Below are 56,615 nucleotides of genomic sequence, written 5' to 3' on the forward strand. Positions count from 1 at the left end.
AGGTGGGGGGTGGAGTTGAGCAGCCCGAAGACCGAGTGGACGGCCGAGCGGGCGGCCGGTTCGGTCAGGCCCGGGTACACCGCGCGGACCACCTCCACCCACAGCTCCACGTACTGCCGCTGGAGCTGCCGCACCAGCTTGCGGTCGCTGTCCCGCAGGCGGTCCAGCTCGCGGTCGTGCAGGGTGATCAGCGGGCGGTCGTCCAGGGCGAAGTCGATGTGGCCCTCGATCAGGGAGTCGAGGATGCGGGTCGCGGGGACCCCGTCGGCCTCCGCCAGCCGGCGCTTGGCCCCGGTCAGCAACTGCCCGCTGATGCCCACCAGCAGTTCGGCGAGCATCGCGTCCTTGCCCGGGAAGTGCCGGTAGAGGCCGGGGCCGCTGATGCCGACCGCGGCGCCTATCTCGTCGACGCCGACGCCGTGGAACCCGCGCTCGGCGAACAGCCGGGCGGCCTCCTTGAGGATCTGCTCACGGCGGGTGGGGGCGTCGGTTCTGGTGACCATGCCGACAATTCTAGACAGCGAGGTTAGCGGTCGTTAACCTGGTGGCGATGGTTAACGCTCATTAACAGGTTCGATCACCGGTGAGGGGAACCGCAGGATGCAGGAGGCACCGGAGCTTCAGAGCGCGGCAGATCCCGCGTCGGAGGCCTGGCGGGCCAATGAACAGGCGCATCTCGCCCTCGTGGAGGAGCTGCGCGCCAAGCTGGCCGCGGCGGCCCTCGGCGGCGGCGAGAAGGCGCGGGCCCGGCACACCGCGCGCGGCAAGCTGCTGCCCAGGGACAGGGTGGACACGCTGCTCGACCCGGGCTCGCCCTTCCTGGAGCTGGCCCCGCTCGCGGCCGACGGGATGTACGAGGGACAGGCCCCGGCCGCCGGGGTGATCGCCGGGATCGGCCGGGTCAGCGGACGCGAGTGCGTGATCGTCGCGAACGACGCCACGGTCAAGGGCGGCACGTACTACCCGATGACGGTGAAGAAGCACCTGCGCGCCCAGGAGGTGGCCCTCGACAACCGGCTGCCGTGCGTCTACCTGGTCGACTCCGGCGGGGCCTTCCTGCCGATGCAGGACGAGGTCTTCCCGGACCGGGACCACTTCGGGCGGATCTTCTACAACCAGGCCCGGATGTCCGGCGCGGGCATCCCGCAGATCGCGGCCGTGCTCGGCTCCTGCACGGCCGGCGGGGCGTACGTCCCGGCCATGAGCGACGAGGCCGTGATCGTGCGCGGCCAGGGCACGATCTTCCTGGGCGGCCCGCCCCTGGTGAAGGCGGCCACCGGCGAGGTCGTGACGGCGGAGGAGCTGGGCGGCGGCGAGGTCCACTCCCGGGTCTCCGGGGTCACCGACCACCTCGCCGAGGACGACGCGCACGCGCTCAGGACCGTCCGGAACATCGTCGCCACGCTCCCGGTCCGGCAGTCCCCGCCCTGGGAGGTCACGCCCGTCACCGAGCCGAAGGTGGACCCCTACGGGCTCTACGGCGCGGTCCCCGTCGACTCCCGCACCCCCTACGACGTCCGCGAGATCATCGCGCGCGTGGTCGACGGCTCCCGGTTCGCCGAGTTCAAGAGCGAGTTCGGGCAGACCCTGGTCACCGGCTTCGCGCGCGTCCACGGCCACCCGGTCGGGATCGTCGCCAACAACGGCATCCTGTTCTCCGAGTCCGCCCAGAAGGGCGCGCACTTCATCGAGCTGTGCGACCAGCGCGGCATCCCGCTGGTGTTCCTCCAGAACATCTCCGGCTTCATGGTCGGCAAGGACTACGAGGCCGGCGGCATCGCCAAGCACGGCGCCAAGATGGTGACCGCGGTCGCCTGCACGCGCGTGCCGAAGCTGACGGTCGTCGTCGGCGGTTCCTACGGCGCGGGCAACTACTCGATGTGCGGCCGGGCCTACTCGCCCCGCTTCCTGTGGATGTGGCCCAACGCCAAGATCTCCGTCATGGGCGGCGAGCAGGCCGCGTCCGTGCTGGCGACCGTCAAGCGGGACCAGCTGGAGGCGCGCGGGGAGTCCTGGCCCGCCGAGGACGAGGAGGCGTTCAAGGCGCCCGTCCGCGCGCAGTACGAACGCCAGGGCAACGCCTACTACGCCACCGCCCGGCTCTGGGACGACGGCGTGATCGACCCGCTGGAAACCCGTCAGGTGCTGGGCCTCGCCCTGACGGCCTGCGCCAACGCGCCCCTGGGAGACCCCCAGTTCGGCGTCTTCCGGATGTGAGGAGGGGAACCGTGTTCGACACAGTGCTGGTGGCCAACCGGGGCGAGATCGCCGTACGCGTCATCCGTACGCTCCGCTCGCTGGGCGTGCGCTCGGTGGCGGTCTTCTCCGACGCCGACGCCGACGCGCGGCACGTCCGGGAGGCCGACACGGCGGTACGGATCGGTCCGGCGCCGGCCGCCGAGAGCTATCTGTCGGTGGAGCGGCTGCTTCGGGCCGCCGCCCGCACCGGCGCCCAGGCCGTCCACCCCGGCTACGGCTTCCTCGCGGAGAACGCGGGCTTCGCGCGCGCCTGCGAGGAGGCGGGGCTGGTGTTCATCGGCCCGTCGGCGGACGCCATCGCGCTCATGGGCGACAAGATCCGCGCCAAGGAGACGGTGCAGGCGGCCGGGGTGCCGGTGGTGCCGGGCGGCCGGGACCCCGAGCTCGCCGAGGCGGCCCGCGCCCTGGGCGCCCCCGTGCTGCTCAAGCCGTCCGCCGGGGGCGGCGGCAAGGGCATGCGGCTGGTGCGGGACATGACCGTGCTGGAGGAGGAGATCGCCGCCGCCCGCCGCGAGGCCCGCGCCTCCTTCGGCGACGACACCCTGCTGGTGGAGCGGTGGGTCGACCGGCCCCGGCACATCGAGATCCAGGTGCTGGCCGACGGCCACGGCAACGTGGTCCACCTGGGCGAGCGCGAGTGCTCCCTCCAGCGGCGCCACCAGAAGATCATCGAAGAGGCGCCGAGCGTGCTCCTCGACGAGGAGACCCGGGCCGCGATGGGCGAGGCGGCCGTCCAGGCGGCCCGCTCGTGCGGGTACCGGGGCGCGGGCACGGTGGAGTTCATCGTCCCGGGCGGCGACCCTTCGCGGTACTACTTCATGGAGATGAACACCCGCCTCCAGGTGGAGCACCCGGTCACCGAACTCGTCACCGGGCTGGACCTGGTGGAGTGGCAGCTGCGGGTGGCCGCCGGGGAGCCGCTGGGGTTCGCGCAGGAGGACCTGCGGCTGACCGGCCACGCGGTGGAGGCCCGGATCTGCGCGGAGGACCCCGCGCGCGGGTTCCTGCCGTCCGGTGGCACGGTCCTGCTGCTGGGCGAACCGCAGGGCGACGGCGTGCGCACCGACTCCGGGCTCACCGAGGGCACCGAGGTGGGCAGCCTGTACGACCCGATGCTGTCCAAGGTGATCGCGTACGGCGCCGACCGCGAGACGGCGCTCAGGAAGCTCCGCTCGGCGCTCGCGGAGACGGTCACGCTGGGCGTGCAGACCAACGCCGGGTTCCTGCGCCGGCTGCTCGCCCATCCGGCGGTCGCCGCGGGCGAGCTGGACACGGGCCTGGTCGAACGCGTCGTGGACGACCTGGTCTCCACGGACGTGCCCGAGGAGGTCTACGAGGCCGCGGCGGCCGTACGCCTGGAGCGGCTCCAGCCGCGTACGGAGGGCTGGACCGACCCCTTCTCCGTGCCGAGCGGCTGGCGCCTCGGCGGCACCCCGAAGCCGCCCGCCTTCCACCTGCGGGCGCAGGACCCGGTGACGTACTCGCCCCGCGGCACCCACACCGTCAGCGGCGACCGCGTGACCGTCACCCTCGACGGCGTCCGGCACACGTTCCACCGGGCCGGTGACTGGATCGGCCGCGACGGCGACGCCTGGCAGGTGCGCGACCACGACCCGGTGGCCGCGTCGCTGAACCGCGCGGCCCACGCGGGTGCCGACTCGCTCACCGCGCCCATGCCCGGCACGGTGACGGTGGTCAAGGTGGCCGTCGGTGACGAAGTGACCGCCGGGCAGAGCCTGCTGGTGGTGGAGGCGATGAAGATGGAGCACGTCATCTCCGCCCCGCACGCCGGCACGGTCGCCGAGCTGGACGTGACGCCCGGCACGACGGTCGCCATGGACCAGGTGCTGGCCGTCATCGCCCCCAAGGAGGCGGCGGAATGAGCGTCGACGGTCTGCCCATGGTCGTACCGGCCCCGGGGCTGCCCGCGCGGGTGCGGATCCACGAGGTCGGCGCGCGGGACGGGTTGCAGAACGAGAAGACGGCCGTGCCGACGGCGGTGAAGGCGGAGTTCATCCGGCGGCTGGCCGGCGCGGGCCTGACGACGATCGAGGCGACGAGCTTCGTGCACCCCAAGTGGGTGCCCCAGCTCGCGGACGCCGAGGAGCTGTTCCCGCTGGTGAGCGACCTGCCCGGGGCAGCCTTGCCGGTGCTGGTCCCCAACCGGCGCGGCCTGGACCGGGCACTGGCCCTCGGCGCCGAGCGCGTCGCCGTGTTCGCCAGCGCCACCGAGTCCTTCGCGAAGGCCAACCTCAACCGCACGCTGGACGAGTCGCTGGCGGTGTTCGAGCGGGTGGTCCGGCAGGCCAAGGACCAGGGCGCGCACGTGCGCGGCTATGTGTCCATGTGCTTCGGCGACCCGTGGGAGGGCCCGGTGCCGCCGGACCAGGTGGCCCGGGTGTGCACGGCCCTGCGGGACATGGGCTGTGACGAGCTGAGCCTCGGCGACACGATCGGCGTGGCCACGGCCGGTCAGGTGCGCGAGCTGCTCGGCCTGCTGAACGAGCGGGGCGTGCCGACGGAGGTGATCGGCGTGCACTTCCACGACACCTACGGCCAGGCGCTCGCCAACACGCTGGCGGCGCTCCAGCACGGTGTCACCACGGTCGACGCCTCCGCCGGCGGCCTCGGCGGCTGTCCGTACGCCAAGTCCGCCACCGGCAACCTCGCCACCGAAGACCTCGTCTGGATGCTGCACGGGCTCGGCATCGAGACCGGTGTCGACCTCGGCCGTCTGACCGCCACGAGCGTGTGGATGGCCGAACAGCTGGGCCGCCCCAGCCCGTCCCGTACCGTCCGCGCTCTCTCCCACAAGGACCAGTGATCAGCATGGACCACCGTCTCAGCCCCGAGCTGGAGGACCTCCGCCGTACGGTGGAGGAGTTCGCGCACGATGTCGTGGCGCCGAAGATCGGCGACTTCTACGAGCGGCACGAGTTCCCGTACGAGATCGTCCGGGAGATGGGCCGCATGGGCCTGTTCGGGCTGCCGTTCCCGGAGGAGTACGGCGGTATGGGCGGTGACTACCTGGCGCTCGGCATCGCGCTGGAGGAGCTGGCCCGTGTCGACTCGTCGGTGGCCATCACCCTGGAGGCGGGGGTCTCACTGGGCGCGATGCCGCTGCACCTGTTCGGCACGGAGGAGCAGAAGCGCACATGGCTGCCCCGGCTGTGCGCGGGCGAGATCCTGGGCGCGTTCGGCCTCACGGAACCCGACGGCGGCAGCGACGCGGGGGCGACCCGTACGACGGCACGCCTCGACCCGGACACGGACGAGTGGGTGATCAACGGCTCGAAGTGCTTCATCACCAACTCGGGCACGGACATCACGGCACTGGTGACCGTCACCGCCGTCACCGGCCGCAAGCCGGACGGCCGGCCGGAGATCTCGGCGATCATCGTCCCGTCGGGCACGCCGGGCTTCACGGTGGCGGCGCCCTACTCGAAGGTCGGCTGGAACGCGTCGGACACCCGTGAGCTGTCGTTCACCGACGTCCGGGTCCCCGCCGCCAACCTCCTGGGCGAACAGGGCCGGGGCTACGCCCAGTTCCTGCGCATCCTGGACGAGGGCCGCATCGCCATCGCGGCCCTGGCGACGGGCCTGGCCCAGGGCTGTGTGGACGAGTCGGTCAAGTACGCCAAGGAACGCCATGCCTTCGGCAAGCCCATCGGCGCCAACCAGGCGATCCAGTTCAAGATCGCCGACATGGAGATGAAGGCCCACACGGCCCGCCTCGCCTGGCGCGACGCCGCCAGCCGTCTGGTGGCCGGCGAGCCCTTCAAGAAGGAGGCGGCCCTGGCCAAGCTCTACTCCTCCACGGTCGCCGTCGACAACGCCCGCGAGGCCACCCAGATCCACGGCGGCTACGGCTTCATGAACGAGTACCCGGTGGCCCGCATGTGGCGCGACTCCAAGATCCTGGAGATCGGCGAGGGCACGAGCGAGGTCCAGCGGATGCTGATCGCCCGCGAACTGGGCCTGGTGAGCTGACCCGGAGCCCGGCCCACCCGCACGGGACCGGCGGCACCGGCTGCCGGTCCCGTGTCATCGCGCGCTGTCCCCGCCGTCGTCCGCGCGCGAACGCCGGGCCTCGTCCACGACACGCCGCCAGGACCGGATCACTTCGGGCACCTGGTCCAGAAGCCCCTTCAGGGCGGACAGAGCCGCGGACACGACGCCCGCCGTGCCGAGAATCGCCAGGATGATCTGCAGATCCACGCTCGGGTTCCTCCTGCGCCGGAGGGTGGCCGAGCCGAGGGATGACCGCGTACGCGAGGGCAGGTGTCTCAGGCCGACCACCCGGAATACGGATGACCAACTGAGGCCCTGCCGACGTACAGGCCGGGTATGCGGTTGTCGCGATTGACGCGGGGTCGGCTCACGCCGGCCACCACGCCCGAAAGGGACGTCGGACCCATTCCCGTCGCAGCCGGCTGTGCCGACCGTGCGGTGCCGACTGTAGCCGCGCGGACCCCGGCCTGTCCGCCGTACCGCCAACTCCGCGTCCGTCGGCGGTTGTCGGCCAGGCGCACACCGGTCGAACGGGCAGGTACCGCCCCCTGGACATCAGCTGAGGTTAGGCTAACCTACCTTCGAACTTGTCCGGCGGGCGCTTCGCCCCGTTCGAAAGCAGTCATACCCATGCCCCATGCCCGTGTCACCCACCTCACTCGCCGTGGCCTGCTCGCCGCCGGCGGCGCTCTCGGACTCGGCGCCGCGCTCGCCGCCTGCGGGGACGACAAGGGCAAAGACAGCGGCTCCGGCACGGAGGCGAAGGGCGGCACGTCCGGGCCCTGGTCCTTCAAGGACGACCGCGGCACGACCGTGAAGCTGGACAAGGTCCCCGCGAACATCGTCGCGTTCACCGGTGTCGGCGCCGCGCTGTACGACTACGGCATCCAGGTGAAGGGCGTCTTCGGCCCGACGAAGACCACCGCCGGCAAGCCCGATGTCCAGGCCGGTGACATGGACGTCAGCAAGGTGACGGTCCTCGGCAACACCTGGGGCCAGTTCAGCGTCGAGAAGTACGCCTCCCTCGCCCCGGACGTGCTCGTCTCCACGATGTTCGACGGCGCCGGCACCCTCTGGTACGTCCCCGAGGAGTCGAAGAAGAAGATCGCCCAACTGGCCCCCAGCGTCGGCATCTCCGTCTACGACCGCCAGCTCACCGAGCCGCTCCAGCGCATGTGGGACCTCGCCGAGTCGCTCGGCGCGGACATGAAGGCCGCCAAGGTCACCGACGCCAAGAAGCGGTTCGAGGACGCCGCCGCCCGGCTGCGCGCCGCCGCCAAGGCCAAGCCCGGCATCAAGGTGATGGCCGGCAGCGCCAGCGACCAGTTGTTCTACGTCTCCGGCACCAACCTCTCCATCGACCTGGAGTACTTCAAGGCCCTCGGCGTGAACTTCGTGGAGCCGCCGGAGAGCGCCAAGAAGCAGGGCGGCGGCTGGTACGAGTCGCTGAGCTGGGAGAACGTCGACAAGTACCAGGCCGACATCATCATGATGGACGACCGCACCTCGGCCATCCAGCCCGCCGACATCACCAAGGCCACCTGGAAGAAGCTGCCCGCGGTGAAGGCGGGCCAGGTCATCGCCCGCTCCCCCGAGCCGATCCTGTCGTACGACAAGTGCGTGCCGCTGCTGACGAATCTGGCCGAGGCCCTGGAGAAGGCCAAGAAGGTCAGCTGACCCGTAGGTGCCTCTGGCAAAGCCCTGAACCCCCTCTCAGGAGCCACACATGACGACGGCCGTAGCCGCCCCGTTCCGTTTCTTCTCCCTTCAGGTCGCACGGACGAGGCGGCTCGGCCCGTCCCTGGTCCGGGTCACCTTCGGCGGAGCCGATCTGCACGCCTTCCACTCGGACGGGCGCGACCAGTCCCTGTCGCTCTTCCTCCCGCACCCCGGGCAGACCGAACCCGTCGTCCCGCTGGAACTGGGCGAGGGCTGGTGGCAGGGGTGGCGGGAACTCCCGGACGACGTACGGGCGGTGATGCGCTCGTACACGCTCCGGGCACTGCGCCGCGACCCCGACGAGATCGACATCGACTTCGCCCTGCACGGCGTGGAGCCGGGTGCGGCCACGCCCGCCGGCCCCGCCTCCCGCTGGGCCGCCCGTGCCGCCGCCGGTGACCGGGTGCTGCTGCTCGGCCCGGCCGTCGCCGACAACCGGGCGATCCGGTTCCGTCCGCCCGAGGACACCGGTCCCGTCGTGCTGTGCGGCGACGAGACCGCCGTACCCGCCGCGGCCGCGATCCTCGAAGCCCTCCCCGCCGGCACCCGGGCCCGGGCCTGGCTGGAGGTGCCGCACGCCGGTGACGTCCAGGACGTGCGCACGGAGGCGGACGCGGAGATCACATGGCTCGTGCGGCACGGCGGGTCCCCCCTGGCCGTCGACGCCGTACGAGCCACTGCCCTGCCGGACGCCGAGCGGGCCTATGTGTGGATCGCCGGCGAGTCCGGTCGGGTGAAGGCGCTGCGGCGGCACTTCGTCGGTGAGCGCGGGGTGGACCGGCGGCGCGTCACCTTCGTCGGCTACTGGCGGCAGGGGATGACGGAGGAGCAGCTCCGGACCGCCGAACAAACCTGACCCGTCGTGACATCGGCCACGGGTCACGGCATGCCCCGACACGGAAACTTAGGTTAGGCTAACCTAAGTTGATCTCGCACGGACCGTCCCCTCGGAGGACCCCCACATGCGCTCGCACCTGCTCAATGGCCTCACCGCGGAGCACTACCGCAGCTCCGTGACCGAAGGAGTCGAGCGGGTGGCGGCCAAACTCGCCACCACCGACCGTCCGTTCACCGGCGTCACCGTGGACGCCCTCTCTCCCACCATCGACGCGATCGACCTCGACCGCCCGCTGGGCGACACCGTCGCCGTGCTGGACGAACTGGAGGACGTCTACCTCCGGGACGCGGTCTACTTCCACCACCCCCGCTACCTCGCCCACCTCAACTGCCCGGTCGTCATCCCGGCGGTGCTGGCCGAGGCCGTGCTCTCCGCGGTCAACTCCTCACTGGACACCTGGGACCAGTCGGCCGGCGGCACCCTCATCGAGCGCAAGCTCATCGACTGGACGGCCGCCCGCATCGGCCTCGGCCCGGCCGCCGACGGCGTCTTCACCTCCGGCGGCACCCAGTCCAACCTCCAGGCGCTGCTGCTGGCCCGCGAGGAGGCCAAGGGCGACGGCCTGGCGAAACTGCGCGTCTTCGCCTCCGAGGTCAGTCACTTCAGCGTCAGGAAGTCCGCGAAACTGCTCGGGCTCGGGCCGGACGCCGTCGTCACCGTCCCCGTCGACCACGACAAGCGCATGCAGACGGTCGCCCTCGCCCATGAGCTGGAGCGCTGCCGGCAGGACGGCCTGATCCCCATGGCCGTCGTCGCCACCGCCGGCACCACCGACTTCGGCTCCATCGACCCGCTCCCGGAGATCGCCGGGCTGTGCGCCCAGTACGGCGTCTGGATGCACGTCGACGCGGCCTACGGCTGCGGCCTGCTCGCCTCCCTGAAGTACCGGGACCGCGTCGACGGCATCGAGCGCGCCGACTCGGTCACCGTCGACTACCACAAGTCCTTCTTCCAGCCGGTCAGTTCGTCCGCCGTGCTGGTCCGGGACGCGGCCACCCTGCGGCACGCCACCTACCACGCGGAGTACCTCAACCCGCGCCGCATGGTGCTGGAACGCATCCCCAACCAGGTCGACAAGTCCCTCCAGACCACCCGCCGCTTCGACGCCCTCAAGCTGTGGATGACGCTGCGCACGATGGGCGCCGACGGCATCGGGCAGCTCTTCGACGAGGTGTGCGACCTGGCCCGGGAGGGCTGGAAACTGCTCGCGGCCGACCCCCGCTACGACGTCGTCGTCGAGCCCACCCTCTCCACCCTCGTCTTCCGCTACGTCCCGGCGGCCGTCACCGACCCGGCCGAGATCGACCGCGCCAACCTGTACGCCCGCAAGGCCCTGTTCGCCTCCGGTGACGCCGTCGTCGCGGGCACCGAGGTGGGGGGCCGCCACTACCTGAAGTGCACCCTGCTCAACCCCGAGACACAGACGGCGGACATCGCCGCCGTCCTCGATCTGATCGCCGGCCACGCCGAGCAGTACCTGGGAGAGTCCCTTGACCGCGCGTCCTGAAGCCCACGGCAAGACCTACGACTTCGTGGGGATCGGGCTCGGCCCCTTCAACCTCGGACTCGCCTGCCTCACCGAGCCGATCGCCGGACTGGACGGCGTCTTCCTGGAGTCCAAGCCCGACTTCGAGTGGCACGCCGGCATGTTCCTGGACGGCGCCCACCTCCAGACCCCGTTCATGTCGGACCTGGTCACCCTGGCCGACCCGACCTCGCCGTACTCCTTCCTGAACTACCTGAAGGAGAAGGGCAGACTGTACTCGTTCTACATCCGCGAGAACTTCTACCCGCTGCGGGTCGAGTACGACGACTACTGCCGCTGGGCCGCGAACAAGCTGAGCGGCGTCCGCTTCGGCACCACGGTCACCGAGGTGACGTACGAGGACGAGCGGTACACCGTGCGCACCGGCGCCGGGGACACCTACCGGGCCCGGCACCTGGTCCTCGGCACCGGCACGGTCCCCTTCGTCCCGGAGGCATGTCAGGGGCTGGGCGGCGACTTCCTGCACACCTCCCAGTACATGCACCGCAAGGCGGAGCTGCTGGAGAAGCGGTCCATCACGATCGTCGGCAGCGGCCAGAGCGCGGCCGAGATCTACCACGAACTGCTCGCCGGGATCGACGTCCACGGCTACCGGCTCAACTGGGTCACCCGCTCCCCGCGGTTCTTCCCGCTGGAGTACACCAAGCTGACCCTGGAGATGACCTCCCCGGACTACGTCGACTACTTCCGGGCGCTGCCCGAGGAGACCCGCTACCGGCTGGAGAAGCAGCAGAAGGGCCTGTTCAAGGGCATCAACTCGGACCTCATCGACGCGATCTTCGACCTGCTGTACCAGAAGAACGTCGAGAGCGGCGACCGCCCGGTCCCCACCCGGCTGCTCACCAACTCCTCGCTGCGCGCGGCGACGTACCAGGACGGCACGTACACGCTCGGCTTCCACCAGGACGAGCAGGGCAAGGACTTCGAGATCCGCACCGAGGGCCTGGTCCTGGCCACCGGCTACCACTACACCCCGCCGGCCTTCCTCGCCCCGGTCCGCGACCGGCTCCGCTTCGACGGCCGCGGACGCTTCGACGTCGCCCGCAACTACTCCGTCGACGTCACCGGCCGCGGGATCTTCCTCCAGAACGCCGGCGTGCACACCCACAGCATCACCAGCCCCGACCTGGGCATGGGCGCGTACCGGAACGCGTACATCATCCGGGAACTGCTCGGCACGGAGTACTACCCGGTGGAGAAGACCATCGCCTTCCAGGAGTTCGCGGTATGACCGGCACGACCATGACCTTCACGTTCCGTCCCGTCGACCCGCTGACGGACGCCGAGCTGCTGCACTCCTGGGTCACCCACCCCAAGGCGGCCTTCTGGATGATGCAGGACGCGCGGCTGGAGGACGTCGAGCGCGCCTACATGGAGATCGCGGCGGACGAGCACCACGACGCCCTGCTCGGGCTGCGCGACGGCACGCCCGCCTTCCTGACGGAGAGGTACGACCCCGCGCACCGGGAGCTGGCCGGGCTGTACGAGGCGCGGCCGGGCGATGTCGGGATGCACTTCCTGACCCCGGCCACCGACACCCCCGAGCACGGGTTCACCAGGGCCGTCATCACCGCCGTCATGGCCCGTCTCTTCGAGGACCCGGCGGTGCGGCGGGTCGTCGTCGAGCCGGACGTCCGCAACACGGCCGTGCACGCCCTGAACGCGGCCGTCGGGTTCGTGCCCGAGCGGGAGATCGACAAGCCGGAGAAGCGGGCGCTGCTGAGCTTCTGCACCCGCGAGCAGTTCGAGAAGGCGGTGACCGCATGACCCTCGCCGACGCCGTGGCCCATCTGTCCCCCGAGCGCTGGGCGACCGCCAACCGGCTGCTGCTGCGCAAGGCGCTCGCCGAGTTCGCGCACGAGCGGCTGATCACGCCCGAGGAGGACGGCGGCCGGTACGTCGTCCGCAGCGACGACGGGCTCACCACCTACCGGTTCAGCGCCGTGCGCAGGGCCCTGGACCACTGGGAGATCGACGCCGGCTCCCTCACCCGGCACCGCGAGAGCGCCGAACTCCCGTTGTCGGCGCTGGACTTCTTCATCGAGCTGAAGGAGTCGCTGGGACTGAGCGACGAGATCCTGCCGGTCTACCTGGAGGAGATCTCCTCGACCCTCTCGGGCACCTGCTACAAGCTCACCAAGCCCCGCGTGACCTCGGCCGAGCTGGTCGACAGCGGCTTCCAGGCGATAGAGACCGGGATGACCGAGGGCCACCCGTGCTTCGTCGCGAACAACGGGCGGCTCGGCTTCGGTGTCCACGACTACCTGTCGTACGCGCCGGAGACGGCGAGTCCGGTACGGCTGGTGTGGCTGGCCGCGCACCGCTCGCGGGCCGCGTTCACGGCCGGGACCGGGATCGAGTACGAGTCCTTCCTGCGGGACGAGCTCGGCGAGAAGACGGTGGAGCGGTTCCGTGCCGTCCTCACCGACCGGGGCCTGGACCCCGCCGACTACCTGTTCATCCCGGTCCACCCCTGGCAGTGGTGGAACAAGCTCAGCGTCACGTTCGCCGCCGAGGTGGCCCGCCGGCACCTGGTCTGCCTGGGCGAGGGCGACGACGAGTACCTGGCCCAGCAGTCGATCCGCACCTTCTTCAACACCAGCGACCCGCGCAAGCACTATGTGAAGACCGCCCTGTCGGTCCTCAACATGGGGTTCATGCGGGGCCTGTCCGCCGCCTACATGGAGGCGACCCCGGCCATCAACGACTGGCTGGCCCGGCTGATCGACGGCGACCCTGTGCTCAAGGCGACCGGCCTCACGATCATCCGGGAGCGGGCCGCCGTCGGCTACCGGCACCTGGAGTACGAGCGGGCCACCGACCGCTACTCGCCGTACCGCAAGATGCTGGCCGCGCTGTGGCGGGAGAGCCCGGTGCCGTCGCTGCGGGACGGCGAGACCCTCGCCACCATGGCCTCGCTGCTGCACGTGGACGACGAGGGCGCCTCCTTCGCGGGCGCGCTGATCGAACGCTCGGGCCTGGCCCCCACCGAGTGGCTGCGGCGGTACCTGCGGGCCTACTACACCCCGCTGCTGCACAGCTTCTACGCCTACGACCTGGTGTTCATGCCGCACGGCGAGAACACGATCCTGGTGCTGCGGGACGGGGCCGTGCAGCGGGCGGTCTACAAGGACATCGCCGAGGAGATCGCCGTCATGGACCCGGACGCGGCCCTGCCGCCGCAGGTGCGGCGGATCCGTGTCGAGGTCCCCGAGGACACGAAGCTGCTGTCCATCTTCACGGACGTCTTCGACTGCTTCTTCCGCTTCCTCGCCGCCCGCCTCGCCGCCGAGGGCGTCCTGGAGGAGGACGGCTTCTGGCGCACGGTCGCCGAGGTCACCCGCGAGTACCAGGAGGCGAACCCCCAGCTGGCCGGCAGGTTCCGCCAGTACGACGTGTTCGCCCCCGAGTTCGCGCTGTCCTGCCTGAACCGTCTCCAGCTGCGCGACAACAGGCAGATGGTGGACCTCGCCGACCCGTCCGGCGCGCTCCAGCTCGTCGGCACCCTGAAGAACCCGATCGCCGGGTTCTGACGGCGCACGGAGCTGACGGGCACCCCGCGGTACGGTCCTGCGGGGTGCCCGTCGGATGTCGGTCAGCGGGCCGGCCAGGGCACCTGTGGTGAGCGGTAGTAGTGGATGCCGAGGGCGTCCCAGCGGGGGCCCTGGGCCGCCAGCCGGACCCGGTAGGCGTTCCAGTCGTGGGTGGCCGCCGGTGACCAGCCCAGCTCGGCCGCGCCGGCGAGCCGGGGGAACGCCATGTACTCGATCTCGGCGGTGTCCGTCACGTTCTCCGTCCACAGGGGTGCCTCGACGCCCCGGACCGCGGAGGCCGGCGCCCCGGCGAGATAGGCGCCCGGATCCCAGTCGTAGGACCGCTTCACCTCGACCAGGCCCGCCCAGTCCTGACCGGGACCGGTGTCGCGCGTGTACTTCATGTCGAGGTAGGTCCGGTCGGCCGGGGACAGGATCAGGCCCGTGCCGTTCCGGGCGGCCTGGGCGACCTGTGTCTTCTCGGCCGCGCTGGTGTCGTCCAGGCCCCAGTACTGGGCGAGGGCGCCCTTCGCCGGGTGCGCGCCGGTGAGCTGGTGCCAGCCGATGACGGTCTTGCCGTAGCGGGCGACGACCGGCTGCACCCGGTCCATGAACGTCACGTAGTCCGCGTGGCTGGTGGAGTGCGCCTCGTCGCCGCCGATGTGCAGATAGCGGCCGGGGGTGAGGGCGGCCAGCTCCCGGACGACGTCGTCCACGAAGTCGTAGGTGGCCTTCTCGGACACGCACAGCGAGCTGAAGCCGACCTCGGTCCCGGTGTACAGCGGGGGTGCCACGCCGTCGCAGTTGAGCCGCGCGTAGGAGGCGAGGGCCGCGTTGGTGTGGCCGGGCATGTCGATCTCGGGCACGACCTCCAGGTAGCGGGAGGCCGCGTACCGCACGATCTCCCGGTAGTCGGCCTTGGTGTAGTGGCCGCCCGGGCCGCCGCCGACCTGGGTGGAGCCGCCGTAGGAGGCCAGGCGCGGCCAGGAGTCGACCGCGATGCGCCAGCCCTGGTCGTCGCTGAGGTGCAGATGCAGCTCGTTGACCTTGTAGAGCGCCAACTGGTCGATGTACCGCTTCACTTGGGCAACCGTGAAGAAGTGCCGGGAGACGTCGAGCATGGCGCCCCGGTAGGCGTAGCGGGGACGGTCCCGCACGGTGCCGCCGGCGACCGGCCAGGGACCGGGCTGGACGGTCTTCTTCTCGACGGCCGCCGGGAGGAGCTGGCGCAGGGTCTGGACGCCGTGGAAGAGGCCGGCGGGGGTGCGCGCGGTGAGGGTGACACCGCTCGCGCCGCTGTGCAGCCGGTAGCCCTCGGCGCCGAAGTCGCCCCGCGTCAGGCTGAGTCGGATGCCGCCGGTGCCGTGGTCGGTGACCGGCAGCGGATAGCCGGTGGCCGGGCGCAGCAGTGCGGCCAGGTAGCCGCCGACGCGGCGGACCTCGGCCGATCCGTCGACGCGGACCCGGGTGTCCCGGGTGATGCGGTACGGCGTTCCGCCGGGCGTGACCGAGGCGGGGGCCGGGACCACCCGGTCCAGGGGGGTCGGGGCGGCGGCCTGCGCCGTGTGGTCCGCGCCGAGGGTGGCGACGCCGGCCGCCGCGAGCAGCAGCAGGGAACCGAGGACGTGGGTCAGGCGGGGAGTCGTGCTGTGGTTCCGTCTCACAAGCGCTCCCTTCGGAAGGGGGTGACCGTCAGACTTGGTCGAGACCACTGTCCCGCAGATCGGGTGGAACAATCCCCGCATGGCGGAAATCATCCAGAAGGACGGTACTTGGGCCTTCGACGGGGACGCCCTGCGCCTCACCCCGGGCCGGGACAAGAACGTGGGCCTGCTCCGCCGCGAGCTGGGCGAACTCATCGTACCGCTCGGCGCGTTGGCCGGTGTCTCCTTCGAACAGGGCCGGAAGTCGGGGCGGCTCAGGCTGCGGCTGCGCGCCGGCGCCGACCCGCTGCTGCACGCCACCGGTGGCCGGCTCGCCGAGCCGCACGACCCGTACCGGCTGACGGTGGAGCCCGACCGCTACGGCGTCGCCGAGTACGTCGCCGACGAGGTGCGCGACGCCCTGCTGCTGGACGGGGTGTCGCCGGAGCCGGTCGACGGGTACCTGCTGCCGGGCCCGTCCGTGCCGGTGTCCGCCTCGGCCGGGGACGGCACGGCGGGCTTCGACGGGGAGCGCGTGCGGCTGGAGTGGAACTGGAAGACCGAGGAGGCCAAGGCCGCCGCCGGGCCGCGCACGATCCCCCTCGCGGACATCACCGGCGTCGAGTGGCAGCCGGCGGTCGGCCTGGAGAACGGGCACCTGCGGTTCCTGGTGCGCGGCGCCCCGGTCGCCGCACCGCCCAAGTACGACCCGAACGCGGTCGAGCTGTGGGGCTTCAAGAGGGATCCGCTGATGGCCCTGGTCGCGGCGGCGGTGCAGGCGCGCCTGCCGCATCCCTCGGCGGCGGAGCCGGACGTGCGGCAGGTCGCGCCCCCGCCGGCCGGCGAGCCCGCCGGGGACGACCACGACGTGCTGCTGCGCCGGCTGCGCGAGCTGGGTGAGCTGCACCGCGACGGGGTGCTGACGGACGAGGAGTTCGCCCTGGCCAAGCGGGCGGTCCTCAAGCGCCTGTGAGGAAGGCGCCGGCGATAGAAGCGCCGGTGGGGACCGCCCGCTCGCCCGGGGCCTACTTGGCCGTGCGGGACACCGTGAAGTGGTCGATGCGGTCGCCGGTCTCGGCGATGCCCGACACCGTCAGCGTGGTCTGCCGGCCCTTCGGCGCGGGGGCGACGTCCACGCGCAGGAAGGAGTAGTTGAGGTAACGCACCCGGGACCAGGTGACGGTCTCGTTGACCTTGCCGTCCTTGGTGTTGACGAACGAGGCCACGGAGTCGGTCTCGTGCTCGTGCCCCTCGTAGGAGTCCGGCGCGGAGAACGCGTACAGGCTGCGGCCGGCGGCGCCCGCGGTGACGTAGACCACGCCGTCGGTCTCGGGGTAGGCCGTGCCGCCGATCGGCAGCTTCTTGGTGACCTTGCCCGCCTTGATGACGTCGGTGCGCTCGTACTGGTGGTTGTGGCCGTTGATGACCAGGTCCACCGTGTACTTCTCGAACAGCGGCACCCACTCCTGGCGCACTCCCCCCTCCGAGGCGTGCGCGGTGGAGGTGCAGTAGGCGCAGTGGTGGAAGAAGACGACGATGAAGTCGACGTCCTTGGCGGCGCGGAACTTCTTCAGCCGGCCTTCCAGCCACGTGGTCTGGGTTCCTCCGGATATGCCCAGGTTCGCCGGGATCTCGAAGGAGACGTCGTTGGCGTCGAGCGAGATGACCGCCGTGTTGCCGTAGACGAAGGAGTAGACGCCCGGCAGGTTCTTCTTGTCGGGGCCGTTGTCCGGGAGGGTCCAGCGGGCCTCCTCGCCGCCGTAGCCGTTGGGCGAGTACCAGGCCTCCATGTCGTGGTTGCCGTACGCGGGCATCCACGGGATCTGCTTGGCGACCGACTCGGTCTGGGCGAGGAAGGAGTCCCAGGTGCGCGAGTCGAAGCCGGTGTCGGCGGTCTTGCCGGCGCCGGCCGGGTCGGCGTAGGCGATGTCGCCGGCGTGCAGGTGGAAGGCCGGGTTCTGACCGAGGAGCAGGCTGTTGTTGGCCAGGCCGTGGTAGCCGACGCCCTCGTCGCCGAAGGCGGTGAAGGTGAACGGCGCCTTGTGGGCGGGGGCGGTGGTGAACGTGCCGACCGTGCCCAGCAGGTGCGGCTCGGCCGGGTCGAAGCCCTCGTGGCCGACGCCGTAGTAGTAGGTCTTGCCGGGGCGCAGGTGGGTCAGCTTGGCGTGCAGGTAGTACTGGGTGTGGTCGCCGCTCGCGCCGACACCGGCCGGGGTGTAGAGGGTGCGGACCTCGGCGTCGATCTTGCGCGAGAGGTCCCAGGGGTGGGCGCCGACGCGGATGAACGGCTTCTTGACGGCGACCGGGACCTGCCAGGAGACGGTGATCTCGGTGCGCGGGTCGTTGCCCCAGGCCAGGTGGCGGCCGAAGGGGGCGACGAGGGCGCCGTCGACGTGCTGGGCGGCGGGGGCGGTTTGCCTGGTCGGCACGGCCGCCTGGGCGGTGGCGCCCGGCACGAACGCGCCACCCGCCACGGCGCCCAGCGTGACCGCGCCGCCCCTGATCATGGTGCGCCGCGAGAATCTGGCGCGCAGGTACTCATGCTGCTCGGCCATGCTCATGCGCGCGGCCAGCTTCTCGGGTACTCCCATACGAGGAATGTCCATGACGTCTGAAACTCGTCTGTTCGGGCAACGAGTCGCAGGACGCGGGATGGACAGCTCGCGAACAGAGCCCCATAAGAGTTTCAACAGCCGCTTGCCCGGAATCGGGCACGATTCTTGCGAAACGGGCTCCGGTACTCCAGGATCTACCGGGTGCACGACGAACTTCTTGATCACCTGACGCGGTCCACGCCCCTCAGCCGGGGCGAGGCGCTGCGTGTGGTCCAGGACGTGCTCGCCTACTTCGACGAGACGATCCAGGAGTTCGTCCGCCGCCGCCACCGCGAACTCCAGGCCCAGGGCCTGGTGAACGCGGAGATCTTCGAACGGATCGGGGCGGACCTGAAGTACCGGGCGGTGGCGCCGCCGGAGCTGACGCTCAGGCAGCTGCGCCGCATGGTCTACGGCTGAAACCAGCCGGAACCCGGCCGGCGGCAGCCCGGCCCAGCGACAGCCAAGGGATACCTCTATACATGTGCGGAATCGTCGGATACATCGGGAAGCGTGACGTCGCTCCTCTCCTCCTGGAGGGCCTCCAGCGCCTGGAGTACCGCGGCTACGACTCCGCGGGCGTCGTCGTCACCTCCCCGAAGACGCCCGGCCTGAAGATGGTCAAGGCCAAGGGCCGGGTGCGCGACCTGGAGGCCAAGGTCCCGGCGCGCTTCAAGGGCACCACCGGCATCGCCCACACCCGCTGGGCCACCCACGGCGCTCCGTCCGACGTCAACGCCCACCCGCACATGTCGGCCGACAACAAGGTCGCCGTCGTCCACAACGGCATCATCGACAACGCCGCCGACCTGCGCCGCAAGCTGGAGGCCGACGGCGTCGAGTTCCTCTCCGAGACCGACACCGAGGTCCTCACCCACCTGATCGCCCGCTCGCAGGCCGAGAAGCTGGAGGACAAGGTCCGCGAGGCCCTGCGGGTGGTCGAGGGCACGTACGGCATCGCGGTCATGCACGCCGACTTCTCCGACCGCGTCGTGGTGGCCCGCAACGGCTCCCCGGTCGTCCTCGGCATCGGCGAGAAGGAGATGTTCGTCGCGTCGGACATCGCCGCCCTGGTCGCCCACACCCGGCAGATAGTGACGCTGGACGACGGCGAGATGGCCACCCTCAAGGCCGACGACTTCCGCACGTACACCACCGAGGGCACCCGCACCTCGGCCGAGCCGACCACCGTGGAGTGGGAGGCGGCCTCCTACGACATGGGCGGCCACGACACCTACATGCACAAGGAGATCCACGAGCAGGCCGACGCCGTGGACCGCGTGCTGCGCGGCCGCATCGACGACCGCTTCTCCACCGTGCACCTGGGCGGCCTCAACCTGGACGCCCGCGAGGCCCGGCAGATCCGCCGCGTGAAGATCCTCGGCTGCGGCACCTCGTACCACGCGGGCATGATCGGCGCCCAGATGATCGAGGAGCTGGCCCGCATCCCCGCCGACGCCGAGCCCGCCTCCGAGTTCCGCTACCGCAACGCGGTCGTCGACCCCGACACCCTGTACATCGCGGTCTCCCAGTCCGGTGAGACGTACGACGTCCTGGCCGCCGTGCAGGAGCTGAAGCGCAAGGGCGCCCGGGTCCTCGGCGTGGTCAACGTCGTCGGCTCGGCGATCGCCCGCGAGGCCGACGGCGGCATCTACGTCCACGCGGGCCCCGAGGTCTGCGTGGTCTCCACGAAGTGCTTCACCAACACCACGGTCGCCTTCGCGCTGCTCGCCCTGCACCTCGGCCGCACCCGCGACCTCTCGGTCCGCGACGGCAAGCGGATCATCGAGGGCCTGCGCAAGCTGCCCCAGCAGATCACCGAGATCCTGGACCAGGAGGAGGAGATCAAGAAGCTGGCGGAGAGCTACGCCGACGCCCGCTCGATGCTCTTCATCGGCCGCGTCCGGGGCTACCCGGTGGCCCGCGAGGCCTCCCTGAAGCTCAAGGAGGTCTCCTACATCCACGCCGAGGCCTACCCCGCCTCCGAGCTGAAGCACGGCCCGCTGGCCCTCATCGAGCCGGCCCTGCCCACGGTCGCGATCGTCCCCGACGACGACCTGCTGGAGAAGAACCGCGCGGCCCTGGAGGAGATCAAGGCCCGCGAGGGCAAGATCCTGGCGGTCGCCCACCAGCACCAGGAGAAGGCGGACCAGACGATCCTCGTCCCGAAGAACGAGGACGAGCTGGACCCGATCCTGATGGGCATCCCCCTCCAGCTCCTGGCGTACCACACGGCGAAGGCCCTGGGCCGGGACATAGACAAGCCGCGGAACCTCGCCAAGTCGGTGACGGTCGAGTAGCGGACAGAACGGACCCCCACGTGTGCCACCTTGCACGTGGGGGTCCTTTCCGTGCTGCTCGATCTCAGCCGGCGGCCGTCACCCCCCGGCCCGCAGCAGAGCGGTATATGCCCTTCACAAGGGCACGAACCACCTCTACGCACGAGTAGTTTCGCGCCGCACGAAGGAAGTTGACGAAGCGTGAGACGTCAGGGGATGACGATCACGGGCCGCTGCGCCCGCTTGGCGAGCCGCCCCGCGACCGAGCCGAAGATCCGGCCGACGATGCCGTGCGTGGAGCCGACCACGATCGCGTCGGCCTCGTACTCGCGGCCGACCTCTTCGAGTTCGTGACAGATGTCCCCGCCCCGCTCGACCAGGATCCACGGGACCTCGGCCAGGTAGTCCGCGCAGGCCAGCTCCAGGCCCAGGACCTCCGTGCGGTGGTCCGGGACGTCCACGAAGACGGGCGGCTCGCAGCCGGCCCACACCGTGGTGGGCAGCCGGTTGGCGACGTGCACGATGATCAGACCGGAACGGGAACGGTGGGCCATGCCGATCGCGTAGGCGAGGGCGCGCTCACTGGAGGTGGAGCCGTCGAAGCCGACGACGACTCCGTGCCGGAAGGCGGGGTCGCAGGACGGGCGTGACTCCGCCGCCGCCAGGGGATCGGCCGCCGTGGGGTCGGCGACCGGCCGCTTGCGGTCCGCGGGTTCGGAGAATTCGTGACCGGCCATGGCTGTCTCGGCGTTGTGATCCTTCATGGGAGGGACGACAGTGTGCTGCGGAAGCGTGCTGCGGAGCTGTGTCCGGGAAACATCTTCCCAAGCCCATACCCCCAAGGGTACGGCCGCACGCCTCCTGAGCCCAGATCCCGCGCACGCTCCGTGAGCGGTCCCCGACGTCCGTAGGGGTTCACCGGAGCATGCACGAGCCGCGCCCGCAGCGCAATGGTCGCTGCCCCGTACAGGCGGTTTGCACGGGATTCACAGATGCGCGTTCGGTGACCGACCGGTCGAACGGACGTTGAACCGGGGTGAGCCACCGCCACAGGGAGTACGAGATGCCCGGAGCCCGACCCCGCCGCGACCCGCGCCCCGCACCGGACAGTGCGAGCGATGTGATCCGCTGGGCCGTCTTCAGCTGCGTGCTCGTGCCCGTGGTCCTCCTCTGGTACGGCACCTCGCTGGCCGGCGCCACGGGCACCGCGCTGGGCCTCGCCGCCGTCACGGCGGCCTGCCGGGTGCTGCTGCGCCGTTCCGAGCGGTGCGCCGAGCGTTGCGCCGCGCAAAGAGGCGGACGTCACACCCGGGAGCAGACACCGGTCGACTGACCTGTTTCCGCGCCTGCGAGCGCTGCTTTTCAGCCAACTTCTGGATATCGACCAGGAGGGGTCCGAACCACCCCCCAACCCCCGTTCCACCTGCACGGAAAGGGTCTACGGGCCGCTGTGCACCCTACGCGGTTTGGCCACTGCGACAAGGCGCACTTCCCTGCACGCCTCGCGAGTGCAACGCTTCGTGATCGAATGCTTCACGCCAAGTTGTCATGTCGACAATGTGCCGCGTGTGGAACTGGTCACCGCGCGATCGCGGGAGCCAGTAGATTCGATCTTGACTGTCTTACGGCGGGGGACTCGTGCAGGACCGAGGGGAAACGTGCAGGAGCGACACAACCGAGGAGCCGCGACCACCGAGGGGGGCTTAGCAGTATGAGCCACGACTCCACTGCCTCGCCGGACGCCGCAGCCCGGAAACTGTCCGGGCGACGCCGCAAGGAGATCGTCGCGGTGCTGCTGTTCAGCGGCGGCCCCATCTTCGAGAGTTCCATTCCGCTGTCGGTGTTCGGGATCGACCGCCAGGACGCCGGCGTGCCGCGCTACCGCCTTCTGGTGTGTGCCGGCGAGGAAGGCCCGCTGCGGACCACAGGGGGCCTGGAACTCACCGCGCCGCATGGGCTGGAGGCGATCTCACGCGCCGGGACGGTCGTCGTACCGGCCTGGCGTTCGATCACCTCGCCGCCGCCGGAGGAAGCACTGGACGCGCTGCGCCGGGCCCACGAGGAGGGCGCCCGCATCGTCGGGCTGTGCACGGGCGCGTTCGTGCTCGCGGCGGCCGGACTGCTGGACGGCCGCCCGGCGACCACGCACTGGATGTACGCGCCGACGCTGGCCAAGCGCTATCCGTCGGTGCACGTCGATCCACGCGAGCTGTTCGTCGACGACGGCGACGTGCTGACGAGCGCGGGTACGGCGGCCGGAATCGATCTCTGTCTCCACATCGTGCGGACGGACCACGGCAACGAGGCGGCCGGAGCGCTCGCCCGGCGCCTGGTGGTCCCGCCGCGCCGGTCGGGCGGCCAGGAGCGCTATCTCGACCGGTCTTTACCGGAGGAGATCGGCGCCGACCCGCTCGCCGAGGTCGTCGCCTGGGCGCTGGAACACCTCCACGAGCAGTTCGACGTGGAGACGCTGGCGGCACGCGCCTACATGAGCCGCCGTACGTTCGACCGTCGGTTCCGCTCGCTGACGGGCAGCGCGCCGCTCCAGTGGCTGATCACACAGCGCGTGCTCCAGGCCCAGCGTCTGCTGGAGACGTCGGACTACTCCGTGGACGAGGTGGCGGGCCGGTGCGGGTTCCGCTCGCCGGTGGCCCTGCGCGGCCACTTCCGCCGCCAGCTCGGCTCGTCCCCCGCCGCCTACCGGGCCGCCTACCGGGCCCGCCGGCCGCAGGGCGACAAGCCGGGTGAGGCGGAGGCGGCCGTGCCGCCGTCCGGCCAGCAGGGCGCGCCCTCGGGTCTGCCCGGTCCCGGCCCGGTGAACCCGGCCCCCCTGCTCCACGAGCACCGGGACAGCGGGGTGCCCCTCCAGAGCCGCCGCGCCACGGCGGGCGCGGTGGGCCTGCTGCCGGGTCCGCGCAGCGGTAACTGAGTGCGACGGGAAGGGGGCGGGAGCATCCCGCCCCCTTCCCGCGCGGAACACGGGGGGCACGCAAAAGCTCAGGCCCGCCTTAGGGTGGTCGCATGAACGATCGCATGGTGTGGATCGACTGCGAGATGACCGGCCTCTCGCTGTCCGACGACGCTCTCATCGAGGTGGCCGCCCTCGTCACCGACTCCGAGCTGAACGTACTCGGCGAGGGGGTGGACATCGTCATCCGCCCGCCGGACCGGGCGCTGGAGACGATGCCGGAGGTGGTGCGTCAGATGCACACCGCGTCCGGGCTGCTCGCCGAGCTGGAGAACGGCACGACCCTTGAGGACGCCGAGGAGCAGGTCCTCGCCTACGTCCGGGAGCACGTGAAGGAGCCCGGCAAGGCCCCGCTGTGCGGCAACTCGGTCGGCACCGACCGCGGCTTCCTCCTGCGGGACATGCCGACCCTGGAGGACTACCTCCACTACCGTATCGTCGACGTCTCCTCGATCAAGGAGCTGGCCCGCCGCTGGTACCCGCGGGCGTACTTCAACAGTCCGGAGAAGAACGGCAACCACCGGGCCCTCGCCGACATCCGCGAGTCGATCGCCGAGCTGCGCTACTACCGCGAGGCCATCTTCGTGCCGCAGCCCGGACCGGACTCCGACACCGCGAAGGCGATCGCCGCCAAGCACGTCCTGCCCGCTCGGTAGCCGCCACGGGGGGCCGCGCGAAAACGTGTGCGCGAGCACCCCTTCGGACCCTGTAGACTTCTTCTCGGCCGGTCGGGGAAAACACTCCTCGGACAGCCGGTCATGGTGGGTGTAGCTCAGCTGGTAGAGCACCTGGTTGTGGTCCAGGATGCCGCGGGTTCGAGTCCCGTCACTCACCCTGAGTAATCAGCCGGTGACTCCGTCGCAAGACGGGTCACCGGCTGTTTCGTTGTCCGGGCCCCCGCGCGCCGTTGTCCCGCACCGGCCGGGGCCGGATCCGGCCGGTGCGGGACGTCACGACGACGCCCGGACCACCAGTTCCGTCGGCAGGACCGCCTGATGACGGTCGACGCCCCGGGACGCCGCTGGTCGGCGGTCGGCGATCTCCGTGAGGAGGAGATCGATCATCGCGCGGCCCATCTCCTCGATGGGCTGGCGGACGCTGGTGAGCGGCGGGTCCATGTGCCGGGCGATGGCGGAGTCGTCGTACCCGACCAGCGCGACGTCGTCGGGGATGCGCCGGCCCGCCTCGCGCAGCACCTGCCGGGCGCCGGCCGCCATCACGTCCGAGCCGGCGAAGACGGCGTCCAGGTCGGGGTGGCGGGACAGCAGGGTCGTCATCGCCCGGCGCCCGCCCTCGTCGGTGAAGTCACCCGGCACGATGAGGAGTTCGTCCACCGGGTGGCCCGCGTCGCGCAGGGCGTCGCGGTAGCCGTCGACGCGGCGCTGGGCACCGTAGACGTCCAGGCGGCCGGCGATGTGCGCGATCCGGCGGCGGCCCCGGCCCAGCAGGTGCTCCACCGCCGAGCGGGCGCCGCCGTAGTTGTCGGAGTCCACCGACGGGAGCGACTCGGCCGCCGAGCGGGGGCCGCTGATCACGGCCGGGATCTCCAGCTGGGCGAGCAGGTCCGGGAGCGGGTCGTCGGCGTGGACGGAGACCAGGAGGACGCCGTCGACGCGATGGGCCGCCAGGTACTGGGCCAGCCGCTGCCGCTCGCGGTCACTGCCGGCGAAGATCAGCAGCAACTGCATCTCCGTGTCGGAGAGTTCGGCGCCGACCCCGCGCAGCATGTCGGAGAAGTACGGCTCGGCGAAGAACCGGGTCTCCGGTTCGGGGACGACCAGCGCGATGGCGTCGGTGCGGTTGGCCGCGAGGGCGCGGGCGGCGGTGTTGGGCACGTAGCCGAGTTCGGCGACGGCCGCCTCCACCGCGGCGCGGGTGGCGTCGCTGACCCGGGGCGAGCCGTTGATCACCCGGGAGACGGTGCCCCGCCCGACCCCGGCCCGGGCGGCGACCTCTTCCAGGGTCGGCCGCCGGCCGCCCCGGCCTCTCCCACCGTTGCCTGCCATGGTCGCCGCCTTCCGTTCACCGCCGTTCAGGCCAGGAATGTAACAGCCGTGACCGGGGCACTTCCGCTTCCGTCCGCGGCGGCGGGCACGGCCGGTGTCCCGGCCGGCCCGCCGCGGGCGTCGGTCAGGAGGGCAGGGCGTTGTTCCGGATCACCTCGGCGTACCAGTGGGCGCTGGCCTTGGGGATGCGGCGCTGGGTGGCGTAGTCGACGTAGACGGTGCCGAAGCGCTTCGAATAGCCGTAGGACCACTCGAAGTTGTCCAGCAGCGACCACAGGAAGTAGCCGCGCACGTCGGCGCCGTCGGCGATGGCGCGGCGGACGGCGTCCAGGTGGGAGTGGAGATAGGCGATCCGCTGCGGGTCGTTGACCCGTCCCTCCGGGGAGACGTAGTCGTCGAAGGCGGCGCCGTTCTCGGTGACCATCAGCGGAAGCCGCGGGTGCGAGGCCGCCAGCCCGGTCAGCAGCGTGTGCAGTCCGCTCGCGTCGATGGCCCAGTTCATCGCCGTCAGATCATCGTTGGCGAGGTGGAAGGCGACGTGCTCGGAGCCGGTCCACGGGGAGTGGTCGCTGGCGCCGTGGCCGTCGTTGCGGGTGCTGGCGGCTCCGTCGGCGGGCAGGGAGACCACGGTCGGCGAGTAGTAGTTGACGCCGAGCACGTCGATGGGCCGGGAGATCTCCGCCAGGTCCCCGTCGTGCACCAGCTCCGCCCAGTCGACCAGGTGCGCGGTGTCGGCCAGCAGGTCCTCGGGGTAAGCGCCGTCCAGGAGGGGCCCGGTGAAGATCCGGTTGCCGACCGCGTCGATGCGGCGGGCGGCCTCGGCGTCCTCGGGGCTGCCGGTGAGCGGGCGCACCTGGTGCAGGTTGAGGGTGATCGAGGTCTGGGCGGACGACGGCAGGGCGGCGCGCAGCGCGCCGACGGCCCGGCCGTGGGCCAGGTTCAGGTGGTGCGCGGCGCGCAGGGTGGCGGCCGGTTCGGTCCGCCCGGGCGCGTGCACGCCGGAACCGTAGCCCAGGAACGCCGAGCACCACGGTTCGTTGAGGGTGGTCCACACGCCGACCCGGTCGCCGAGGGCGCGGGCCATGATGTCGGCGTAGTCGGCGAAGCGGTGGGCGGTGTCGCGGTGCGGCCAGCCGCCGACGTCCTCCAGCTCCTGCGGCAGGTCCCAGTGGTAGAGGGTGGCGACGGGCGTGATGCCCGCCTCCAGCAGCTCGTCGGTGAGGCGGCGGTAGAAGTCCAGGCCGCGCTCGACGGCGGGCCCGCGGCCGGTGGGCTGCACCCGGGACCAGGAGACGGAGAAGCGGTAGGCCTTGAGGCCGAGTTCCTTCATCAGGGCGACGTCGTCGCGGTACCGGTGGTAGTGGTCGGCGGCGATGTCACCGGTGTCGCCGTTGCGCACCTTGCCGGGGGTGTGGCTGAAGGTGTCCCAGATGGAGGGGGTGCGGCCGTCCTCGGCGGCGGCACCCTCCACCTGGTAGGCGGCGGTGGCGGCACCCCAGACGAAGCCGGTCGGGAAGGAGGTGTCCGAGGCCGGCTGGGCCGTGGTCTCGGGTCGTACGGCGGTCATGGTGAGAACGCTCCCAAAGGGGGGTGAGAAACGGACGACGGACGGCGGTCCGGCGGTGCGGGAGTGAAGGGGGAAGGGAGGGCGGAGGCGCGACGGGGTGGCGCCCGGTCCGGTACGGCCCGCTGCGGGGCGGCCTGTGCGGGCGGTACCGGACCGGACACGAGGGCGGGCCGACGGGACGCGGCGCACACCGGTCACGGGGGCGGGGCCGGCATCGTGGCGTCCGGCCCCGCGGCACCGGAAGGGCTCAGCCCTTGACGGCGCCCGCCATGATCCCTCCGACGATCTGCTTGCCGAAGATCACGAAGACCAGCAGCAGCGGCAGGGTGCTGATCAGCGCACCGGCCATGACGATGCTCTGGTCGGGGGTGTAGGAGGCGCTGAGCTGGCCGAGCGCCACCTGGATGGTGGGGTTCTCCTGGTTCAGCGCGAGGAAGGGCCAGAAGAAGTCGTTCCACGCCTGGACGAAGGTGAGCATGCCCAGCACCATCATCGCGGGCCGGGCCACGGGCAGCACCACGCTCCACACGATGCGGATGTTGCTCGCCCCGTCGACCTTGGCCGCCTCGATCAGCTCGTACGGCAGGGCCTCGATCAGGTACTGGCGCATGAAGAAGACGCCGAAGGCGCCGACCAGGGTCGGGAAGATCACCGACTCCAGCTTTCCGCCCCACCCGATGTCCGACATCATCATGAACAGCGGGACGACGCTGAGCTGGGGCGGGATCGTCAGCGTGGCGATCACCGCGGTCATCAGCACGCCACGGCCCCGGAAGCGCATCTTGGCGAAGGCGTAGCCGGCGAGGGTGCAGAAGAACAGGGTGGCGACGGTGATGCAGCCGGCCACGATGACGCTGTTGACGATTGCCTTGCCCAGGTGGGCCTGCTCCCAGGCCGCCTGGAGGTTGTGCCACAGTTTGCCGCCCGGCACGAGCGGCGGCGGGGTGTCGAGGACCCGCTGCTGGTCGTGCGAGGCGGCCACCAGGGTCCAGTACAGCGGGAAGATCGATCCGAGGCCGACGACGACGAGGGCGACGTAGGTGAACGGACCGCCCCTGAGCTGCTGGCCGGCTCCTATCTTGAAGCGGGCGCGGCCCTTGCCGGGCGCGGTGGGAAGCGGTGCCGGGCCGAGGTCCGGCGCGGTCGTGGTGGGACTGGTCGTGGTCATCGATGTCGCTCCCGTCAGGCCGCGCTCTTGCGCACGAACCGGCCGACGATCCAGTTGATCAGGGCGATGAGCAGCAGCAGGACGAGCATGGCCCAGGCCACGGCCGCCGCCGGACCCAGATGGCCCAGCTTCCAGCCGTAGTTGAAGAGGTAGATGCTGAGCGTCTCGTACTGGTGCTCGCTGCCGCCGATCGAGCCGAGGGTGCCGCCCTGGAGCAGCAGCGGCTCACCGAACAGCTGCATCGAGCCGATGGTGGAGATCACGATGGTGAACAGGATCGTGGGCCGCAGCGAGGGGATGGTCACCTTGCGGAACTGCTGCCACCGGCTCGCTCCGTCGATCGAGGCGGCCTCGTACAGGTCGGTCGGGACCGCCTGCATGGCCGCCAGGTAGATCAGGGCGTTGTAGCCGGTCCACCGCCAGATGATGATGACCGAGATGGCGATCTTGGAGGTCCACTCGCCCTCGGCCCAGTCGGTGTTGCCGGCGCCGAAGAAGTGCAGCACCCAGTTGAGGATGCCGCCGTCGGCGCGGAAGACCAGCGCGAAGACCAGGGCGGCCGTGGCCACCGAGGTGGCGTACGGGGTGAGGATGATCGTCCGCCAGAAGGTGCTGGCGCGCAGCTTGTAGTTGAGCAGATGGGCCAGGCCCAGCGCCACGAGCAGCTGCGGGACGGTGGAGATGACACCGATGACGAAGGTGTTGGTGACGGCCGTCCAGAACTCGGAGTCCTGGAGGATCTTGGCGAAGTTGTCCCAGCCGACCCACTGGGACTGGTCCAGGCTCGTCATCTCCACCCGGTGCAGGGCGATCCAGCCCGTGTACAGGAGTGGGTAGAGCCCGAAGGCGCCGAAGATCAGGAAGAAGGGGGCTATGTAGGCGTACGGCGAGGCCTTGTCGTCGAAGCGCCACAGCCGGCTGCGCCAGGTGCCGCGTCCGTTCGACGCGGCACCGGTGCCGCCGGGCGGCGGGGTGTAGGCGCCCCGGGCGGGGGTTGTCGTTGCCACGGAGGGAGTCCTTCCCTGGAGGTTTCGGCCGGGTGGGGCGGGAAGCGCGTTCGGGGACCGGGGTCGGTCCGCCCCTCCCCGCGCGGATCGGTACGGTGGCGAACGGCCCACGCCGCGGCCTGACGTGCGTGTGGGGCGGAGCCCGGCCGTCGGCTGCCGGGCCCCGCCGGGTGGTGCCGTGGGCGGCGCCCGCCCTCGGGCACCGCTCACGTCGTCGAGCGTGTGCGGGTGCGGGCGCCCGGTGGGCCCCCGCACCGGGTACGGCTAGCCGAGCGCCTTGTCGATCGAGTCGGTCGCGGCCTTCCACGCGTCGGCGGGCTTGGTGCCCCGCTTCTCCATGTTGTTGATCTGGTTGGAGATCGTGTCCTTGATCACGCCGTCCTTCGCGCCGAGCACCGCCTCGGGGATGGACTTGGCCTCCTCGGCGTAGATCTGGCCGATGGGGGCGTCACTGAAGTACGGCAGCTTGGCGTTCTTCACGTCGGCCAGCTCGTAGGCGCCCTTGTTGGACGGGAAGACACCGATCGCCTTGAACACCGCGGCCTGCTGCTCCGGGGCGGTCAGCCACTTGACGAGCTCCGTGGCCTCCTTGACGTGCTTGCCGCTCTTCGGGACGGCGAGGAAGCTGCCGCCCCAGTTGGCCGCGGTCGAGCCGGGGGCGCGGGAGATGTCCCACTTGCCCTTGAAGGAGTCGCCGGAGTTGACGGAGATCTGGGCGGCCATCCAGGCGGGGCAGGCCACGGTGGCCGTGGTGCCCTTGCGGAGCGCCGCGGTCCAGGCGTCGGTGAACTGCGGCAGGCCCTGGGTCAGCTTCTTGTCGGCGGCCTCGGCGGCCAGGTTCCAGCCCTGCTGCACGGACGGGCTGTCCTTGTAGACCGGCTTGCCGTCGGCGTCGTAGTACTGCTTGGAGGAGGAGCTGACGACCGCGTTGTACATGGCGGACGCGGAGTCCATGAAGTAAGTGCCGGAGGGCGCCTTCTTCTTGTACTGCTCGCCGAGCTTGAGGTAGTCCTCCCAGCCGCCGGCGACGGCCTTGGCGACGGCCTCACGGTCGCTGGGCAGGCCGGCCTTCTGGAAGAGGTCCTTGCGGTAGCACAGGGACATGGGGCCGATGTCGGTACCGGCGCCGATCACCGTGCCGTCCTTGGCGGTGGCCTGCTTCTCCTTCCAGGACACCCAGTCGTTCACGTTGATCGTCTTGCTGAGGTCGGTGAACTTGGCCGACTGGGTGTCCACGACCTCCTTGATGCGCCCGACCTCGATGCCCGTGACGTCCGCGAGGCCGCTGCCCGTGTTCAGCTGCTGAAGGAGCTTCGGGTAGTAGTCCTGCTCGTTGGCGGTGGTCTCTTCCTTGACCGTGATCTTCGGGTGCAGCTCGTGGTACTTGGCGAACAGTCCGGCCTCCTTGTAGCCGAACTGCCCGAAGTCGGCCACCGTGAGGGTGATGTTCCCGTTGGCGTCCGTGTCCGAGTCGTCGTCGCTGCTGCAACCGGTCAGCAGCAGCGCGGAGGCCGTCAGGACCGTCGTGGCCAGCGTCGCGGTTCTGCGGCCGTGACCACCGCCGGTACGGGTGATGCGCATTCCACTACTCCTTGTTCCAGTGGGGAACGGGACCTCAGGAATCGGACCGTCAGGCCTGACGGTCCGGACCTGCCCTCTCGGTTCGAGCAGCGGCTAGCCAACAGCACACGGCATGCGGTGGGAACGTGCTGGTCAACGGTGTGCCATGCAAGGTAGAGGGGAAGGTCATGGGTGATTCGATCCAAGCGGAAGAGACCCCGGTCACCCCGTGGGACCGCTCCCACGCGGCATGCCGGAAGACTCGTCGGTGCCGGGCCCGGGTGTCAAGACTTGAATACGGGCTTGTTGCCTAAGCGTGTTCCGCGTGTCACGTGAACGTGTCGCACGACCCGGCGCAACCGCCCCGTCATCCGGCCGTTCCCCACAGCGTCATAGCAGGTCACCGGCGGGTCCATCCCCGTTCACGGCCAACTGCGCCCACGCGCCGACCCCTTGCCGGATTCCCTGGGTCAGAATGAAGCGCCCCTCAACCGGACCGCCGAAAGGTGAACGATGAGCCCTGCCGAACAGCCGCAGCCGCACAGGACCGCGGACGTCCGGCGCCCGACCCTGAACGCCGTGGCCGCACGCGCCGGCGTGGGCCGCGGCACGGTCTCGCGGGTGATCAACGGCTCCCCCAAGGTCAGCGCACGCTCCCGGGCGGCCGTGGAACAGGCCATCGCGGAACTCGGCTACGTCCCCAACCGAGCCGCCCGCTCCCTCGCCACCCGGCGCACGGACGCGGTCGCGCTGGTCGTGCCCGACGCCGAGACCCGGCTCTTCTCGGAGCCGTACTTCTCCGGGATCATCCGGGGCGTGTCCACCGGACTCGCCGGTGCCGGGATGCAGTTGCTGCTGGTCCTCACGGGCGACGAGAAGGAGCACGGCCGGCTCGCCGCCTACCTGGCCGCCCACCGAGTGGACGGCGTCCTGATGATGGCGGTCCACGGGGACGACACCCTGCCCGACCGGCTGGAGGAGCTGGCCGTGCCGACCGTGCTGGCCGGGCGGCGCAGCGACCGCGAGCGGCTGGGCCATGTCCGCGCGGACAACCGGGGCGGCGCCCGGCTCGCCGTCCGGCATCTGCTGGCGGGCGGTCGCCGGTCCATCGGCACCATCACCGGTCCGCTGGACATGGATGTGGCGCGGGCGCGGCTCGACGGCTATCGCGAGGCGCTGCGCGAGGCCGGGGTCGCCGTCGCGGAAGACCTCATCGCGGCGGGCGACTTCACCGAGGAGGGCGGACGCGTGGCCATGCGGGAACTGCTGCGCCGGCACCCGGACCTGGACGCCGTCTTCGCCGCCTCCGACGTGATGGCGTCCGGCGCGGTGCTGGAACTGCGGGCGGCGGGGCGGCGGGTGCCGCACGACGTGGCGCTGATCGGCTTCGACGACTCCATCGTGGCCCGGCACCTCGATCCCCCGTTGACCAGCGTGCGCCAGCCGCTGGAGGAGATGGGCCGCACGATGGCGAGCCTCCTGCTGGAGGAGATCGCCCACCACGGCACCGGCCGCCGCGAAGTGGTCCTGCCGACGGAACTGGTGGTGCGCGGGTCGGCGTGAGGGGTTGGGGGTCGGGGGTCGGAAGTTGGGGGTCGGAAGTTGGGGGTCGGGGGTTGGGGGTTGGCGTGAAGGGTCGGGGGTCGGTAGTTGGGAGTTGGTGGTTGGCGTGAGGGGTCGGGCGGCGGCCGAGAGGGCACGGGACAGCCCGAGAAGCCGGGCCTCGGTCCGAGAAGTCGCGGGTCGGCCTGAGAGGTCGGGCGGCGGCCGAGCGGACACGGGTCGGTCCGCGAAGTCGGGCACCGGCCCGAGACGTTACCCCCCGGGCATATCGATCGCGGTCGGCCTCTTTCATCGTGGGAGCGCTCCCATGCATAATGCGTGCACTCGACCCTTGGGAGAGCCCTCATGCCCGAACCGACGACCGTCGCCTTTCCTCCCGCCTTTCTCTTCGGCGCCGCGACCTCGGCGTACCAGATCGAGGGGGCGGTGCGGGAGGACGGCCGCACCCCTTCGATCTGGGACACCTTCAGCCATACGCCGGGCAGGACGGCCGGCGGCGAGACCGGGGACATCGCCGTCGACCACTACCACCGCTACCGCGACGACGTGGCGCTCATGGCGGAGCTGGGCCTGACCGCGTACCGCTTCTCCGTCTCCTGGTCCCGGGTGCAGCCGACGGGCCGGGGGCCGGCGGTCCAGCGGGGCCTGGACTTCTACCGCCGTCTGGTCGACGAGCTGCTCGCCCGGGGCATCGCACCGGCGCTCACCCTCTACCACTGGGACCTGCCGCAGGAGCTGGAGGACGCGGGCGGCTGGCCGGAGCGGGACACCGCGTTCAGGTTCGCCGAGTACGCGCGGCTCGTCGGCGAGGCGCTGGGCGACCGGGTGGAGCAGTGGATCACCCTCAACGAGCCGTGGTGCAGCGCCTTCCTGGGCTACGCCTCCGGGGTGCACGCCCCCGGCCGGACCGACCCGGCGGCCTCGCTGCGCGCGGCCCACCACCTCAACCTGGGGCACGGACTGGCCGTTTCCGCCCTCCGCGCGGCGATGCCGACCGGCAACCGGATCGCGATCAGCCTCAACTCCTCCGTCGTACGGCCCCTTTCCCAGGACCCGGCCGACCTGGCCGCGGCCCGCCGGATCGACGACCTGGCCAACGGTGTGTTCCACGGGCCGATCCTGCACGGGGCGTACCCGTCGTCGCTCTTCGAGGCCACGCGCTCGGTCACCGACTGGTCGTACGTCCTGGACGGCGACGTCCGCGCGATCAACGCCCCGCTGGACGCGCTGGGCCTGAACTACTACACCCCGACGCTGGTCTCGGCCGCGTCCGGCGAGGCCAGGGGCCCGCGGGCGGACGGCCACGGCTCCAGCGACCGCTCGCCCTGGCCGGCCGCCGACGACGTCCTGTTCCACCAGACCCCCGGCGACCGCACGGAGATGGGCTGGACGATCGATCCGACGGGCCTGTACGACCTGCTCATGCGCTACACGCGCGAGGCGCCCGGCCTCCCCCTGCACATCACCGAGAACGGCGCGGCCTACGACGACAAACCCGACCCCGACGGCCGGGTGCACGACCCCGAGCGCATCGCCTACCTGCACGCCCATCTGGCGGAGGTGCGCCGCGCCATCGCCGACGGCGCCGACGTACGCGGCTACTACCTGTGGTCCCTGATGGACAACTTCGAGTGGGCGTACGGGTACGGCAAGCGGTTCGGCGCGGTGTACGTGGACTACGCCACGCTGGAGCGGACGCCGAAGTCGAGCGCGCGGTGGTACGGGGAGGCGGCGCGGACGCGGGTGCTTCCGCCGGTGGCTCCGGGGGCCTGAGAGCGGGCGGGGGCCCGGCGGTGTGATCCGCCGGGCCCCTTGTCCGGTCGTCGGTGGGCGGCGCGACTACTTGTACGCCCCGAACGCCTTGGAGAAGGCGAACGGTTCCTGGGTGACGGAGCTGCACGTGGCGTCGGCGGTGGGCTTGGTGCCACCGGCGCACTGCTTGTCACGGGTCGCCGACCACATCGACAGCCGGCCGAGCCCCTTGGACCGGGCGAAGTCCACCAGCTGGGTGGCGTCGTCGACCTTGAAGACCTCGGAGGAGACGTCGTTGACGCCGATCATCGGGGTGACGGCCACGGCCTTCCATGCGGCGGAGTCGGACAGCCCCAGCACGCTCTTGACCTGGGCCTGCGTGGCGGTCGCGGCCTGCTCGGCGTAGGTGCCCATGTCGCCGCTGTACGAGGCGCCGTAGTCCATCGCCATGATGTTGACGGTGTTGATCCTCACGCCGTTGGACTTGGCGTTGGCGAGGAGGTTCACGCCGTCCTGGGTGAGGCCCTCGGGCATCACCGGCAGGGTGAAGGAGACGTCCAGGCCCGGGTGCTGCGCCTGGAGCCTGGCGATGGCCTGGGCGCGGCGGGTGTTGGCGGCGGTGTCGGGCAGCGCGCCGCCCTCGACGTCGAAGTCGACCTTGGTCAGCTCAAACGCGTCGACCGCCTTGCCGTACGCCGCCGCCAGCGCGTCCGCGGAGGAGCAGGTGGTGGCCAGCTCGGAGCCGGAGGCCCCGCCGAAGGAGACCCGGACGTCACCGCCCTTGGCGCGCAGCGCGCCGATCTGCGCGGCCACGGCGTCACTGGTGAGGTCCGTGACCCCGCCCCACTTGGGGGTGCAGCCGCCGCCGTCGGTGAGGAAGGCGAGGTTGTAGTTCTTCACGCCGGTCGCGTCGGCGGCGCCGAGGAGGTCGAAGGCCGGGTAGAGGCTGGTGTCGACGTAGGGGGCGAAGCCGGCGGAGGCGGTGGTGCCGGATCCGGTGCTGCCGGTGGGGGTGGGGGTCGCGCTCTGGGTGGCGGGCGCGCTCTGAGTGGGGGTCGAGGTGGACGTGGAGGTGGGGGCCGGGGTCGGTGACTGGGTGGTCTGCGTCGGCCGGCCGCTCGGCTCGGGGGTCGCGCCGCCGTCCGCGGAACACCGCGCGTCGTCGATACGGCAACCCGTCGGGTCGCCGCTGCCGTTGACCACGAAGCCGACGGTCACCGACGTGCCGGGGGCCAGGCCGTCGGTGTCCCACGTGGCCGGCTTCACGGTGACGTGCTGACCGCTGACGCTCGACTCGCCGTTCCACAGGGAGCCGAGCCTGGCGCCCGCCGGGAGGTCGAACTCCAGCGTCCAGGTCTTCTCGGCCTGGCCGGTGTTGTTGGTGACGACGTACTGGGCGGTGTAGCCCGTGGACCAGTCGCTGGTCCTGGTGTACGCCGCGTTCACACCGGCCGCGTTGGCCGTGCCGGTGAGCAGGACCGCGCCGCCGCCGATCACGGCCGCGGCCACCAGGCCGCCTGTCGCCTTGTTCCTGCCACTGATCCTGCGCCGGTGCGTGCTCATGCGCGTGCCTGCCTTCGCTGTTCACGGGGTGAGGTGCGGCAGCACGCTAGCGATCAGGAAAGGGACGAACCGCCTGTTCGGGGCGCCCGTCGCAGACCTTAGGGTTCGCTTAAGGAAGCGATCGGGGACGGTTAAAGGTGGAGACCGATCTGCCCGATCGGCGCCTGCGTACGGCACCCCGCCGTCCGCGCCCCACCGGCTTGCGCGCGGCCGGCTGGAACCAGATCCGCACCTCGGTGCCGCCCAGCACCGAGGAGCCGATGCGGACGTCACCGCCGGTGGACTCGGCGAGCCGGCGGACGATGTCCAGGCCAAGGCCGGTGGAGCCGGTGTGTCCGGAGCCCCGGCCGCGGGCCATCGCCGCCTCGGGGTCGGCTATGCCGGGGCCCGCGTCGGAGACGAGCACGATCACCGCGTCCTCGCCGTTGTGCACGTCGACCGCGAAGGCGGTGCCCTCTGCGGTGTGCCGGAAGACGTTGCCTAGCAGGGCATCGAGCGCGGCGGCCAGGTCGGCGCGGGCCACGGGTACGCGCACCGGCCGGTCGACGCCGGCCACCCGCCACTTGCGGCCCTCGTCCTCCGCCAGCGCGGACCAGAACTCCATGCGTTCGCGAACCACTTCGGCCGCGTCGCAACCCGCGCCGGGTCCGGCGGCAGCCGTCTGCGGCCTGGCCTCGCGGGCCGTGCGGATGATGGTGTCGACCTCGCGCTCCAACTGGGCGACGGCGGCCCGGGTCTGCTCGGCGGCGGGTCCGCCACCGAGGGAGGCCGCGTTCAGCCGGAGCACGGTGAGCGGGGTGCGCAGCCGGTGCGAGAGGTCGGCGGCCAGCTCCCGTTCGTTGGCGAGGAGCTGGACGACCTGGTCGGCCATGGAGTTGAACGCGACGGCGGCCAGCCGGAGTTCGGTCGGGCCGTCCTCCGGCACCCGGGCGCCCAGCTTGCCCTCGCCCAGCTCGCGCGCGCCCTCGACGAGCCGCCGCGCGGGCCGCACCATGCGCACGCCGAGCCGGTCGGCGACCGCGACCGAGCCGACGGTCAGCGCGAGGCCGACGGCCGCGAGCACCGCCCAGGCCGTGCCCACGCCGTTGGTCACCTCGGACTCGGGGACGTACACCTCGACCACGGCTATCGCGCCGGAGCCGAGCGCGACCGGCTGGAGGAGGGTGGAGCCGCCGGTGACGGTGGTGGTGGAGGCGCGGCCGAGTCGTCGTACGGCCTCGATGTCGGGTCCCGCGGCGCGCTGCCGGCCGAGGTCGAGCGCGGCCCGGCCGCTCTCGGCGGGCAGGTGGACGGCCATCCCGGAGTCGGCGCCGGCCGAGGCCACCACCCGCTCCAGCTGGTCCCGGTCGGTGGTGATGGACAGCGCGGGCGCGACCGCCGCGGCCTTCCGCTCGGCGCCTGAGAACGCGCGGTCGCGGGCCATCTCCTTGACGACCAGGCCGAGCGGCACGGCGAAGGCGACCACGACCATCGTGGTGACCGCGAGGCAGACCTTGACCAGAGCCCATCTCATCGCGGGGCCTGCCCGTCCGAGGGCGGTTCCAGCTTCACCCCGACGCCCCGCAGCGTGTGCAGATAGCGCGGGCGGGCGGCCGTCTCCCCCAGTTTGCGGCGCAGCCAGGACAGATGGACGTCGATGGTCTGGTCGTCGCCGTAGGACTGCTGCCAGACCTCGGCGAGGAGTTCCTTGCGCGGGACGACGACGCCCGGCCGTGCGGCCAGGAAGGCCAGCAGGTCGAACTCGCGGCGGGTGAGATCGAGCCGGGCCCCGTCCAACTCGGCCTGGCGGCGCAGCGGGTCGACGGTCAGGCCGCCGACGCGGAGCACGGAGGAGGACGGGACCTCGCCGCCGCCGGCACGGGCGCGGCGCAGCACGGCGGCGATCCGGGCGGAGAGGTGCTCGACGGAGAACGGCTTGGTCAGGTAGTCGTCCGCCCCGGCGTTCAGCAGCCGGACGATCTCCGTCTCGTCGTCCCGGGCGGTGGCGATGATGACGGGTACGTCGGTGATGCCGCGCAGCATCTTCAGGGCCTCGGAGCCGTCCAGGTCGGGCAGTCCGAGGTCCAGGATGACCAGGTCGAAGCCGAAATGGGCGACCTCGCGCAGCGCCTCCAGTGCCGTACCGACGCTGCGCACGGTGTGTGCGGCGTCGGTCAGATGCCGGATGAGCGCCGAGCGTACGAACTGGTCGTCCTCGACCACGAGCACACGTGCCATGCGCCGCACCGTACGCCATGCGGACAGCACCGGGCGGACGCCTGTGGACAACTCGGGGCATGTGCGAACGGCGGTGCCCCTGGGGCAGTATGGCCCGCGATGCGCAGAGGACTCGTACACGTACTGGCGTGGCTGCTCGCGACCGGGGCGGCGGTCACGCTGTCGTGGTGGGGTGTCCACACGGTGATGACGGGGACGGTGTATGACCCGCCGCGCGCGCTTCCGGTCACGGCCGCCGACGCGGACGCCCAGGACGTGAAGCCGGTGTCCCGGGCGCCGTCCGCGTCGCCGGCCCCGTCGCGCGAGCGGCCGGTCCGGCGGGCGGCGACGCCGACGCCCGCGCACACGCCGGCCCGCACACCGCCCCCGTCCCCCACCGTCACCGCCACCCCCACCGCGTCCGGCCGGATCAAGTCCTACGACACCGACGGCGGCCGGGCGGTGTTCGACCTGCGGCCGGCCGACGCCGCGCTCGTGTCGGCGACCCCGGGGACGGGCTGGTCGATACAGGTGTGGAAGACGGAGAGCTGGATCCGGGTGGAGTTCAGCCGGGGCGCGGACCGGGTGTCGGTGTTCTGCACCTGGCACGACGGGCCGCCGCGGGTCGACGTGGGGACGTACTGACCCACCCGGCGGAGTTGAGCGGGCGGAGGGCCCAGCGGAACACCGAGGGCGGAGGGCCTATCGGAACACCGAGGGCGGCGGGGCCGGGGAGGCCACCGCGGCATCGTCCGTCACGGGCACCGCGCCACCCGTGAAGTCGGTGAGCCGTCTGCCGTGTTCGACCCGGCCGGGGTGCGGGTCGGAGGCGGCGCGGCGGGTGAGTTCGGCGAGCGGCAGCGGGAGGTCGGAGGCGACCAGGATCGCGTTGCCGAAGCGCTTGCCGCGCAGCACGGCCGCGTCGGCGATCAGCGCGAGTTCGCCGAACCGGGCGGCGGCGGTGGCGATCTGGCCGCGCAGGTGCGCGAGCGGCGGGCCGTCGGCGAGGTTGGCCGTGTAGACACCGGAGGGCTTCAGGGCGCGCCGGACCTCGTCCAGGAACTCGGTGGAGGTGAGGTGGGCGGGGGTGCGGGCGCCGCTGAAGACATCGGCGACGACCAGGTCGGCCCAGCCGTCCGGCACCTTGGCGAGCCCCGCGCGGGCGTCGGTGGCCCGCACCCGGATGCGCGCCCCCGGGTCCAGCGGCAGCTCCCGGCGGACGAGTCGCACCAGGCTCTCGTCCCGCTCCACGACCTGTTGGGTGGAGCGGGGCCGGGTCGCGGCGACGTACCGGGCGAGGGTGAGCGCGCCGCCGCCGAGGTGCACGGCGTGCACGGGCTTGCCGGGCGGGGCGGCGAGGTCGATGACATGGCCGAGGCGGCGCTGGTACTCGAAGGACAGGTACGCCGGGTCGTCCAGGTCGACGTGCGACTGGGGCGCGCCGTCGATCAGCAGCGTCCAGGCCCGGGCGCGGTCCGGGTCGGGCACGAGCTGCGCGAGCCCGCCGTCGACCGGCTCCTCGACCGCGGCTGCGGCGGCCGACCCGCGCCGTGTGTTCCTCGACCTGCCCATCCCCCCATTTTCGCAGCCGCCGGGGGCAGGCGCGTCACCGGCAGCTGTCGGCCGCCTCTAGCAGGCGGGCCGCCTCGCCCAGGGCCCGGCGCAGGACCACCGGGTCGGTGGCGAGGTCCGCCTCGCCGGGCGGCAGCAGCCAGTCGGAGCCTTCCACCGGCGGCTCGGGGTTCAGCCGCAGCCCGCGTCCGTCGGTCTCGGTGCAGGTGCTGCCCGGCACGTCCCAGCCGGCGGCCGTACCGGCCGGCACCAGGAAGCCGAGGGTGCCGCAGCCGTCGTCGTGCAGCACGGGCCCGACCGCGTCCGCCGCGCCCCGCCGCAGGATGTCGACCGCCTCCAGCCCCTGCCGGGTTGGTACCGTCACGAGGTCGCATCTCGCGTCACCTCCCGCGCACGCGGACGACGACGGTGACGTGCAAGGATCGTTGCTCTGGCTGGTCTCCATGCCGGCCTCCACACACAGCCCTGTTGCGGTCCGTGGAATCCAACGCGCGAGCGCGTCAACGGCAACGGCACAAGTGCGCCGCAAAGGATGGCACTTCATGGCAGATCGTGCAGGACATATCCGGTTTGCAGCCAAACACCGCGTGGCGAGCCCGTCACAGCGGGTACGTTCATGCCCGCCGGAACCAGGGCGTCACACGGGCAACTCGTCCAGGAACCCCCCGGGTCCGGCGCGGTTCGACGGTTCGCACGAGAGGACCCGGCCATGGCGTCGTCAACCGTGACCTCGTCACAGCCCGAACGGCCACCACGGCCGAACCTCGCCTTCCGGCAGCTGCGCGGCCGGCGCTCACCGGCGGAGTTCGCGGCGCTGGTGAGGCGGGCCGCGCGCGAGATCGGGGAGCGGGTGAGCTGTGACGCGCGCTACATCGGCCGGGTCGAGGCGGGCGAGATCCGCTGCCCCAACTACGCGTACGAGCGGGTGTTCCTGCACCTGTTTCCCGGCCGCACGCTCACCGACCTCGGCTTCGCGCCCCGCTCCTCCGTCCGTGGACGCGCGGCGCGTACGGCGGCGGAGACAGCCCCCGTGGAGGGGGCGCCCGGTGAGTCCCGTGGGGCCGCGGAGCCGTATGAGTCCCGTGAGACCGGTGGGTCCCGCGACGCGCGGGGCCCGCGCAGACGGGGCCCGCTTGAACCGCACCAGCTGTACGAACCGCACGAACCGTTTGCGAAAGACCCCCTGAACCACGAGGAGAGCGACGTGCTGCGTCGCGCATTCATGACCGGCGGAGGCGCCACGATGGCCGCCGCCACGCTGGCCCCGCTGGGGCCCACCACCGGCGCCACGGCGGCGGAACGGCCGCTGCGGCGCGCCGGCACCTCCGAGGCGGCGGCGCTGGAAGAGGCCGTCCGCCGCATCCGGCTGCTCGACGACCGGCACGGCGCGGACGGCCTCTACCGGCGCGCGGCGGCTCCGCTGCGCGCCGCGTACGAGCTGCTCGACGCCGGCGCGACCCGGCAGACCACCGCCGACCGGCTGCACGCGGGCGCCGGTGAACTCGCCATCTCCGTCGGCTGGCTGGCCCATGACTCCGGCCGCTTCGACGACGCCCGCTCGCACTACGCGGAGGCACTGGCCACCGCTCGTATGACCGGCGATCCGGCACTGGAGGCACACGCCTTCTGCAACACCGCGTTCCTGGCCCGGGATGCCGGGCGCCCCCGGGAGGCGGTGCGGGCCGCGCAGGCCGCGCAGCGCGCCGCCCAGCCGCTCGGCTCCGACCGGCTGATGTCCCTGCTGGCGCTGCGCGAGGCGGGCGGCTGGGCGGGGCTCGCCGACCGCACCGGCTGCGCGCAGGCGCTGGCCCGGGCGCACGCCCTGTTCGAGCGGGGCCGCTCGGACGCCGACCCCGAGTGGATGAGCTTCTACGGGGAGGCCGAGCTGGAGGGGCTGGAGGCGCAGTGCTGGTCCACGCTGGGCGACTGGCGGCGGGCGTCCCGGCACGCGCGGCGGGCGGCGCGCCTCCAGGACCCTCACTTCACGCGGAACATCGCGCTGTACACCGCGGAGCTGGCCGACGACCTCGCCCGCGAGGGGCGCCCCGACGAGGCGGCGGAGGCGGGGCTGCGGGTGCTGGCCCTGCTGGACCAGGTCCAGTCCTCCCGCATCCAGACGATGCTGGCCGGGACGGCGCGGGTGCTGCTGCCGCACCGGCGGGCGTCGGGGGTGTCGGAGTTCCTGGACCGCCACGCGTCCGTTCCCCGGCGGGTGTAGCGGTTCGCTGGGTTCTCCGGTGCGGGGCGGGACGCCCGGTGGTCGCCGGTCCGCGGGTGCGTCGTAGCCGACCGCGCCCACGCGGCGGAGCGCACACCGCTACGGCCCCGCGCCGCTCCGGAGCGCGGGCCGCCCGCTCAGCCCGCCAAGTGCCCCGTGTCGTTCCAGCTCTCGATCGCCGGTTCCCCGTAGGCCCAGCCCAGTACCGACAGCGACGTGGGGTTCAGCCGTATCCGCGCCGCGAAGTCCAGCGGCAGCCCCAGCCAGCGCGCCCCGATCGACCGCAGGACGTGCCCGTGGGCGAAGACCAGGACGTCCCGGTCGGCCGAACGGGCCCAGGAGACCACCTCGTCCGCGCGCGCGGTGACGTCGGCGATCGTCTCGCCCCGCGGGACCCCGTCCCGCCAGATCAGCCAACCGGGCCGCACGGCCTGGATCTCGGCCGGGGTCATGCCCTCGTACACGCCGTAGTCCCACTCCATCAGCGTGTCCCACACCGTGGCACGGTCCCCGAAGCCGGCCAGTTCGCACGTCTCCCGCGCGCGTACCAGCGGGCTGGTCCGCACCTCCGCGTCCGCCAGTCCGTCCAGCGGGGCGCGGTGCAGCCGCTCGCCGAGCAGCTTGGCCCCGCGCCGGCCCTCCTCCAGCAGCGGCACATCGGTCCTGCCGGTGTGCTTGCCGGACAGCGACCATGCCGTCTGTCCGTGCCGGGCCAGCAGAATGCGCGGTGCCATGGGGTCTCTCCGAAGAAACAAGCGGATGCACGACAGGGGACGCACGACGAGGGGGTGCGGTCCCTCCATCATCGCGCACCCCGCCCCCGGGCAACCCGCCGGGCGATCTCCGCGTCTTCGAGGGCTGACGCGCACCGGCGTGATCCGAGCACCCGTCATGGGCCGAGTAGGGACACCGTAAAGTGGCACGGTCGCCCGCCGGGGCGCAGCCGCACAGCAGAAGGGGGAGGGCGATCGGATGCCGCAGACCGAGACACCGGGCACCGAGGTGGCCCCGCGACCCCGGCTGCGCTGGTGGACCGAGCTGCCGCTGATCCTGCTGGTCTACGGCTGTTACTCGGCCGGCCGGCTCCTCGCGCGCGGTGACGTCACCGGCGCCGTCGACCACGGCCTGGCGATCCTGCGCGTCGAGAAGGCCCTGCGCCTGAACGCGGAGCACCCGCTGAACCGGCTGTTCACGCGCGAGCCCTGGCTCGGCATACCGGCCGACTTCTGGTACGCCTCGCTGCATTACCTGGTCACGCCCGTGATCCTGGTCTGGCTGTTCCGCGCGCGTGCCCGGCACTACCGGGCGGCCCGCACCTGGCTGATGACGTCCACGTTCATCGGCCTGATCGGCTTCACCCTGCTGCCGACCTGCCCGCCCCGCCTGCTCTCCGCCGGCCACGGCTTCGTGGACACGATGGCGCAGTACAGCGCGTACGGCTGGTGGGGCGGCGAGGCCAGCGCCCCGCGCGGCATGGGCGGCATGACCAACCAGTACGCGGCGATGCCGAGCCTGCACGTGGGCTGGGCGCTGTGGTGCGGTGTGATGCTGTGGCGGTACGGCGGCACGCGCCTGACGAAGGTCCTCGGTGTCGTCTACCCGCTGGTGACCGCGCTCGTGGTCATGGGCACCGCCAACCACTACTTCCTGGACGCGGTCGCGGGCGTGGCCGTGATGGGCGTCGGCCTGCTGCTGGCACCGCTGGTGCTGCGGGCCGCGGACCTCGTGCGGACCCGGCTGTCCCGCCGTACCGCACCCGTCACGCAGGGCACGGGTTCCCCGATTGTCAGTGCCGGATGCCAGACTTCGGCGGGTGAGCGAATTCCACGGCAGCGCGAGTCGCGGCTCGACCCCGCGGCCGGACCGGACGCCTCCCCCAGCGACGCGGGCGAAGGGGCTCCGGCACCGGCTCGCTGAGCTGCGCGGTCCCGACGTACCGGCCAAGGCCCTGGACGCCCGCGCCCTCGCCGCGCTCGCGGCGAATCCGGGCTGCTCCCGGCGGGCGATCCTGGACGGCGCCGGGGTGGACAAGGCCCGGCTGGCCGGCGCGCTGGGCGCGCCGTCCGGTTTCGGGCAGTCGCAGTTCGCGCTGACCCGGGGCAACGCGTTCGAGGCACGGGTCAAGGCGGACGGCGGCGCCGAACTGCTGCGGCTGGCGCACGCCCGGCTCGACCCCGGCGCCGAACCGCCCGCCACGGCGGCCGTACCCGACCTGACCGCGCACGGCCCGGAGGGGCGTACGGCCCGTACGGCGCTGGCGCTGCGCGAGGCCACGCGGGCCGGCGGCTGGACGCTCCTGGACCATCCGATGCTCGCCCTGGACGTGGCCGGTTCGCTCGCCTTCCTGGAGCCGGACGCGGTCGTGGTGCACCCGGACGGCAGCTGGTCCGTGGTGGAGATCAAGTCCTTCCCGATGGTGGACGGCGCCGCGGACCCGGCGAAGGTGGGCGCGGCGGCCCGCCAGGCGGCGGTGTACGTGCTCGCCCTGGAGGAGGTCGCGAAGCGTCTCGGCGCGGAGCCGCGGGAGCACGCCCCACTGAGCGCTCCGGTGCCGCGGGTGCGCCACCAGGTGCTGCTGGTGTGCCCGAAGGACTTCTCGAACCTGCCCGCGGGCTCCGCCGTGGACGTCCGCAAGCAGCGCGCGGTCACCGCCCGCCAGCTGGCCCGGCTCACCCGCGTCGAGGAGATCGCCGACGCGCTGCCCGAGGGCACGTGCTTCGCGCCCGACCGCCCCGCCGAGGAGCTGACGGCGGCCGTGGAGGCGGTGCCGGCGACGTACGCGCCCGAGTGCCTGTCCGCCTGCGAGCTGGCCTTCCACTGCCGGGAGCGGGCCCGCGCGGCCGGCGCGGTCACCCGGCTCGGCCGGCCGCTGCGGGCCGAGCTGGGCGGGCTGGCCACGGTCGAGGAGGTCCTGGCGGCGGCCCACGGCGTCAGCGGCGACCCGGACGACCCGGCGGTGGCCGCGCTGCGCCGGGCGGCGGCCCTGCGCGCGGAGGCCCTGCGCGAGGCCCGGGAGCTTCGGGAGGCGGTCCCGTGTCCCTGATCACCGCCCTCGCCCGGCTGGAAGCCGTCGGCACGGGCCGGGCGCAGCCGACCGCGACCGTCCGGCACCGGCATCTGTCCGACCACCCCCTGGTGTTCGTGCCGCTCACCACGGCCGGTGAGACCGGCGCCCCGCTCGGCGCGCTGGTCGGCACCGACCGGGACGCGCCCCGGCTGCTGGTCGTACCGCAGCCCCGCGACCGCGATCTGCGCTTCACGTTCCTGGCCGACCTGGCCGACGTCGTCCTGCCCTACATCGACGCGTACGCCGACTCCGTGGAGGCGGCCGAGCGCACCGAGACCGATCCGGAGACCGGCAAGCGGGTCAAGGTGGCGGCGGAGCTGTGCGCGGACGCGCCCCAGCTGATCGTGCCGAGCCGCACGGGCCTGGACTTCGTACGGCTGCTGGGCCGCTCGATGCGGTTCCGGCGCACCGTCGAGCAGGACCCGGACGCGCCCTATCCGGCGCCGCCCCGGGTGCCGTTGCTCGGCCGCTGGCTGACCCACTACGGCGAGCGGGCCCGGGTCCCGGGCTCCTCGCTGCTGCTCGCCCTGACCGATGTGCTGTCCCGGCACTGGGCGACCGGCCAGTCCGGCCTGGAGGACGAACACCTGGGCGCGCTGCTGGCCTGGATCGACCCCCCGCAGGGCCTGACCGGCGCCGAGGCGGCCCGCCGGGCCGAACTCGCCAGGGACGCCGAGGGCCAGCTGCTGTGCCCGCCGGCCGGCCCCGCCACCGACCCCGCGTTCGACAACAAGCTGCTGGCCCCGGCGATCGAGCGCTACGACCGCGCGCGGACGGCCCTGGCCGCCGCCGAGGACCCGCTGGAGGCCGACGACCGGCTGGCCGCGCTCACCCGGGCCGAGCGGGAGGTCCGCGACCTGGTCGAGAGCGGTACCCGGCCCACCTGGGACGCGGTGTGGCGGGGCCTGGACCTGCTGCGGGCGCTGCCGGAGGGCGCGCACGTGGAGGGGCGCTGGACCCGGGACCGCTGGTCGTTCACCGGGCACCGGGACCGGGTGCTGGCCGGTGAGCCCCCGCAGCCGCGCCGGGACGACGCGGTGACGGCGGCGAACAAGCTGGCCACGCGCGAGCGTGAGCAGGCCCGGCTGGAGGCGCAGGAGGCGCTGGACGACCCGCTGGTGATGGCGGGGCGGCGGCTGGCCGGGGAGGCGTTCGCGGGCGAGGTGACCGACGTCGTGATGGCGTACAGCGAGGGCAAGCGGCCGAGTCCGCGCCCGCTGGTGACGGTCCGCACCGACGACCGGCCCCATCTGGCGGAGCGGGGGAAGGTGTACCGCTCGCTGGGCGGCAAGCCGCAGTCGGCGGAGTTCGTCGGTCAGGAGGCCGACGGTGTGCTGGTCCTGCGCGTCCTGGACAAGATGGGCCGCGGGAAGGAGCCGGAGCCCGGCTCGGTGCCGGAGAAGGGCGACCGGGTCTGCTTCACCCTGTTCGAGCACGAGCAGCGCGGCGGCGCGAAGCTGCCCGACCCGGAGGAGACCCCGTGGACGCACGGCGGCCCGCCGGGCGAGCCGGCACCGGAGGCCCCCGACACCGTGACCGCGGAGGACGTGCTGTGACGACCGTCGACTTCGATCCCGGAGCCGCGGCCGGCCGCGCCACCGACGCGATCCTCCACGACACGCTGCACGGCACCGAGCGGGGCGTGGTGGTGGACTCCCCGCCGGGTGCCGGCAAGTCGACGCTGGTGGTCCGCGCGGCGCTCGAACTCGCCGCTGCCGGGCGCCCGCTGATGATCGTGGCCCAGACGAACGCCCAGGTGGACGACCTGGTCCTGCGTCTGGCCGAGAAGAACCCGGACCTGCCCGTCGGCCGTCTGCACAGCAGCGACACGGACGCGTACGACGCGGCGCTGGACGCCTTGCCGCAGGTCCGCACGTCGGCGAAGGCGGCCGACCTGGGCGGGCTGCCGGTGGTCCTGTCCACGGCCGCCAAGTGGGCGCACGTGAAGGTGGACGAGCCCTGGCGGCACGCGATCGTGGACGAGGCGTACCAGATGCGCTCCGATTCCCTGCTCGCCGTGGCCGGCCTGTTCGAACGGGCGCTGTTCGTGGGCGACCCGGGCCAGCTGGACCCCTTCTCCATCGTCGGCAGCGAGCAGTGGGCGGGCCTGTCGTACGATCCCTCGGCCTCGGCGGTCACCACCCTCCTGGCCCACAACCCGGAGCTCCCCCAGCACCGGCTTCCGGTCTCCTGGCGCCTGCCGGCCTCGGCGGCTCCCCTGGTCTCGGACGCCTTCTACCCGTACACCCCGTTCCGCAGCGGCACCTCCCACGGGGACCGCCGGCTGACCTTCGCCGTCCCCTCCGACGGCTCCGGCCCGGACCGGGTGATCGACGAGGCCGCGGAGTCCGGCTGGGGCCTGCTGGAGCTGCCCGCCCGGCACACCCCGCGCACGGACCCGGAGGCGGTCCGGGCGGTGGCGGCGGTGGTCCGCCGGCTGCTGGACCGGGGCGGCGCGGCCACGTCCGAACGCGCGCCGGACCCCACCCCCCTGACGGCCGACCGCGTCGCGGTGGGCACGGCCCACCGCGACCAGGCGGCGGCGATCCGCGCGGCCCTGGCCGACCTCGGCGTCCCGGACGTGACCGTCGACACGGCGAACCGTCTCCAGGGCCGCGAGTACGACGTCACGGTCGTCCTGCACCCGCTCTCCGGCCGCCCCGACGCCACCGCCTTCCACCTGGAGACGGGCCGCCTGTGCGTCCTGGCGTCCCGTCACCGCCACGCGTGCGTCATGATCTGCCGCGCCGGGGTGACCGACCTGCTGGACGACTACCCCTCCACGGAACCGGTCCAGCTGGGAACGCTGGTGAAGTTCCCGGACGGCTGGGAGGCGAACCACGCCGTCCTGTCCCACCTCAGAGAACACCGCGTGCCCTGGCACCCCTGACCGACACTCCGACGCCTCCCCGGCGGACCAGGGCCCCCACACCCCTCCGCCGGACGGAGTCCGGCACGCCGCCGGAGGCGGCCGATGGTCACAGCCCCGGACGGCTGGGAGGCGAACCACTCCGTCCTGTCCCACCTCAGAGAACACCGCGTGCCCTGGCACCCCTGACCGACACCCCGGCACCTCCCCAAGACCTCCCCGGCGGATCCCGCCCGGAGGGAATAACCGGGGACTCTCTCCTGTTAGGCGCTGAAGGACAGCTCACGCTCGCATCAGGAGGCGCACACCGTGTCGGCAGACGAGGCAGACGAGATCCGGGGCACCACGCTCGGCACCGCCCCCGCCCCCCTCTCCGTACTGGACCTGGTGACCGTCGGCGCGGGCAGTACCGCCACCGACGCCCTGCGCACCAGCGTCGCGCTCGCCCGGTTCACGGAGTCCCGCGGCTTCCACCGGTACTGGGTCGCCGAACACCACTCCATGCCCGGTGTGGCCTCCTCCTCCCCCGCCGTGATCCTCGCCCACCTGGCCGCCCACACCGACCGCATCCGGCTCGGCTCGGGCGGCGTCATGCTGCCCAACCACGCCCCGCTGGTGATCGCCGAGCAGTTCGGCACGCTGGAGGCGCTGGCCCCGGGCCGGGTCGACCTGGGCCTCGGCCGGGCGCCGGGCACCGACGGGGCCACGGCCGCGGCCCTGCGCCGTACCGACACCCTCAACGAGGGCGCCGACGACTTCCCGCAGCAGCTCGCGGAGCTGACCCGGTTCCTGGACGACGATTTCCCGGACGGCCACCCGTACCGCCGCATCCACGCGATCCCGGGACCGGTCCAGGGCAGCACCCCCGGCGGGGTCCAGTCGCCGCACCGGCCGCCCGTCTGGCTGCTCGGCTCCTCCGGCTTCAGCGCCCGCCTGGCCGGCCTGCTCGGCCTGCCGTTCGCCTTCGCGCACCACTTCTCCGCGCAGAACACCATCCCGGCGCTCGACCTGTACCGGGAGTCCTTCCGGCCCTCCGCCGTCCTCTCCGAGCCGTACGCCCTCATCGGGGTCTCCGCCCTCGCCACGGACGACGAGCGGGAGGCCCGCAGGCAGAGCCGGGCGATGGCGCTGAACATGGTCCGGCTGCGCACCGGCCGCCCCGGACTGTTCCCCGACCCGGAGGAGGCCGAGCGGCACCGGTTCAGCCCGATGGAGGAGGAGTTCGTCGCCTCCTGGACGGCCAACATCGTGCACGGCACGGCCGACGAGGTCCGCGCCGGACTGGACGACCTGCGCAAGCGCACCGGCGCCGACGAGCTGATGATCACCTCGCACGCGCACCGCGGTGAACTCCGCCTGCGCTCCTACGAGCTGATCGCGGACGCCTACGGATTGCCGACCGCGTAGACCTGCGCCCCCAGCAGCTCGGAGATACGATCCGGCGGCACCGGGCGGGAGTACAGCCAGCCCTGTCCGGTGTCGCAGCCGATCCGGCGCAGCCGGGTGGCCTGGGCGGAGGTCTCCACGCACTCCGCGGTGACCGTCAGACCGAGCCGGTGGGCGAGCTGGATCATCGCCTCCACGATGACCTCGTCGGCCGGGTTCGGGGCGATCGCCTTCTTGTCGCCGTCGTACTGGAAGCCCCGTACGAAGGAGCCGTCCAGCTTCAGTGTGGAGACCGGCAGCCGGCTGAGGTAGGCGAGGTTCGAGTAGCCGGTGCCGAAGTCGTCGATGGCGATGCGCACGCCCATGTCGCTGAGGGCCTGAAGGGCCTGGAGCGGGCGTCCGGCCGAGCCCATCACCGCCGACTCGGTCAGCTCCAGCTGGAGCAGCTGCGGCGCGAGTCCGGTCTCGGCGAGGACCTCCGCCACGTCGGCCACCAGGTCCGAGTCCCACACCTGGCGTACGGCGACGTTCACGCTGACGAAGATGGGCGGTTCGCCGGGGTGGTCCAGCTGCCAGCGGCGGGCCTGCCGGCAGGCGGTGTGCAGCGCCCAGCGGCCGAGCTGCACGATCGAGCCGTCCTCCTCGGCCAGTCCGATGAACCGATTCGGCGTCAAGGTGCCGAACTGCGGGTGGTGCCAGCGGATCAGGGCCTCGACGCCGTTGAGCCGGCCGTCCTCCATGGCCACCAACGGCTGGTATTCGAGGGCGAATTCCTCGCGCTCGATGGCGGGCCGCAGGGTGGAGGACAGCGCCTGGCGGGTCATGCGGTGGGCGTTGCGCTCGGGGTCGAACAGGGTCCAGCGGCCCTTGCCGTCGGCCTTCGCCCAGTACAGGGTCGTATCGGCCGCCTGCATCAGTCCGGTGGCCGTCGTACCGGCCGCGTGCCGCTCGACGACGCCGATGGACGCGGTCAACGACAGCCGCTGACCGGCCAGGTCGAAGGGTTCCTCCAGTGCCTTCAGGGCGGACTCGGCCAGGTCGGCGAGCTGTTCGGTGCCGGTGGAGTCCTCCACCAGCAGCGCGAACTCGTCGCCGCCGAGCCGGGCCACGAGGGGGGTGGCGGCGCGGGCGTACCCCGTCTCGTCGGCGACCCGGGTCAGGCGTTCGGCGACGGCCGCGAGGAGCCGGTCGCCGATGCGGTGGCCGAGGGTGTCGTTGACCGCCTTGAAGCCGTCGAGGTCGAGGTAGCACAGGCCGATCCGGCCGGTGCCGCTCTCCTCGTACGACTCCGCCTCCAGGGCGGCCGTCAGGCGCTCGAAGAACAGTGTGCGGTTGGGCAGCCGGGTCACCGGGTCGTGCATCTGCAAGTGCCGCAGCCGGGCCTGGAGTTCGCGCCGGGAGCTGATGTCGGCGACCGACAGCAGGACGCCGGGTTCGCCGGCCAGCGGGGCGACGGTGACCTGCACCCACAGCGAGTGCCCCTCGGGGTGCTTCAGCCGGCGGGTGCAGCGCAGGCGGGCCTGCCGGCCGCGCAGCACCTCGTGGTAGGCGTGCCGGCTACGGGCGTCCGCGGCCAGGTCCACCAGGTCGGCGGCGACCCGCCCGACGAGGGTGCCGGGGGCGGCGCCGAGCAGCTCACCGAGGGCGGTGTTGGCGCTGACGACGAGGCCGTCGGGAGCCACGACCGCCATGGCGAACGGGGCGGTCGCGAAGACACGGTGGTAGGTGGTGTAGTGACTGTCTGTGACGGCTGACCGGTCGAGGTCTGCCGCGGGCGTCGGCCCTTCGGACGTTCCGCTCACCGCTCGCTCCCGCAGTGCACTCGATCTGTGTCCGTGCCTGTCCGTGCCGGAAAGTGTGCCGATCATAGAGGCTGGCTCCGGGCCCTTCCAGCCGCTGTCCAGTGTCCCGGACAGAGCACAGGTTCTGACAGATCGTTTCTGCCCGCACCTGGACGGGTTCTTCAGGCCCCCGACCAGTTGTGACGTTCCGTGAGTGTTTCGGGGATGTCGAGCGCCGGGGCGCGCCGGGGCGCAATGGGGGCGCACTCACCCTTCTGGTGCAGGTAAACAGGGCATAACACAGCGATTGCGAGCAATCTGGGTGCGGGTCCCGAACCGCATCCGGAGGTCATGTCCGTGCCCAAGCTGCGCAGCACCGCCGCCGTGGCCACCACGATGTCGGCGCTCGCCGCGACCTCGATCCTCGGCGGCCCGTCGGTCGCCGAGCCCTTCTCGCCGGCGCCCTGTGCCCTGCACCGCACCGAGGCCCACCACTCGGAGGGCGTCGACAGCTGGAACCCCGCCTACATCCGCCCGGTCGGGACGCTGGACGCCGTGATGATCTTCCTCTCGTTCCCGGACTCCGCCCCGCGCACCACCCCCGCCGAACTGGCCGCCGACCACTTCCCGGCCACCAGCCGCTTCTACGAACAGGCGTCCTACGGCAGGTTCACCCTGCGCCCGCACCCGCTGCAACGCTGGCTGCGCATGCCGCGCCCGTCGACCTCGTACGCCATGCGGCGGGACTGGGACGTGGAGGACCGGGCCGCCTATCTGCGCGACGCGTTCGCCGTGGCCGACAAGGAGGTCGACTTCGCGCGCTACCCGATCGTGTACCTCGTCGCCGACCCGGACGCGCCCGGCGTCGACTCGGACGCCACGAAGGTCGTCAACCTGGAGACCCCCCTGCGCGTCGACGGCACCGTTATCCGGCGGGTCGTCACCGTGTTCGAGCACCATCCGCCGGACCGGCTGGTCCTCGCCCACGAGACCGGCCATGTCTTCGACCTGCCCGACCTCTACCACCGCCCGGTCGACGGCAAGGGCGACTGGGACACCTACGTGGGCGACTGGGACCTGATGGGCAGCCAGTTCGGGCTCGCCCCGGACCTGTTCGCCTGGCACAAGTGGCGGCTCGGCTGGCTGGATCCGCGCCAGGTGGTGTGCGTGCGCGGCGCCGCGTCGACCCGCCTCACCCTGGAGCCCCTCGAGGCCGGGCCCGGCGGGCCGGCGCCGGGGGCGGGCGAGACCCCCGGCTTCGGCCTCGGCCACGGCGTCAAGCTGGCCGTGGTGCGCACCGGCCCGGAGACCGCCCTCGCCTTCGAGGCGCGCGACGCGGCCGGCAACGACCGGGCGGCCTGCCGGCAGGGCATCCTGATCTACCGGGTGCGCGCCGCCGCCGAGTCCGGCGACGGCCCGATCCAGGTCGTGGACGCCCACCCGCACACCGATGCCTGCTGGGAGAACTCGGTCTACGCCCCCCTCGCCGACGCGCCGCTCTCCCTCGGGGAGAGCTTCACGGTCCCCGGGCAGGGCGTGAAGGTGGAGGCGGAGGGGCGGACGGCATCGGGGGCGTGGACGGTGAAGATCACGCCGGGGGTCGGTGACTGACCGTGCCGCCGAACGGGGGCGCCGCGCGACCGCCGGTTCGTATACGAGAACGGCGGGCCGGATTCTTTCGAACCGGACCCGCCGTTTCCTTCGCGTGCGCCGCCAGGGACTCGAACCCCGGACCCGCTGATTAAGAGTCAGCTGCTCTAACCAACTGAGCTAGCGGCGCCTGCTGACGTCGTAGACCTTAGCATCCTGGTCGGCGGGAGGAAAAATCGATATCCGCACGGCCGGCCGGGCCGCCCGCACCGCCGCCCAGAGCAGCACCTCGGGGCCCGGCAGCCAGGGGTGCCGGGTGTCCGGGGCGACCAGCCAGCGGGCGGCGCCACTGGCGTCGTCGCAGGTCAGGGGCGGTACGGTGACCGCGTCGCCGGTGCTGTGGCACAGCAGCGGCGGTACCGCTCGGGCCCGCTGGGACCCCCACTCCTCCCAGTCCAGCAGCGAGGGCAGCCGCTGGGCCGTCCCCGGGGCGGCGAACAGCAGCGTCCGCCCCCGGAACACCGCGACCGGCCCCGACCCCGCGCCCTCGTCCCAGAGCCGGTCCAGCATGCGGCGGCCGAAGACCGCAGGGGCGCTCACCACGTCGAAGACGGTGCCGCAGGGCAGGACGACCGGGGCGTCCGGACGCTCCTCCCACAAGGCCAGGGTGCTTCGGGGGTACGGTCCCGCCGAGGCGAGCCAGGCGACGCCGTCGGCGCTGACACGGGTGACGTTCGGGGCGCTGGTCATGCCACCCAGGTGTACAGCGCGTGAGCGGGCCGTTCTCCTGGGTTGCCGAAAGCCGGGACAGCGGCGGTCGGGGAGGAGTAGTGTGCCCGCCTGGCATATGCCGGGCGGGTGCTACAGGGGGTCGGCGGTGGTCCGCCCCTCGCCCTCTCCGCGCATCAGGTCCCGCCCGAACTCGACCATCTTCTTCGCGTAGTCCTCCGTCCACTCCGCCCGCTCGGCGATGTCCGCCGGGGTCAGCCGGTCGAACCGGCGCGGGTCGGCGAGCTGGGCGGCGGCGATGGCCTGGAACTCCACGGCCCGGTCGGCCGCCGCGCGGAACGCCTGGGTCAGCTCCGTCGCCCGGGCCAGCAGCGCCCGCGGGTCGTCGATCGACTCCAGGGCGAAGAAGTGCTCGGGGTCGGCGACCGCCTCCGCGGGCTCGAAGAGCAGGGGCGCGGGGCGTAGCCGCGGTTCGTTACGACGCGGCGTGGGCTCCGCCATGTCTTGTCTCCTCCTCGTACGGTTCGGTGGGCGCCGCCTTCAGGTGGGCCACCGTCCATTGTCCCGCGCCGGCGCAAGAGGCCTCCGCGGCCGTCCGGGCGGGCCGGGTCCGAGAGAGGAGCCGGGGGCTACACCTGCACCAACGGCTGCCGGGTGAACAAGGTCCCCAGGGTCGGCGCGTTCACCCGGCGGTCCGCGAGCCTCAGGCCCTCCCAGACCGTGACCTGGTTGGCGGTGAGCACCGGCTTGGACAGGGCCTTCTCCAGCAGGGAGAGGTGCGCGGCCGTGTGCAGGGCCGTGTCCGGCAGCAGGACGGCCTCCGCGTCGGCGGCGTCCGCCGCGCGTGCCAGCGTCAGCACGTCCTCCTCCCCCCAGGTGCCGACCTCCGCCGCCGTGACGATCCCCGAGGACCGCGCGCCGGTCACCTCCAGGCCGCCGGCCCGCAGGAACTCCACGAACAGCGCGGTGACGTCCTCGGGGTAGGTCGCGCCGACGGCGACCCGTCGTACGCCGATCTCCCGGGCCGCGTGCACGAAGGCGAACGACGTCGACGAGGCCGGCATCCCGGCCACCCGGGCCAGGTTGCGCACCTGCTCCTGGGCGCCCTCCCAGCCGTGCACGAAGCTGCCGCTGGTGCACGCCCACACCACCGTCTCGGCGCCGGCCAGCCGCAGCCCCTCCATGCCCTGGGCGAGCCGGTCGGCGGAGCCCATCTCGCGCAGCGCGTCCACCCGGTGCGCGTCCTCGCCGATGTCGGTGTGGACCAGGTCCACCCGGATGTCGCTGCCCAGGAGCTGCTCGATGCGTGGATAGTCGTCCTCGGCGGAGTGGCCCGGGTAGAGGAATCCGAGTGCGGTCATGTCCAGCCTTCCTGCGTCTCGTCTCTTCGGGCAGTACGGGCCACGCGCGGGCGGCGCCCGGCAAGGCCCCACATCCCGGGTACCCAATCGGCGCACCGCAGCCCACCTCGTGACCGGGCCGGCCGGGATCACCGGCATCCGCGCCGGGCTCACACCGGGAGACCGGGGGGCAACGGACCGTGTCCGCGCCCGTGTTGACGAAGGGGGGCCCGGGTGCGAGCGTGGTCGGTCCGGGCACAGTCACCGCACGATCCGCGCATGTCAGACGCCGGGAGCCGCCCCGCATGACGCCGACCGTCCCCACCGTTGTGGTCCTCGACGCCGATCCGCCGCCCCGGCTCGGCCGCCTCACCGGCCGCGCCCGGATCGTGCACACGGACGCCGCGCACCTGGCCGAGCGGCTGCCCGGCGCGGATGTGCTGCTGGTGTGGGACTTCACCTCGCACGCGGTACGGCAGGCGTGGCCCGGCGAGGGGCCCCGGCCGCGCTGGGTGCACACCGCGAGCGCGGGCGTGGACCATCTGATGTGCCCGGAGCTGGCCGCGTCGGACACGGTCGTGACGAACGCGCGCGGGATCTTCGACCAGCCGATCGCCGAGTACGTGGCGGCCCTGGTGCTGGCCGCCGCCAAGGACCTGCCGCGCACCCTGGAGCACCAGCGGGAGCGGGTCTGGCGGCACCGGGAGACCCGGCGGGTGGCGGGCACGCGCGCGTGCGTGGTCGGCTCGGGTCCGATCGGCCGGGCGATCGTCCGGACGCTGAAGGCCCTGGGGGTGACGACGGCGCTGGTCGGGCGGGTGGCGCGGACCGGCGTGCACGGCCCGGACGACCTGGACCGGCTGATCTCCCGCGCGGACTGGGTGATCGCGGCGGCTCCGCTGACCGAGCGGACGTACCGCATGTTCGACGCGCGCCGGTTCGGCGTGATGCAGCCCTCGGCGTTCTTCGTGAACGTCGGCCGGGGCGCCCTGGTCGACGAGGAGGCCCTCGCCCGGGCGCTGGCCCGGCGCTGGATCGCGGGCGCGGCCCTGGACGTGTTCGCCGCCGAACCGCTGCCCGGGGACAGCCCGCTGTGGGAGCTGCCGGGGCTGATCGTGTCCCCGCACATGAGCGGCGACACGGTCGGCTGGCGGGACGAACTGGGCGCGCAGTTCGTGGAGTTGTACGAGCGGTGGGCGGCGGGCAGACCCCTGCCGAACGTGGTCGACAAGAAGCGTGGTTACGTGCCCGGTCACTGAATGCCTGTCACCGACCCCTGGAGGGTGCATGCAGCTCACCGACCTGACCGCCGTCCGGCTCCTCGACGGGTACCGCAAGGGCGAGTTCAGCCCGGTGGAGGTGACCGAGGAGGCGCTGGAGCGGGCGCGGCTCAGCGGGCCGGAGGTGAACGCGTTCGTGCGGATCACCGAGGAGGACGCGCTCGCCCGCGCCCGGGAGTCGGAGGCGCGCTGGCGGCGCGGGGAGCCGGCCGGGCTGGTCGACGGGGTGCCGGTGACGGTGAAGGACATCCTGCTGCTGCGCGGCCACCCCACGCTGCGCGGCTCCAGAACAGTTGAAGAGCGGGGGAGTTGGGAGGAGGACGCGCCGCCGGTGGCCCGGCTGCGCGAGCACGGCGCGGTGTTCCTCGGCAAGACGACCACGCCCGAGTACGGCTGGAAGGGTGTCACCGACTCCCCGCTGACCGGGATCACCCGCAATCCGTACGACCCCGCGCGCACCGCGGGCGGTTCCAGCGGCGGCAGCGCGGCGGCCGTCGCGCTCGGCGCGGGCCCGCTGTCGCTGGGCACGGACGGCGGCGGAAGCATCCGTATCCCTGCCGCGTTCTGCGGGATCTTCGGGCTGAAGCCGACGTACGGCAGGGTGCCGCTGTATCCGGCGAGCGCGTTCGGCACGCTGTCGCACACCGGGCCGATGACCCGGGACGCGGCCGACGCGGCCCTGCTGCTCGATGTGATCGGCACGCCCGACCCGCGCGACTGGTCGGCGCTGCCGCCCGCGCCGGGCTCGTTCACCCAGGCGCTGGGAGGCGGTGTGCGGGGGCTGCGGGTGGCGTACTCGCCGTCGCTGGGCGGGCAGGTGCCGGTCCGGCCGACGGTCGCCGCGGCGGTACGGCGGGCGGTGGCCGCGCTCGCGGACCTGGGGGCGTACGTGGAGGAGGCCGACCCGGACTTCAGCGACCCGGTGGACGCCTTCCACACCCTGTGGTTCAG

General features: G+C 72.3%; 48 protein-coding genes and 2 tRNA genes (2 of these 50 only partly in view). 29 read left to right on the forward strand and 21 right to left on the reverse strand.

Annotation, left to right across the window (positions count from 1 at the left end; all coding sequences use genetic code 11):
* A protein-coding gene (locus IE273_RS02825) for an SACE_7040 family transcriptional regulator (RefSeq protein WP_189813502.1) crosses the window boundary here: on the reverse strand, positions 1–503 show its 5' portion. Its footprint begins 94 nt before the window's first position; only the first 503 of its 597 coding nucleotides appear in the window; it begins with the start codon at positions 501–503; its stop codon lies off the left edge, out of view.
* Positions 504–600: 97 nt separating this feature from the next.
* Between IE273_RS02825 and IE273_RS02830 the strand changes: the two genes are divergently transcribed.
* Genes IE273_RS02830 through IE273_RS02845 form a run of 4 tightly spaced genes read left to right on the forward strand, consistent with a single transcriptional unit; the run spans position 601 to position 6,249 of the window.
* Complete coding sequence (locus IE273_RS02830; protein WP_189813503.1) at positions 601–2,217, forward strand: carboxyl transferase domain-containing protein; 1,617 nt, start codon at positions 601–603, stop codon at positions 2,215–2,217.
* 11 nt (positions 2,218–2,228) lie between these two features.
* Complete coding sequence (locus IE273_RS02835) at positions 2,229–4,142, forward strand: acetyl/propionyl/methylcrotonyl-CoA carboxylase subunit alpha (RefSeq protein ID WP_189813504.1); 1,914 nt, start codon at positions 2,229–2,231, stop codon at positions 4,140–4,142.
* On the forward strand, positions 4,139–5,083 hold the full coding sequence (locus IE273_RS02840; protein WP_189813505.1) for a hydroxymethylglutaryl-CoA lyase: 945 nt from the start codon (positions 4,139–4,141) through the stop codon (positions 5,081–5,083). The genes IE273_RS02835 and IE273_RS02840 overlap by 4 nt, the downstream gene beginning before the upstream one ends.
* Positions 5,084–5,088: 5 nt before the next feature.
* Complete coding sequence (locus IE273_RS02845; protein ID WP_189813506.1) at positions 5,089–6,249, forward strand: acyl-CoA dehydrogenase family protein; 1,161 nt, start codon at positions 5,089–5,091, stop codon at positions 6,247–6,249.
* A 54-nt stretch (positions 6,250–6,303) separates the two neighbouring features.
* Here the strand turns inward: IE273_RS02845 and IE273_RS02850 are convergent, their stop codons facing one another.
* Positions 6,304–6,477, reverse strand: a complete 174-nt coding sequence (locus tag IE273_RS02850; RefSeq protein WP_189813507.1) for a hypothetical protein — start codon at positions 6,475–6,477, stop codon at positions 6,304–6,306.
* Positions 6,478–6,900: 423 nt separating this feature from the next.
* Here IE273_RS02850 and IE273_RS02855 point away from each other — a divergent pair, with 423 nt between their 5' ends.
* The 6 genes from IE273_RS02855 (at position 6,901) to IE273_RS02880 (ending at position 13,966) form a co-directional block, all read left to right on the forward strand.
* Positions 6,901–7,947 (forward strand): ABC transporter substrate-binding protein, encoded by a 1,047-nt coding sequence (locus IE273_RS02855; RefSeq protein WP_189813508.1) that lies wholly within the window; start codon positions 6,901–6,903, stop codon positions 7,945–7,947.
* A gap of 49 nt (positions 7,948–7,996) precedes the next feature.
* Entirely contained in the window at positions 7,997–8,845 is an 849-nt protein-coding gene (locus IE273_RS02860; protein ID WP_189813509.1) for a siderophore-interacting protein, read from the forward strand.
* Positions 8,846–8,951: 106 nt separating this feature from the next.
* Positions 8,952–10,394 carry a lysine decarboxylase DesA gene (desA, locus tag IE273_RS02865; RefSeq protein WP_189813510.1) on the forward strand — a complete coding sequence of 481 codons (1,443 nt, stop codon included), beginning with the start codon at positions 8,952–8,954 and terminating at the stop codon, positions 10,392–10,394.
* Positions 10,378–11,664 carry a lysine N(6)-hydroxylase/L-ornithine N(5)-oxygenase family protein gene (locus IE273_RS02870; RefSeq protein ID WP_189813511.1) on the forward strand — a complete coding sequence of 429 codons (1,287 nt, stop codon included), beginning with the start codon at positions 10,378–10,380 and terminating at the stop codon, positions 11,662–11,664. Before desA ends, IE273_RS02870 begins: the two co-directional genes overlap by 17 nt.
* A complete protein-coding gene (locus IE273_RS02875; protein ID WP_189813512.1) occupies positions 11,661–12,200 on the forward strand; it encodes a GNAT family N-acetyltransferase in 540 nt (179 codons plus the stop codon). The genes IE273_RS02870 and IE273_RS02875 overlap by 4 nt, the downstream gene beginning before the upstream one ends.
* Positions 12,197–13,966: an IucA/IucC family protein gene (locus IE273_RS02880; protein ID WP_189813513.1), complete on the forward strand. Its 1,770-nt coding sequence runs from the start codon at positions 12,197–12,199 to the stop codon at positions 13,964–13,966. Before IE273_RS02875 ends, IE273_RS02880 begins: the two co-directional genes overlap by 4 nt.
* Positions 13,967–14,028: 62 nt before the next feature.
* On the opposite strand, the gene IE273_RS02885 is transcribed toward IE273_RS02880, so the two are convergent.
* Positions 14,029–15,630: a beta-N-acetylhexosaminidase gene (locus IE273_RS02885; RefSeq protein WP_189813514.1), complete on the reverse strand. Its 1,602-nt coding sequence runs from the start codon at positions 15,628–15,630 to the stop codon at positions 14,029–14,031.
* 79 nt (positions 15,631–15,709) lie between these two features.
* Between IE273_RS02885 and IE273_RS02890 the strand changes: the two genes are divergently transcribed.
* Positions 15,710–16,582, forward strand: a complete 873-nt coding sequence (locus IE273_RS02890) for a DUF4429 domain-containing protein (RefSeq protein WP_189813515.1) — start codon at positions 15,710–15,712, stop codon at positions 16,580–16,582.
* A 52-nt stretch (positions 16,583–16,634) separates the two neighbouring features.
* Here IE273_RS02890 and IE273_RS02895 read toward each other — a convergent pair whose 3' ends face one another.
* Positions 16,635–18,200, reverse strand: a complete 1,566-nt coding sequence (locus tag IE273_RS02895) for a purple acid phosphatase family protein (protein ID WP_189813516.1) — start codon at positions 18,198–18,200, stop codon at positions 16,635–16,637.
* A 165-nt stretch (positions 18,201–18,365) separates the two neighbouring features.
* Between IE273_RS02895 and IE273_RS02900 the strand changes: the two genes are divergently transcribed.
* Both IE273_RS02900 and glmS read left to right on the forward strand, forming a co-directional pair.
* Complete coding sequence (locus IE273_RS02900) at positions 18,366–18,623, forward strand: hypothetical protein (protein ID WP_171155966.1); 258 nt, start codon at positions 18,366–18,368, stop codon at positions 18,621–18,623.
* Between the two features lie 62 nt (positions 18,624–18,685).
* Positions 18,686–20,503, forward strand: coding sequence for a glutamine--fructose-6-phosphate transaminase (isomerizing) (gene glmS / locus IE273_RS02905; RefSeq protein ID WP_189813517.1), 1,818 nt, complete (start codon positions 18,686–18,688; stop codon positions 20,501–20,503).
* Positions 20,504–20,691: 188 nt separating this feature from the next.
* Here glmS and IE273_RS02910 read toward each other — a convergent pair whose 3' ends face one another.
* On the reverse strand, positions 20,692–21,219 hold the full coding sequence (locus IE273_RS02910; protein ID WP_030983483.1) for a universal stress protein: 528 nt from the start codon (positions 21,217–21,219) through the stop codon (positions 20,692–20,694).
* A gap of 326 nt (positions 21,220–21,545) precedes the next feature.
* On the opposite strand from IE273_RS02910, the gene IE273_RS02915 reads away from it, so the two are divergent.
* The 4 genes from IE273_RS02915 (at position 21,546) to IE273_RS02930 (ending at position 24,284) form a co-directional block, all read left to right on the forward strand.
* Positions 21,546–21,815 (forward strand): hypothetical protein, encoded by a 270-nt coding sequence (locus IE273_RS02915; protein WP_189813518.1) that lies wholly within the window; start codon positions 21,546–21,548, stop codon positions 21,813–21,815.
* Between the two features lie 378 nt (positions 21,816–22,193).
* Positions 22,194–23,411 (forward strand): helix-turn-helix domain-containing protein, encoded by a 1,218-nt coding sequence (locus tag IE273_RS02920; protein ID WP_189813519.1) that lies wholly within the window; start codon positions 22,194–22,196, stop codon positions 23,409–23,411.
* Between the two features lie 92 nt (positions 23,412–23,503).
* Positions 23,504–24,106, forward strand: a complete 603-nt coding sequence (orn, locus tag IE273_RS02925) for an oligoribonuclease (RefSeq protein ID WP_189813520.1) — start codon at positions 23,504–23,506, stop codon at positions 24,104–24,106.
* 105 nt (positions 24,107–24,211) lie between these two features.
* A tRNA-His gene (locus IE273_RS02930) sits at positions 24,212–24,284 on the forward strand.
* 116 nt (positions 24,285–24,400) lie between these two features.
* Here the strand turns inward: IE273_RS02930 and IE273_RS02935 are convergent.
* The 5 genes from IE273_RS02935 to IE273_RS02955 all read right to left on the reverse strand — a co-directional run bounded on the left by IE273_RS02935 (position 24,401) and on the right by IE273_RS02955 (position 30,779).
* On the reverse strand, positions 24,401–25,456 hold the full coding sequence (locus IE273_RS02935) for a LacI family DNA-binding transcriptional regulator (protein ID WP_189813521.1): 1,056 nt from the start codon (positions 25,454–25,456) through the stop codon (positions 24,401–24,403).
* Between the two features lie 124 nt (positions 25,457–25,580).
* Positions 25,581–27,023, reverse strand: coding sequence for a GH1 family beta-glucosidase (locus IE273_RS02940; RefSeq protein ID WP_189813522.1), 1,443 nt, complete (start codon positions 27,021–27,023; stop codon positions 25,581–25,583).
* Between the two features lie 247 nt (positions 27,024–27,270).
* Positions 27,271–28,191: a carbohydrate ABC transporter permease gene (locus tag IE273_RS02945; RefSeq protein ID WP_189813523.1), complete on the reverse strand. Its 921-nt coding sequence runs from the start codon at positions 28,189–28,191 to the stop codon at positions 27,271–27,273.
* Between the two features lie 14 nt (positions 28,192–28,205).
* A complete protein-coding gene (locus IE273_RS02950) occupies positions 28,206–29,198 on the reverse strand; it encodes a carbohydrate ABC transporter permease (protein WP_189813524.1) in 993 nt (330 codons plus the stop codon).
* A gap of 264 nt (positions 29,199–29,462) precedes the next feature.
* On the reverse strand, positions 29,463–30,779 hold the full coding sequence (locus IE273_RS02955) for an ABC transporter substrate-binding protein (protein WP_189813525.1): 1,317 nt from the start codon (positions 30,777–30,779) through the stop codon (positions 29,463–29,465).
* 492 nt (positions 30,780–31,271) lie between these two features.
* Here IE273_RS02955 and IE273_RS02960 point away from each other — a divergent pair, with 492 nt between their 5' ends.
* Both IE273_RS02960 and IE273_RS02965 read left to right on the forward strand, forming a co-directional pair.
* A complete protein-coding gene (locus tag IE273_RS02960) occupies positions 31,272–32,321 on the forward strand; it encodes a LacI family DNA-binding transcriptional regulator (RefSeq protein ID WP_189813526.1) in 1,050 nt (349 codons plus the stop codon).
* Positions 32,322–32,666: 345 nt separating this feature from the next.
* Positions 32,667–34,094 carry a GH1 family beta-glucosidase gene (locus IE273_RS02965; protein ID WP_189813527.1) on the forward strand — a complete coding sequence of 476 codons (1,428 nt, stop codon included), beginning with the start codon at positions 32,667–32,669 and terminating at the stop codon, positions 34,092–34,094.
* A 66-nt stretch (positions 34,095–34,160) separates the two neighbouring features.
* On the opposite strand, the gene IE273_RS02970 is transcribed toward IE273_RS02965, so the two are convergent.
* The 3 genes from IE273_RS02970 to IE273_RS02980 all read right to left on the reverse strand — a co-directional run bounded on the left by IE273_RS02970 (position 34,161) and on the right by IE273_RS02980 (position 37,853).
* On the reverse strand, positions 34,161–35,636 hold the full coding sequence (locus IE273_RS02970; protein WP_189813528.1) for a glycoside hydrolase family 18 protein: 1,476 nt from the start codon (positions 35,634–35,636) through the stop codon (positions 34,161–34,163).
* Between the two features lie 109 nt (positions 35,637–35,745).
* Positions 35,746–37,149 (reverse strand): sensor histidine kinase, encoded by a 1,404-nt coding sequence (locus IE273_RS02975; RefSeq protein ID WP_189813529.1) that lies wholly within the window; start codon positions 37,147–37,149, stop codon positions 35,746–35,748.
* Entirely contained in the window at positions 37,146–37,853 is a 708-nt protein-coding gene (locus IE273_RS02980) for a response regulator transcription factor (protein ID WP_189813530.1), read from the reverse strand. Before IE273_RS02980 ends, IE273_RS02975 begins: the two co-directional genes overlap by 4 nt.
* A gap of 99 nt (positions 37,854–37,952) precedes the next feature.
* Here IE273_RS02980 and IE273_RS02985 point away from each other — a divergent pair, with 99 nt between their 5' ends.
* A complete protein-coding gene (locus tag IE273_RS02985; protein ID WP_189813531.1) occupies positions 37,953–38,477 on the forward strand; it encodes a hypothetical protein in 525 nt (174 codons plus the stop codon).
* Positions 38,478–38,534: 57 nt separating this feature from the next.
* Here IE273_RS02985 and IE273_RS02990 read toward each other — a convergent pair whose 3' ends face one another.
* Positions 38,535–39,404, reverse strand: a complete 870-nt coding sequence (locus IE273_RS02990; RefSeq protein WP_014672910.1) for a spermidine synthase — start codon at positions 39,402–39,404, stop codon at positions 38,535–38,537.
* Between the two features lie 34 nt (positions 39,405–39,438).
* Positions 39,439–39,849, reverse strand: a complete 411-nt coding sequence (locus IE273_RS02995; RefSeq protein WP_189813532.1) for a hypothetical protein — start codon at positions 39,847–39,849, stop codon at positions 39,439–39,441.
* Positions 39,850–40,113: 264 nt separating this feature from the next.
* On the opposite strand from IE273_RS02995, the gene IE273_RS03000 reads away from it, so the two are divergent.
* Positions 40,114–41,622, forward strand: coding sequence for an NsdA family TPR-like regulatory protein (locus IE273_RS03000; protein WP_189813533.1), 1,509 nt, complete (start codon positions 40,114–40,116; stop codon positions 41,620–41,622).
* A 137-nt stretch (positions 41,623–41,759) separates the two neighbouring features.
* Here IE273_RS03000 and IE273_RS03005 read toward each other — a convergent pair whose 3' ends face one another.
* The gene (locus IE273_RS03005; protein WP_189813534.1) at positions 41,760–42,356 is read right to left on the reverse strand and encodes a histidine phosphatase family protein; all 597 of its coding nucleotides are present in this window, start codon (positions 42,354–42,356) and stop codon (positions 41,760–41,762) included.
* Between the two features lie 238 nt (positions 42,357–42,594).
* On the opposite strand from IE273_RS03005, the gene IE273_RS03010 reads away from it, so the two are divergent.
* The 5 genes from IE273_RS03010 (at position 42,595) to IE273_RS03030 (ending at position 48,965) form a co-directional block, all read left to right on the forward strand.
* Entirely contained in the window at positions 42,595–43,539 is a 945-nt protein-coding gene (locus tag IE273_RS03010; protein WP_189813535.1) for a phosphatase PAP2 family protein, read from the forward strand.
* Positions 43,436–44,665 carry a hypothetical protein gene (locus IE273_RS03015; protein WP_373309286.1) on the forward strand — a complete coding sequence of 410 codons (1,230 nt, stop codon included), beginning with the start codon at positions 43,436–43,438 and terminating at the stop codon, positions 44,663–44,665. Before IE273_RS03010 ends, IE273_RS03015 begins: the two co-directional genes overlap by 104 nt.
* Positions 44,656–46,245, forward strand: a complete 1,590-nt coding sequence (locus IE273_RS03020) for an amino acid adenylation domain-containing protein (RefSeq protein WP_189813536.1) — start codon at positions 44,656–44,658, stop codon at positions 46,243–46,245. Before IE273_RS03015 ends, IE273_RS03020 begins: the two co-directional genes overlap by 10 nt.
* On the forward strand, positions 46,242–47,579 hold the full coding sequence (locus IE273_RS03025) for an AAA domain-containing protein (protein ID WP_189813537.1): 1,338 nt from the start codon (positions 46,242–46,244) through the stop codon (positions 47,577–47,579). Before IE273_RS03020 ends, IE273_RS03025 begins: the two co-directional genes overlap by 4 nt.
* A 288-nt stretch (positions 47,580–47,867) precedes the next feature.
* A complete protein-coding gene (locus IE273_RS03030; protein WP_189813538.1) occupies positions 47,868–48,965 on the forward strand; it encodes an LLM class flavin-dependent oxidoreductase in 1,098 nt (365 codons plus the stop codon).
* Here IE273_RS03030 and IE273_RS03035 read toward each other — a convergent pair.
* Positions 48,944–50,746: a putative bifunctional diguanylate cyclase/phosphodiesterase gene (locus tag IE273_RS03035; protein ID WP_189813539.1), complete on the reverse strand. Its 1,803-nt coding sequence runs from the start codon at positions 50,744–50,746 to the stop codon at positions 48,944–48,946. The two genes, IE273_RS03030 and IE273_RS03035, sit on opposite strands and share 22 nt — an antisense overlap.
* A gap of 330 nt (positions 50,747–51,076) precedes the next feature.
* On the opposite strand from IE273_RS03035, the gene IE273_RS03040 reads away from it, so the two are divergent.
* Complete coding sequence (locus IE273_RS03040; RefSeq protein WP_189813540.1) at positions 51,077–52,336, forward strand: M6 family metalloprotease domain-containing protein; 1,260 nt, start codon at positions 51,077–51,079, stop codon at positions 52,334–52,336.
* Between the two features lie 95 nt (positions 52,337–52,431).
* On the opposite strand, the gene IE273_RS03045 is transcribed toward IE273_RS03040, so the two are convergent.
* From IE273_RS03045 to IE273_RS03060, 4 genes are all read right to left on the reverse strand, one after another.
* Positions 52,432–52,505: transfer RNA gene (locus tag IE273_RS03045), tRNA-Lys, on the reverse strand.
* Positions 52,496–53,065: a bifunctional DNA primase/polymerase gene (locus tag IE273_RS03050; RefSeq protein WP_189813541.1), complete on the reverse strand. Its 570-nt coding sequence runs from the start codon at positions 53,063–53,065 to the stop codon at positions 52,496–52,498. The genes IE273_RS03045 and IE273_RS03050 overlap by 10 nt, the downstream gene beginning before the upstream one ends.
* 111 nt (positions 53,066–53,176) lie before the next feature.
* Positions 53,177–53,545, reverse strand: a complete 369-nt coding sequence (locus tag IE273_RS03055; RefSeq protein ID WP_014672922.1) for a DUF8844 domain-containing protein — start codon at positions 53,543–53,545, stop codon at positions 53,177–53,179.
* A gap of 128 nt (positions 53,546–53,673) precedes the next feature.
* Positions 53,674–54,405, reverse strand: coding sequence for a maleate cis-trans isomerase family protein (locus IE273_RS03060; RefSeq protein ID WP_189813542.1), 732 nt, complete (start codon positions 54,403–54,405; stop codon positions 53,674–53,676).
* A gap of 284 nt (positions 54,406–54,689) precedes the next feature.
* On the opposite strand from IE273_RS03060, the gene IE273_RS03065 reads away from it, so the two are divergent.
* Entirely contained in the window at positions 54,690–55,643 is a 954-nt protein-coding gene (locus IE273_RS03065) for a D-2-hydroxyacid dehydrogenase (RefSeq protein WP_189813543.1), read from the forward strand.
* 28 nt (positions 55,644–55,671) lie between these two features.
* Positions 55,672–56,615: the 5' portion of an amidase gene (locus tag IE273_RS03070; protein ID WP_189813544.1), read on the forward strand. 478 nt of this gene lie beyond the right edge of the window; 944 of the gene's 1,422 nt are visible here — the first part of the coding sequence; it begins with the start codon at positions 55,672–55,674; its stop codon lies beyond the right edge, outside the window.

Origin of the sequence: Streptomyces olivaceoviridis, from assembly GCF_014650115.1 — a bacterium.
GTDB classification, from domain to species: Bacteria; Actinomycetota; Actinomycetes; order Streptomycetales; family Streptomycetaceae; genus Streptomyces; species Streptomyces olivaceoviridis.

Bases quoted from the DNA above. Each gene is read 5' to 3' on its own strand.
- IE273_RS02830 (WP_189813503.1), top strand. From the start codon at position 601: ATGCAGGAGGCACCGGAGCTTCAGAGCGCGGCAGATCCCGCGTCGGAG.
- IE273_RS02840 (WP_189813505.1), top strand. From the start codon at position 4,139: ATGAGCGTCGACGGTCTGCCCATGGTCGTACCGGCCCCGGGGCTGCCC.
- IE273_RS02845 (WP_189813506.1), top strand. From the start codon at position 5,089: ATGGACCACCGTCTCAGCCCCGAGCTGGAGGACCTCCGCCGTACGGTG.
- IE273_RS02855 (WP_189813508.1), top strand. From the start codon at position 6,901: ATGCCCCATGCCCGTGTCACCCACCTCACTCGCCGTGGCCTGCTCGCC.
- IE273_RS02860 (WP_189813509.1), top strand. From the start codon at position 7,997: ATGACGACGGCCGTAGCCGCCCCGTTCCGTTTCTTCTCCCTTCAGGTC.
- desA (WP_189813510.1), top strand. From the start codon at position 8,952: ATGCGCTCGCACCTGCTCAATGGCCTCACCGCGGAGCACTACCGCAGC.
- IE273_RS02875 (WP_189813512.1), top strand. From the start codon at position 11,661: ATGACCGGCACGACCATGACCTTCACGTTCCGTCCCGTCGACCCGCTG.
- IE273_RS02880 (WP_189813513.1), top strand. From the start codon at position 12,197: ATGACCCTCGCCGACGCCGTGGCCCATCTGTCCCCCGAGCGCTGGGCG.
- IE273_RS02890 (WP_189813515.1), top strand. From the start codon at position 15,710: ATGGCGGAAATCATCCAGAAGGACGGTACTTGGGCCTTCGACGGGGAC.
- IE273_RS02895 (WP_189813516.1), bottom strand. From the start codon at position 18,200: ATGGGAGTACCCGAGAAGCTGGCCGCGCGCATGAGCATGGCCGAGCAG.
- glmS (WP_189813517.1), top strand. From the start codon at position 18,686: ATGTGCGGAATCGTCGGATACATCGGGAAGCGTGACGTCGCTCCTCTC.
- IE273_RS02910 (WP_030983483.1), bottom strand. From the start codon at position 21,219: ATGGCCGGTCACGAATTCTCCGAACCCGCGGACCGCAAGCGGCCGGTC.
- IE273_RS02915 (WP_189813518.1), top strand. From the start codon at position 21,546: ATGCCCGGAGCCCGACCCCGCCGCGACCCGCGCCCCGCACCGGACAGT.
- IE273_RS02920 (WP_189813519.1), top strand. From the start codon at position 22,194: ATGAGCCACGACTCCACTGCCTCGCCGGACGCCGCAGCCCGGAAACTG.
- orn (WP_189813520.1), top strand. From the start codon at position 23,504: ATGAACGATCGCATGGTGTGGATCGACTGCGAGATGACCGGCCTCTCG.
- IE273_RS02935 (WP_189813521.1), bottom strand. From the start codon at position 25,456: ATGGCAGGCAACGGTGGGAGAGGCCGGGGCGGCCGGCGGCCGACCCTG.
- IE273_RS02940 (WP_189813522.1), bottom strand. From the start codon at position 27,023: ATGACCGCCGTACGACCCGAGACCACGGCCCAGCCGGCCTCGGACACC.
- IE273_RS02945 (WP_189813523.1), bottom strand. From the start codon at position 28,191: ATGACCACGACCAGTCCCACCACGACCGCGCCGGACCTCGGCCCGGCA.
- IE273_RS02955 (WP_189813525.1), bottom strand. From the start codon at position 30,779: ATGCGCATCACCCGTACCGGCGGTGGTCACGGCCGCAGAACCGCGACG.
- IE273_RS02960 (WP_189813526.1), top strand. From the start codon at position 31,272: ATGAGCCCTGCCGAACAGCCGCAGCCGCACAGGACCGCGGACGTCCGG.
- IE273_RS02965 (WP_189813527.1), top strand. From the start codon at position 32,667: ATGCCCGAACCGACGACCGTCGCCTTTCCTCCCGCCTTTCTCTTCGGC.
- IE273_RS02970 (WP_189813528.1), bottom strand. From the start codon at position 35,636: ATGAGCACGCACCGGCGCAGGATCAGTGGCAGGAACAAGGCGACAGGC.
- IE273_RS02975 (WP_189813529.1), bottom strand. From the start codon at position 37,149: ATGAGATGGGCTCTGGTCAAGGTCTGCCTCGCGGTCACCACGATGGTC.
- IE273_RS02980 (WP_189813530.1), bottom strand. From the start codon at position 37,853: ATGGCACGTGTGCTCGTGGTCGAGGACGACCAGTTCGTACGCTCGGCG.
- IE273_RS02985 (WP_189813531.1), top strand. From the start codon at position 37,953: ATGCGCAGAGGACTCGTACACGTACTGGCGTGGCTGCTCGCGACCGGG.
- IE273_RS02990 (WP_014672910.1), bottom strand. From the start codon at position 39,404: ATGGGCAGGTCGAGGAACACACGGCGCGGGTCGGCCGCCGCAGCCGCG.
- IE273_RS02995 (WP_189813532.1), bottom strand. From the start codon at position 39,849: ATGGAGACCAGCCAGAGCAACGATCCTTGCACGTCACCGTCGTCGTCC.
- IE273_RS03000 (WP_189813533.1), top strand. From the start codon at position 40,114: ATGGCGTCGTCAACCGTGACCTCGTCACAGCCCGAACGGCCACCACGG.
- IE273_RS03005 (WP_189813534.1), bottom strand. From the start codon at position 42,356: ATGGCACCGCGCATTCTGCTGGCCCGGCACGGACAGACGGCATGGTCG.
- IE273_RS03010 (WP_189813535.1), top strand. From the start codon at position 42,595: ATGCCGCAGACCGAGACACCGGGCACCGAGGTGGCCCCGCGACCCCGG.
- IE273_RS03040 (WP_189813540.1), top strand. From the start codon at position 51,077: ATGTCCGTGCCCAAGCTGCGCAGCACCGCCGCCGTGGCCACCACGATG.
- IE273_RS03050 (WP_189813541.1), bottom strand. From the start codon at position 53,065: ATGACCAGCGCCCCGAACGTCACCCGTGTCAGCGCCGACGGCGTCGCC.
- IE273_RS03055 (WP_014672922.1), bottom strand. From the start codon at position 53,545: ATGGCGGAGCCCACGCCGCGTCGTAACGAACCGCGGCTACGCCCCGCG.
- IE273_RS03060 (WP_189813542.1), bottom strand. From the start codon at position 54,405: ATGACCGCACTCGGATTCCTCTACCCGGGCCACTCCGCCGAGGACGAC.
- IE273_RS03065 (WP_189813543.1), top strand. From the start codon at position 54,690: ATGACGCCGACCGTCCCCACCGTTGTGGTCCTCGACGCCGATCCGCCG.